The 56,533-nt window shown below is 66.4% G+C and carries 57 protein-coding genes and 1 tRNA gene (1 of these 58 cut by a window edge); 25 read left to right on the forward strand and 33 right to left on the reverse strand.

Features of this window, described 5'->3' with window-relative positions; genetic code table 11:
• Positions 1-157: 157 nt before the first annotated feature.
• Both ABIC61_RS12245 and ABIC61_RS12250 read right to left on the reverse strand, forming a co-directional pair.
• The gene (locus ABIC61_RS12245) at positions 158-340 is read right to left on the reverse strand and encodes a hypothetical protein (protein WP_144756816.1); all 183 of its coding nucleotides are present in this window, start codon (positions 338-340) and stop codon (positions 158-160) included.
• Between the two features lie 66 nt (positions 341-406).
• Entirely contained in the window at positions 407-859 is a 453-nt protein-coding gene (locus ABIC61_RS12250) for an SRPBCC family protein (protein WP_354030113.1), read from the reverse strand.
• A gap of 73 nt (positions 860-932) precedes the next feature.
• On the opposite strand from ABIC61_RS12250, the gene ABIC61_RS12255 reads away from it, so the two are divergent.
• Both ABIC61_RS12255 and ABIC61_RS12260 read left to right on the forward strand, forming a co-directional pair.
• Positions 933-1,475 (forward strand): amino-acid N-acetyltransferase, encoded by a 543-nt coding sequence (locus ABIC61_RS12255; protein ID WP_079237744.1) that lies wholly within the window; start codon positions 933-935, stop codon positions 1,473-1,475.
• Between the two features lie 64 nt (positions 1,476-1,539).
• Positions 1,540-2,223, forward strand: a complete 684-nt coding sequence (locus ABIC61_RS12260; protein ID WP_354030114.1) for a hypothetical protein — start codon at positions 1,540-1,542, stop codon at positions 2,221-2,223.
• Between the two features lie 96 nt (positions 2,224-2,319).
• Here ABIC61_RS12260 and ABIC61_RS12265 read toward each other — a convergent pair whose 3' ends face one another.
• Both ABIC61_RS12265 and cspE read right to left on the reverse strand, forming a co-directional pair.
• Positions 2,320-3,051: a DUF3800 domain-containing protein gene (locus ABIC61_RS12265; RefSeq protein WP_354030115.1), complete on the reverse strand. Its 732-nt coding sequence runs from the start codon at positions 3,049-3,051 to the stop codon at positions 2,320-2,322.
• A gap of 87 nt (positions 3,052-3,138) precedes the next feature.
• On the reverse strand, positions 3,139-3,348 hold the full coding sequence (gene cspE / locus ABIC61_RS12270) for a transcription antiterminator/RNA stability regulator CspE (RefSeq protein WP_017887662.1): 210 nt from the start codon (positions 3,346-3,348) through the stop codon (positions 3,139-3,141).
• Between the two features lie 303 nt (positions 3,349-3,651).
• On the opposite strand from cspE, the gene ABIC61_RS12275 reads away from it, so the two are divergent.
• Positions 3,652-4,035 (forward strand): SseB family protein, encoded by a 384-nt coding sequence (locus ABIC61_RS12275; RefSeq protein ID WP_354030116.1) that lies wholly within the window; start codon positions 3,652-3,654, stop codon positions 4,033-4,035.
• Between the two features lie 63 nt (positions 4,036-4,098).
• Here ABIC61_RS12275 and radA read toward each other — a convergent pair whose 3' ends face one another.
• Positions 4,099-5,460 carry a DNA repair protein RadA gene (gene radA / locus ABIC61_RS12280; protein ID WP_354030117.1) on the reverse strand — a complete coding sequence of 454 codons (1,362 nt, stop codon included), beginning with the start codon at positions 5,458-5,460 and terminating at the stop codon, positions 4,099-4,101.
• A 10-nt stretch (positions 5,461-5,470) separates the two neighbouring features.
• Complete coding sequence (locus ABIC61_RS12285) at positions 5,471-6,448, reverse strand: SGNH/GDSL hydrolase family protein (RefSeq protein ID WP_354030118.1); 978 nt, start codon at positions 6,446-6,448, stop codon at positions 5,471-5,473.
• A gap of 142 nt (positions 6,449-6,590) precedes the next feature.
• On the opposite strand from ABIC61_RS12285, the gene ABIC61_RS12290 reads away from it, so the two are divergent.
• Positions 6,591-6,680: transfer RNA gene (locus ABIC61_RS12290), tRNA-Ser, on the forward strand.
• 289 nt (positions 6,681-6,969) lie between these two features.
• On the opposite strand, the gene ABIC61_RS12295 is transcribed toward ABIC61_RS12290, so the two are convergent.
• Together ABIC61_RS12295 and ABIC61_RS12300 are read right to left on the reverse strand one after the other, a co-directional pair.
• Positions 6,970-8,907, reverse strand: a complete 1,938-nt coding sequence (locus tag ABIC61_RS12295; protein WP_354030119.1) for a hypothetical protein — start codon at positions 8,905-8,907, stop codon at positions 6,970-6,972.
• Between the two features lie 5 nt (positions 8,908-8,912).
• Positions 8,913-10,049: a site-specific integrase gene (locus ABIC61_RS12300; protein ID WP_354030120.1), complete on the reverse strand. Its 1,137-nt coding sequence runs from the start codon at positions 10,047-10,049 to the stop codon at positions 8,913-8,915.
• Here ABIC61_RS12300 and ABIC61_RS12305 point away from each other — a divergent pair.
• Positions 10,048-10,467: a hypothetical protein gene (locus ABIC61_RS12305; RefSeq protein ID WP_354030121.1), complete on the forward strand. Its 420-nt coding sequence runs from the start codon at positions 10,048-10,050 to the stop codon at positions 10,465-10,467. The genes ABIC61_RS12300 and ABIC61_RS12305 overlap by 2 nt on opposite strands.
• Before the next feature lie 295 nt (positions 10,468-10,762).
• Positions 10,763-11,692, forward strand: a complete 930-nt coding sequence (locus tag ABIC61_RS12310) for a hypothetical protein (protein WP_354030122.1) — start codon at positions 10,763-10,765, stop codon at positions 11,690-11,692.
• A gap of 36 nt (positions 11,693-11,728) precedes the next feature.
• On the opposite strand, the gene ABIC61_RS12315 is transcribed toward ABIC61_RS12310, so the two are convergent.
• Entirely contained in the window at positions 11,729-11,977 is a 249-nt protein-coding gene (locus ABIC61_RS12315) for a hypothetical protein (RefSeq protein ID WP_354030123.1), read from the reverse strand.
• A gap of 162 nt (positions 11,978-12,139) precedes the next feature.
• Positions 12,140-12,394 (reverse strand): DUF3892 domain-containing protein, encoded by a 255-nt coding sequence (locus ABIC61_RS12320; RefSeq protein ID WP_354030124.1) that lies wholly within the window; start codon positions 12,392-12,394, stop codon positions 12,140-12,142.
• A 332-nt stretch (positions 12,395-12,726) separates the two neighbouring features.
• Between ABIC61_RS12320 and ABIC61_RS12325 the strand changes: the two genes are divergently transcribed.
• The 3 genes from ABIC61_RS12325 to ABIC61_RS12335 all read left to right on the forward strand — a co-directional run bounded on the left by ABIC61_RS12325 (position 12,727) and on the right by ABIC61_RS12335 (position 16,112).
• On the forward strand, positions 12,727-13,491 hold the full coding sequence (locus tag ABIC61_RS12325; protein WP_354030125.1) for a hypothetical protein: 765 nt from the start codon (positions 12,727-12,729) through the stop codon (positions 13,489-13,491).
• On the forward strand, positions 13,484-14,155 hold the full coding sequence (locus tag ABIC61_RS12330; RefSeq protein WP_354030126.1) for a hypothetical protein: 672 nt from the start codon (positions 13,484-13,486) through the stop codon (positions 14,153-14,155). Before ABIC61_RS12325 ends, ABIC61_RS12330 begins: the two co-directional genes overlap by 8 nt.
• A 175-nt stretch (positions 14,156-14,330) precedes the next feature.
• Complete coding sequence (locus tag ABIC61_RS12335) at positions 14,331-16,112, forward strand: serine/threonine-protein kinase (protein WP_354030127.1); 1,782 nt, start codon at positions 14,331-14,333, stop codon at positions 16,110-16,112.
• 354 nt (positions 16,113-16,466) lie between these two features.
• On the opposite strand, the gene ABIC61_RS12340 is transcribed toward ABIC61_RS12335, so the two are convergent.
• Positions 16,467-16,832: a hypothetical protein gene (locus ABIC61_RS12340; RefSeq protein WP_354030128.1), complete on the reverse strand. Its 366-nt coding sequence runs from the start codon at positions 16,830-16,832 to the stop codon at positions 16,467-16,469.
• A gap of 272 nt (positions 16,833-17,104) precedes the next feature.
• Between ABIC61_RS12340 and ABIC61_RS12345 the strand changes: the two genes are divergently transcribed.
• From ABIC61_RS12345 to ABIC61_RS12365, 5 genes are all read left to right on the forward strand, one after another.
• Positions 17,105-17,641, forward strand: a complete 537-nt coding sequence (locus tag ABIC61_RS12345) for a hypothetical protein (RefSeq protein WP_354030129.1) — start codon at positions 17,105-17,107, stop codon at positions 17,639-17,641.
• Positions 17,642-17,756: 115 nt separating this feature from the next.
• A complete protein-coding gene (locus ABIC61_RS12350; protein WP_354030130.1) occupies positions 17,757-18,953 on the forward strand; it encodes a ComEC/Rec2 family competence protein in 1,197 nt (398 codons plus the stop codon).
• A 112-nt stretch (positions 18,954-19,065) separates the two neighbouring features.
• Positions 19,066-20,097: a hypothetical protein gene (locus ABIC61_RS12355; protein ID WP_354030131.1), complete on the forward strand. Its 1,032-nt coding sequence runs from the start codon at positions 19,066-19,068 to the stop codon at positions 20,095-20,097.
• 790 nt (positions 20,098-20,887) lie between these two features.
• Positions 20,888-21,700: a helix-turn-helix domain-containing protein gene (locus ABIC61_RS12360; protein WP_354030132.1), complete on the forward strand. Its 813-nt coding sequence runs from the start codon at positions 20,888-20,890 to the stop codon at positions 21,698-21,700.
• A 245-nt stretch (positions 21,701-21,945) separates the two neighbouring features.
• Positions 21,946-23,331 (forward strand): hypothetical protein, encoded by a 1,386-nt coding sequence (locus tag ABIC61_RS12365; protein WP_354030133.1) that lies wholly within the window; start codon positions 21,946-21,948, stop codon positions 23,329-23,331.
• 456 nt (positions 23,332-23,787) lie between these two features.
• Here the strand turns inward: ABIC61_RS12365 and ABIC61_RS12370 are convergent, their stop codons facing one another.
• The 3 genes from ABIC61_RS12370 to ABIC61_RS12380 all read right to left on the reverse strand — a co-directional run bounded on the left by ABIC61_RS12370 (position 23,788) and on the right by ABIC61_RS12380 (position 26,221).
• Positions 23,788-25,425, reverse strand: a complete 1,638-nt coding sequence (locus ABIC61_RS12370) for a hypothetical protein (RefSeq protein WP_354030134.1) — start codon at positions 25,423-25,425, stop codon at positions 23,788-23,790.
• 153 nt (positions 25,426-25,578) lie between these two features.
• Positions 25,579-25,827, reverse strand: a complete 249-nt coding sequence (locus tag ABIC61_RS12375) for a hypothetical protein (RefSeq protein ID WP_354030135.1) — start codon at positions 25,825-25,827, stop codon at positions 25,579-25,581.
• 139 nt (positions 25,828-25,966) lie between these two features.
• Entirely contained in the window at positions 25,967-26,221 is a 255-nt protein-coding gene (locus ABIC61_RS12380; protein ID WP_354030136.1) for a DUF3892 domain-containing protein, read from the reverse strand.
• Between the two features lie 209 nt (positions 26,222-26,430).
• On the opposite strand from ABIC61_RS12380, the gene ABIC61_RS12385 reads away from it, so the two are divergent.
• Complete coding sequence (locus ABIC61_RS12385; protein WP_354030137.1) at positions 26,431-26,976, forward strand: hypothetical protein; 546 nt, start codon at positions 26,431-26,433, stop codon at positions 26,974-26,976.
• A 215-nt stretch (positions 26,977-27,191) separates the two neighbouring features.
• On the opposite strand, the gene ABIC61_RS12390 is transcribed toward ABIC61_RS12385, so the two are convergent.
• A complete protein-coding gene (locus ABIC61_RS12390) occupies positions 27,192-27,764 on the reverse strand; it encodes a hypothetical protein (RefSeq protein ID WP_354030138.1) in 573 nt (190 codons plus the stop codon).
• 261 nt (positions 27,765-28,025) lie between these two features.
• Positions 28,026-29,288, reverse strand: coding sequence for a hypothetical protein (locus ABIC61_RS12395; protein ID WP_354030139.1), 1,263 nt, complete (start codon positions 29,286-29,288; stop codon positions 28,026-28,028).
• 277 nt (positions 29,289-29,565) lie between these two features.
• Here ABIC61_RS12395 and ABIC61_RS12400 point away from each other — a divergent pair, with 277 nt between their 5' ends.
• Positions 29,566-30,576, forward strand: a complete 1,011-nt coding sequence (locus ABIC61_RS12400; RefSeq protein WP_354030140.1) for a hypothetical protein — start codon at positions 29,566-29,568, stop codon at positions 30,574-30,576.
• A gap of 1,270 nt (positions 30,577-31,846) precedes the next feature.
• Here ABIC61_RS12400 and ABIC61_RS12405 read toward each other — a convergent pair.
• The 3 genes from ABIC61_RS12405 to ABIC61_RS12415 are packed head-to-tail and all read right to left on the reverse strand — an operon-like array spanning position 31,847 to position 33,860.
• A complete protein-coding gene (locus tag ABIC61_RS12405) occupies positions 31,847-32,722 on the reverse strand; it encodes a hypothetical protein (protein ID WP_354030141.1) in 876 nt (291 codons plus the stop codon).
• A 56-nt stretch (positions 32,723-32,778) separates the two neighbouring features.
• Complete coding sequence (locus ABIC61_RS12410) at positions 32,779-32,979, reverse strand: hypothetical protein (RefSeq protein WP_354030142.1); 201 nt, start codon at positions 32,977-32,979, stop codon at positions 32,779-32,781.
• A gap of 20 nt (positions 32,980-32,999) precedes the next feature.
• Positions 33,000-33,860, reverse strand: coding sequence for a hypothetical protein (locus ABIC61_RS12415; RefSeq protein ID WP_354030143.1), 861 nt, complete (start codon positions 33,858-33,860; stop codon positions 33,000-33,002).
• A 130-nt stretch (positions 33,861-33,990) separates the two neighbouring features.
• Between ABIC61_RS12415 and ABIC61_RS12420 the strand changes: the two genes are divergently transcribed.
• The gene (locus ABIC61_RS12420) at positions 33,991-34,374 is read left to right on the forward strand and encodes a hypothetical protein (protein WP_354030144.1); all 384 of its coding nucleotides are present in this window, start codon (positions 33,991-33,993) and stop codon (positions 34,372-34,374) included.
• Between the two features lie 212 nt (positions 34,375-34,586).
• Here the strand turns inward: ABIC61_RS12420 and ABIC61_RS12425 are convergent, their stop codons facing one another.
• From ABIC61_RS12425 to ABIC61_RS12435, 3 genes are all read right to left on the reverse strand, one after another.
• Positions 34,587-35,168 (reverse strand): hypothetical protein, encoded by a 582-nt coding sequence (locus tag ABIC61_RS12425; RefSeq protein ID WP_354030145.1) that lies wholly within the window; start codon positions 35,166-35,168, stop codon positions 34,587-34,589.
• The gene (locus ABIC61_RS12430; protein WP_354030146.1) at positions 35,161-36,732 is read right to left on the reverse strand and encodes an exonuclease domain-containing protein; all 1,572 of its coding nucleotides are present in this window, start codon (positions 36,730-36,732) and stop codon (positions 35,161-35,163) included. The genes ABIC61_RS12425 and ABIC61_RS12430 overlap by 8 nt, the downstream gene beginning before the upstream one ends.
• Positions 36,733-36,859: 127 nt before the next feature.
• Positions 36,860-37,063, reverse strand: coding sequence for a hypothetical protein (locus ABIC61_RS12435; protein ID WP_354030147.1), 204 nt, complete (start codon positions 37,061-37,063; stop codon positions 36,860-36,862).
• Between the two features lie 452 nt (positions 37,064-37,515).
• Between ABIC61_RS12435 and ABIC61_RS12440 the strand changes: the two genes are divergently transcribed.
• The 5 genes from ABIC61_RS12440 to ABIC61_RS12460 all read left to right on the forward strand — a co-directional run bounded on the left by ABIC61_RS12440 (position 37,516) and on the right by ABIC61_RS12460 (position 42,542).
• A complete protein-coding gene (locus ABIC61_RS12440) occupies positions 37,516-38,547 on the forward strand; it encodes a hypothetical protein (RefSeq protein WP_354030148.1) in 1,032 nt (343 codons plus the stop codon).
• 79 nt (positions 38,548-38,626) lie between these two features.
• Positions 38,627-39,217, forward strand: coding sequence for an RHS repeat-associated core domain-containing protein (locus ABIC61_RS12445; RefSeq protein ID WP_354030149.1), 591 nt, complete (start codon positions 38,627-38,629; stop codon positions 39,215-39,217).
• 514 nt (positions 39,218-39,731) lie between these two features.
• Positions 39,732-40,067, forward strand: a complete 336-nt coding sequence (locus tag ABIC61_RS12450) for a hypothetical protein (RefSeq protein ID WP_354030150.1) — start codon at positions 39,732-39,734, stop codon at positions 40,065-40,067.
• Between the two features lie 798 nt (positions 40,068-40,865).
• The gene (locus ABIC61_RS12455; RefSeq protein WP_354030151.1) at positions 40,866-41,327 is read left to right on the forward strand and encodes a hypothetical protein; all 462 of its coding nucleotides are present in this window, start codon (positions 40,866-40,868) and stop codon (positions 41,325-41,327) included.
• A gap of 213 nt (positions 41,328-41,540) precedes the next feature.
• A complete protein-coding gene (locus tag ABIC61_RS12460) occupies positions 41,541-42,542 on the forward strand; it encodes an aldo/keto reductase (RefSeq protein WP_354030152.1) in 1,002 nt (333 codons plus the stop codon).
• Positions 42,543-42,691: 149 nt separating this feature from the next.
• Here ABIC61_RS12460 and msrA read toward each other — a convergent pair whose 3' ends face one another.
• The 6 genes from msrA to aztB form a co-directional block, all read right to left on the reverse strand.
• Entirely contained in the window at positions 42,692-43,213 is a 522-nt protein-coding gene (gene msrA / locus ABIC61_RS12465) for a peptide-methionine (S)-S-oxide reductase MsrA (protein WP_354030153.1), read from the reverse strand.
• An 81-nt stretch (positions 43,214-43,294) separates the two neighbouring features.
• Positions 43,295-44,116 carry an aldo/keto reductase gene (locus tag ABIC61_RS12470; RefSeq protein WP_354030154.1) on the reverse strand — a complete coding sequence of 274 codons (822 nt, stop codon included), beginning with the start codon at positions 44,114-44,116 and terminating at the stop codon, positions 43,295-43,297.
• Positions 44,117-44,168: 52 nt separating this feature from the next.
• A complete protein-coding gene (locus tag ABIC61_RS12475; protein WP_354030155.1) occupies positions 44,169-45,338 on the reverse strand; it encodes a hypothetical protein in 1,170 nt (389 codons plus the stop codon).
• A 25-nt stretch (positions 45,339-45,363) separates the two neighbouring features.
• Complete coding sequence (locus ABIC61_RS12480; protein ID WP_354030156.1) at positions 45,364-46,287, reverse strand: metal ABC transporter solute-binding protein, Zn/Mn family; 924 nt, start codon at positions 46,285-46,287, stop codon at positions 45,364-45,366.
• A complete protein-coding gene (locus ABIC61_RS12485) occupies positions 46,284-47,477 on the reverse strand; it encodes an ABC transporter (protein WP_354030157.1) in 1,194 nt (397 codons plus the stop codon). The genes ABIC61_RS12480 and ABIC61_RS12485 overlap by 4 nt, the downstream gene beginning before the upstream one ends.
• Entirely contained in the window at positions 47,474-48,349 is an 876-nt protein-coding gene (gene aztB, locus ABIC61_RS12490) for a zinc ABC transporter permease AztB (RefSeq protein WP_354030158.1), read from the reverse strand. Before aztB ends, ABIC61_RS12485 begins: the two co-directional genes overlap by 4 nt.
• 50 nt (positions 48,350-48,399) lie before the next feature.
• On the opposite strand from aztB, the gene aztA reads away from it, so the two are divergent.
• Positions 48,400-49,032 (forward strand): zinc ABC transporter ATP-binding protein AztA, encoded by a 633-nt coding sequence (gene aztA / locus ABIC61_RS12495; RefSeq protein ID WP_354030159.1) that lies wholly within the window; start codon positions 48,400-48,402, stop codon positions 49,030-49,032.
• On the opposite strand, the gene ABIC61_RS12500 is transcribed toward aztA, so the two are convergent.
• The 5 genes from ABIC61_RS12500 to ABIC61_RS12520 are packed head-to-tail and all read right to left on the reverse strand — an operon-like array spanning position 49,029 to position 54,584.
• Positions 49,029-50,267, reverse strand: coding sequence for an MFS transporter (locus ABIC61_RS12500; protein WP_354030160.1), 1,239 nt, complete (start codon positions 50,265-50,267; stop codon positions 49,029-49,031). The genes aztA and ABIC61_RS12500 overlap by 4 nt on opposite strands.
• A gap of 54 nt (positions 50,268-50,321) precedes the next feature.
• Complete coding sequence (locus ABIC61_RS12505; RefSeq protein ID WP_354030161.1) at positions 50,322-51,368, reverse strand: Gfo/Idh/MocA family protein; 1,047 nt, start codon at positions 51,366-51,368, stop codon at positions 50,322-50,324.
• Positions 51,365-52,393 (reverse strand): Gfo/Idh/MocA family protein, encoded by a 1,029-nt coding sequence (locus ABIC61_RS12510; protein ID WP_354030162.1) that lies wholly within the window; start codon positions 52,391-52,393, stop codon positions 51,365-51,367. The genes ABIC61_RS12505 and ABIC61_RS12510 overlap by 4 nt, the downstream gene beginning before the upstream one ends.
• Entirely contained in the window at positions 52,393-53,343 is a 951-nt protein-coding gene (locus ABIC61_RS12515) for an ROK family protein (protein ID WP_354030163.1), read from the reverse strand. The genes ABIC61_RS12510 and ABIC61_RS12515 overlap by 1 nt, the downstream gene beginning before the upstream one ends.
• Positions 53,343-54,584: an ROK family transcriptional regulator gene (locus ABIC61_RS12520; RefSeq protein WP_354030164.1), complete on the reverse strand. Its 1,242-nt coding sequence runs from the start codon at positions 54,582-54,584 to the stop codon at positions 53,343-53,345. Before ABIC61_RS12520 ends, ABIC61_RS12515 begins: the two co-directional genes overlap by 1 nt.
• A 137-nt stretch (positions 54,585-54,721) precedes the next feature.
• On the opposite strand from ABIC61_RS12520, the gene ABIC61_RS12525 reads away from it, so the two are divergent.
• Both ABIC61_RS12525 and ABIC61_RS12530 read left to right on the forward strand, forming a co-directional pair.
• On the forward strand, positions 54,722-55,639 hold the full coding sequence (locus ABIC61_RS12525; RefSeq protein WP_144756754.1) for a carbohydrate ABC transporter permease: 918 nt from the start codon (positions 54,722-54,724) through the stop codon (positions 55,637-55,639).
• Positions 55,640-55,648: 9 nt separating this feature from the next.
• A protein-coding gene (locus ABIC61_RS12530; RefSeq protein ID WP_144756752.1) for a carbohydrate ABC transporter permease crosses the window boundary here: on the forward strand, positions 55,649-56,533 show its 5' portion. 45 nt of this gene lie beyond the right edge of the window; the window shows 885 of its 930 coding nt (coding positions 1-885); it begins with the start codon at positions 55,649-55,651; its stop codon lies off the right edge, out of view.

Raw genomic sequence — 56,533 nt, forward strand, 5'->3', positions numbered from 1 at the left:
GGCCCGGGGGCTCGCCCCCCCGCCCGGCCGGCCGCCCCCCCCCCGCCCGGGGGGGGCCCGCCCCCCCCCCCCCCCCCCCCCCCCCCCCCCCCCCCGCGGGGGGGGGGGGGGGGGGCCCCCGCCCCCCCCCCGCCTCCCGTCTGTCGTGGGGTGCGTCCTAGAGCTGATCGCCCCGTTCCGCGTCACTGGCGACATCGCTGTCGGCGGTGCCGTCGGAGTCACCGGTGAGGCCGTCGGCCAGACCGTTGGTCTGGTCGAAGGCGTGCCCGATGGACTCGTCGTTGAGGTCGGCGAGGGACCCGTTGTCCTCGCGCTGTTCCGGGTCGGTGTCCTTATCCATGGTGCGGACCGTACGCCGGAGCCCCCGTGCCGTTCCCAGCACGGGGGCTCTCGTTCGTCGACCGGATCAGGCCTGGACGTCTCCGCGCCACCCGGTGTCCGTCGGAGCCGCCTCGACGCGCTCCTTGTAGTTCTGCAGGTCCTTCTTGATGGCGTGTCCACCGACGCCGACTGCTGCACCGAGCTTCTCGAGGAACCCGGACGGCTCCCAGTCGATCTGCGCGGTGACGCGGGTCTCGTCGTCGGAGAGCTTGTGGAAGGTGACGACACCGGCGTGGTCGGTCTCGCCGTCCTTGACGGTCCAGGCGACACGCTCGTCGGGGTGCTGCTCGGTGATGACGGCGCGGAACTCGCGCTCCTGGCCGGCGACCTTCACAGTCCAGTCGGTGGTCTTGTCGTCGACCTGGACGATCTTCTCGACCTCGTCGAGGAACTCGGGGAACTCCTCGAATCGGGTCCACTGGCCGTAGGCAGCTGCGACGGGGACGTTCACGTCGACGGTTTCGATGATCTGGGGCATGTCCTGGACGGTAGGCGGCGGCGCATGTGCACGGTCCAGGGAGCCGTACCCCGTGAGCACTATGGTTGGGGAGATGACTGAGCACGGGAAGCACGCGTTCCACGAACGGGACGAACACGGCATCCTCGTGCGACCGGCGCTCGCGTCCGACGTCCCGCACATCCAACGCCTCATCTCGCCGTACGTCGACCGCCGCATCCTGCTCGGCAAGGAGAACGTCGCGCTCTACGGATCGATCCAGCAGTTCCGGATCGCCGAGGGTCCCGACGGCGTGCCGATCGGCTGCGGTGCCCTCGCCGTCTTCTGGGACGACATCGCCGAGGTCCGCACGCTCGCGCTCGACGCCGACTGGATCCACAAGCGCGTCGGACACCGCATGCTCGAAGCGCTCGAGCACGACGCCCGCGAGCTCGGTGTCGCCCGCATCTTCTGCCTGACGTTCGAGGTCGAGTTCTTCACGAAGCACGGGTACCTCGAGATCGGCGAACAGGTCGTCGCACCCGACGTCTACGCCGAACTCGTGCGGTCGTCGGACGAAGGGGTCGCAGAGTTCCTCGACCTCGCCCGGGTCAAGCCGAACACGCTCGGCAACACCCGCATGCTGAAGATCCTCTGACGCTTTCGGGTGGTCTGCGGCGGGGTTCCCTCGTCGGGCTCTCGGCATTGTCTACCCTGTGCGCATGTCGTCGTTCCGTCACCCCGTCGGGCCCGAGAAGCCGGGCGTCTACTGGCGTCGCCGTGCGACCGTCATCGGGGTGCTCCTGCTCATCGTGGTCGTCGTCGTGCTGATCGTCGTCGGGCGGGGCAGCGGAGCGACCTCGGCGGAGCCGACAGCCACGGCGACCGGGGCTTCGACTCCGTCGTCGTCTTCTTCTTCTTCTTCTTCTGGGTCAGCGTCTTCGTCTGGGTCGTCGTCGCCCTTCGCTCGATCGACGCCGTCTGCTTCGTCCGCCGCCGACGGATCCACCTGCGCGAAGGACCAGATCCAGCTCACCGCCGTCGTGGACAAGACCGCGTACGGCCCCACCGAGGACCCGAAGATCGCGATGTCGATCAAGAACACCGGGTCGAACTCCTGCCACATGGACCTCGGCTCGTCGCAGCAGGTCCTCACGATCAGCTCCGGTGACGAGCAGTACTGGTCCTCCAAGGACTGCCAGACCGGCGGGACGAACCAGGACGTCACGATCAAGGCCGGGCAGACCCTGACCACGCCGGCGATCGCGTGGGACCGGACCCGTTCGTCGACCTCGACGTGCGACTCGTCGCGGCCGTCGGTGACCGGTGGGGGAGCGAGCTACCACCTGCAGGTCGGGGTGGGGAACATCGAGTCGAAGGACTCGGTGCAGTTCATCCTCAACTAGTCGCGGAGCGCCATCGGTGATATGCTGGTTAGCAAGTGGATTGGGAATGCCCGATCGGCGTCGAACCCCTGGCTCAGGCCGGGGGTTCTCGCTTTGTCACGGGTAGACCTTCAAGCCCCACCCACGCTCCGAGCCGATCGGCGACTTCGGTATGCGTTCCAAGATCTTGTCCCAGGCACGATTGGGCTGTTCGGGTCGCAGTAGATGTGTGCCGATGGGCCGAGCGACGAGGTCCGCGATCTGCAGGCCGGCGCTGTTCGTCTGCTTGCTCGCGATGGCGAATCGGAACGTCTCGGCCATCCCGCGCATCCGGGTGGTGGACAAGATGCGGTTGAACTCTTCCTCGAGCTCACGGTCTTCGGTCCGTCCCCTGCTCTCGAACACGACGACGGTCTCGCTGCGGGCGGCGCCACGATTCTGCAGCTGGAGGAAGACTCGTTCGAGACTGAACTCGAGCGCCACATGGTAGGGACTCGTGTCGCACCCCACGCGCCGGAGGAACTCGTGCTTCCGGATGGCTGATGCAACGACGCTGAACCGTTCGTCGAAGATCGCGTCGATCCGCTGCATGAACGAGGCCCGCGTCGTCGGGTTCAGCAGGATGTCGAACGGCGGAGCCGATTGCCGCATCTCGCGTTCGTGCAGCACCACCATGTCGTGGTTGAAGAAGTCGAACTTGAGCCGCTGGATCAGGGGAACGAACCGATCGATGTACAGATCGACCGGGAAGATGCAGAAGGCCAGCACGAACATCGGGTACTGCGGGTTGATGCTCGTGAGGCTGTGGTCCCCGCTCTCGTCGACGTAGACGATGTATCCACTCTGCATGATACGCCAGCATATCAGCGAGCAATCGCGGCAACGAGAACGGGCCCGTCGTCACGAGGACGACGGGCCCGTTCGAGCTGAGCGAGATCAGCCGAGGACGGTGATGTTCTCCGCCTGCGGGCCCTTGCGGCCCTCGGTGATGTCGAACTCCACCTTCTGGTTCTCCTCAAGCGACTTGTAGCCGTTGCCAGCGATCGCGGAGAAGTGAGCGAAGACGTCAGCGGAGCCGTCGTCCGGGGCGATGAAGCCGAAGCCCTTTTCGTTGTTGAACCACTTGACGGTGCCGGTCGATGCCATGATGGCGTTCCTTACTTTCTTGCCAGTCGACATCTGCTGTCGACTGCCTTGCGATGCGGTATTCGCTACCGCCGATCCACCGACGGATGTCGTCAGATCGATGCGCCCCGCGGGCATTGGGCCGGCGGAACGGGTTCGGGGCCAGGCGGCCGGGGAAGGCCAGTGACCGATGGCGCTCGAGGTGCATGACACCGGAAGAACGATGGACTCCCGCCGAAGCGGTTGGTATCAATGTACCCTCTCCTGGCCACAAGGGAAGAGCCGAAGTCGCTGAACTGCCATGAATCTGGTGGACTAGGGGCGATGGCAGACAAGGAACAGCGCTTCCGGAGCGAACAGCTCGAGGAAGCCCTCGCGAAGCAGGACGTCGCCGCGGTGGCGTTCGCCCTCCGCAACGACATCGTGATCGTCCCCCGGCTCGTGACCGGCAAGAAGGACATGCAGGTCCGGGTGTTCGGTCGCGAGGGCTCCGACAAGCGCATCCTGCTGCTGTTCTCGTCGGCGGACGCCTACGCGGCGATGGTGCCCGACGAGAAGATCCGGCAGGTCATGGTCTACGACGGACCGCGGCTGGAGGAGTTCCTCGCCGCGCACCTCGAGTCGCTCGAGGGTGTGTTCTTCGACATCGCCGGACCGCACACGATGCAGGCCACCCCCGAGGACTTGCTCGCCGCACTCCGCGCCTGAGCGATTCGCGCTGTGCGCGGTCGCACGGCGCGTCGCGATCGCGCACGCCGTCGGGACGGGCGGTCAGAACGCGCGATCGAGCTCGCGTTCGCGCTCGTTGTTCGCCAGTGAGAACGCGACGCGCAGGGCTTCTCGCAGGTGCTGTGCATCGGACCCGAGGACGGTCGTGAAACCGAGCCGGGCTGCTTCGCTCGCACGCTGCTTCGTGCCGGTCGTGGGACGGATCTCGCCGGCGAGGCTGATCTCGCCCACGGCCGCGAGGGTGTGCGGGTACGGCCGGTCACGGGCCGCGCTCGCCAGCGCCAGGGCGATCGCGAGGTCCGCGCCGGGTTCGGTGAGCTTCATGCCCCCGACCGTCGACACGTAGACGTCGGCGTCGGACAGCTTCAGGCCGGCACGACGCTCGAGCACCGCGAGCAGCATGGCCACGCGCGACGCGTCGACACCGTTCACGACCCGGCGCGGCTGTGGGGCCGAACTCGGCACGACGAGCGCCTGCACCTCGACCGGGAGCGCCCGACGCCCCTCGAGCGCGACGGTCACGCACGTGCCGGACACCGGAGCGCCGTTCTTCGACATGAACAGGCCGCTCGGGTCGGGGACCTCGTGGATGCCGTCGCCGGCCATGTCGAAGCAGCCGACCTCGTCCGTGGGGCCGAAGCGGTTCTTCAAGGCCCGGACGAACCGGAGCGCCGTCTGTCGGTCGCCCTCGAAGTGGCAGACGACGTCGACGAGGTGCTCGAGCAGGCGAGGGCCGGCGATCGTGCCGTCCTTCGTGACGTGCCCGACGATGAGGACGGGGAGCGCCCGGTCCTTCGCGACCCGGATCAGGGTCGAAGCCACCTCGCGCACCTGGGACGTGCCGCCGGCGATGCCGTCGATCGAACTCGACGAGATCGTCTGCACGGAGTCGGCGATGAGCAGGTCGGGGCGCACCTGGTCGATCTGGCCCAGGATGACGCCGAGGTCGACCTCGCTCGCCAGGAACAGGTCGTCGTGCATGGCCCCGGTCCGCTCTGCCCGAAGGCGCACCTGGTCGACGGATTCCTCGGCGCTGACGTACAGGACACGCTTGCCGGTCGCCGCTGCGCGCGAGGCGACCTCGAGCAGGAGGGTGGACTTGCCGACACCCGGTTCGCCGGAGAGCAGGACGGCGGCACCCGGGACGACGCCACCGCCGAGCACGCGGTCGAACTCGCCGATCCCCGTCCGCCAACGCTGGACCGTCGTCCCGCGGGACTCGGTGATGGGACGAGCGACGCGGTTGCCGGCGACGGCCACGGCGGCCGTGCCACGCGTACTGGCCGTCGCCGCGGAGGAGTCCTCAACGGTGCCCCAGGCCTGGCACTCGCCGCAGCGGCCGACCCACTTGATGCTGGTCCAGCCACACTCCGTGCAGCGGTAGAGAGATTGAGGGCGGGCCATGCTCGTCAGGCTAGGCCGTGCCGCCGACATGACCGGACTGGCCGTCCGGACTGTCGTCGCGGGCACCCGGGATCGGGACCGAACCCGTCACGCGCTGCCGGAGTCGGTCGATCCGTCCCGGCCGGTCAGCGTGGTCGAGTGCCTCCGCGCCCTCGACGTCCTGCTCCGCCCGCGCCGTGGCCACTGCCCCGGCACCCGCCCCGAGGTCCTCGGCCTCGCGCGCGGAGAGGTAGTGGCGGATCGCGGCCACCACGTCGACCCGGGCGTCGATCGCCGGCTCGAACGCACTCGCCCAGATCTCGTAGCCGCGGTCGTTCGGGTGGAACAGGTCGCCGTAACTGTTGAAGAACGTCCGGCGGAGCCCGACCCGCTTCGTGATCGTGTGCAACGGTGCCACGGTCAACCCGAGTTCGTCGGCCACCCGGTGCACGATCTCATTCGCCACCGCGACCTTGCGCTCCCGGTCCGGCACGAACATGCACGGCAGCTCGGCCACGATCGCGTGGGACGGCACCGCACCGTAGATCTCGCGGATGTTCCGCTCGAACTTGTCCGGGTGGAAGTCGGCGATGTCGTTCGCGCCGATCGACACCGTGCAGATGTCGGGCACGTAGTTCCGGAGCTTCGGCAGCTGGTCCTTCCGGGCGCCCCACGTCGTCGACCCGGACACGCTGAGGTTCACGACGCGGACCGACGTACGGGAACGGTGCCGGATCCGCCGAGCGAGCAGGCCGACGTACCCGCGGTGCGGTTCGGTCGCACCGACGCCCTGAGCCGCCGAGTCGCCGATCGCGAGGTACGTGATCTGCCCCTCGTGCTGCAGGCGCTCGCGCCACCAGTCGGCATGGACAGGGAGCATGTCCACGACGCGTCGGGCGGCGGCGCGTTGCCCGCGGACGCCCGCCCGTGCGCCGAAGGCGGCACCGCCCATGACGACCAGTCCGCCGACGATCGACGACAGCAGCGCGATCAGGGTCCGGGATCTCATGGGGTGGACGTTACGCGGCGATCTTCGGGACGTGACGAGTCCCTGCTGAGCTGTGGACGAGGGTTCGGAGCCAGCCACCTGTGGAGGGGGAGCGGGCCGGCGGTGGTGCGCCGCGCCTCCCGGATCGTGTAAACTCTTCCCCGGTACCGTGTCCGAGCGGCCGAAGGATCATGTCTCGAAAACATGTGTGGGGGCAACTCCACCGTGGGTTCAAATCCCACCGGTACCGCCAGCGGGTTGATTGCAGGTCTGGTCTCCAGCATTTGCAGGTCTGAACCAACAGAAGAGCCCCCGGCTTCGGCCGGGGGCTCTTCTGGTTCTCAGGGGCTGATCGGGGCTTGGTTTCGGCGCCAGCCGATGGATCCGCGCCGGTCGACACGCTCGGTGGGGCGCGTTCCTCCTGTTTCCGGGCGCGCCGAAGCACCCCGGACGCTTCCGCCCTTATTTCGGGCGCGATGGAGCGTTGGGGTGTGCGGGTGTGTTGTTTGGTTCTGCCGACGTTGCCGGTGCGGGTCAGCCCGCTATGCAGGCACTGGCGGTAGCTCTAACGGTTCCCACGGCACCAGTTTCCGGGGTGGCGGGTTCCGCATGTACCGGGTTTCGCGGTTGCGGTCGCGGGCGCGCTTGAGGTATTCGTCGGGCTGCTTTCGCGGCTGCGGTGCGCGGCCTGCTGCCGCTCGTCGTTCCAGTTCGTAGACGTCGTGTTCGTACTGGATGATGCGTCGCATGTTCGATGCGACGGCGAAGAGAGCGAGCGCGAATTGCCGCGCGGCGAGGCCGTGCATGGGTCGGGCCATCGTGTTCTCGAGGTTGTGGTCCTTCTGCAGCAGGTCGTTGGAGGATTCGCTGCTGTTTCGGTCGGCTCGGTACGTGTCGAACCATTCCTTGCTGCCGTAACGGAGCTTCTGCCGCTGCTGCACATGGGTCGTCGGCTTCACCGATACCGACTTCTGGCCGCAGACCTTGTAGTCCTTCTGCCTGTCGGTGATGTTCTCCTCGTAGATGTGAACGCGGTCGGCTTCCTCGTCGGGCACTGCACCCTTCATCAGCTCGCGGAGCGGGCACGACGCTGTCGGCGACGGCCCCGACGCAGGGCAGGAGAGGCGGAGCGTGCCGTTGGCTTTCTGCTCGTGGAGGATGAGTTCGTACTTCTCGAGCTTCTTCCGCTTGGCCCAGTACTCCTCGTTGGTGAGCTTGCCCTGCTCCCAGTTCTTCGTCGACTCGAGCAGGTCGATGGGAGTCGACGGGCAGTAGTAGCGGCCTTCAACCATGATGGAGTTGCCGATGGCGCCGTTGGTGATGCCCTTCTGCCGGTCGACGTAGTCCTTCACCACGGGGATGCCACGAGCGACGAGCTGCTCGTGGAACTCGTCTTTGAGTTGCGAGTAGCCGCGGTCGAAGCTCAACCGTGTCAGTTCGTAGCCGCGCGCTTGCAGCGAGTCGAGGAGCGAAATGGCGTGACCGCCGATGCGCTTGTTCGGGGTGCCGAGGCTGATGGCCCGGATGAGTTGCGGTGCGTAGAGCTTCTTGTCCGCGTTGGGGTCTTCGAGGACGTCGATGATGATGTTCGCCATGTACCCGAGCTCCCACTTGATGCGGGAGATGCGTTCCTCTTCGTCGGCGTTGCGCTTCTTCGCGCCCTTCTTCTTCGTCACCCAGTCGGCCTCCATCGCGCGGACGCGGCGGGCCTCCGGCTCGTTGGTCGTCGGGTTGAGAGCGTTCTTCTGCGGGACTTCCTTGCCCGTCTTCGGGTCCCGCTTCCATCGGGCGAGGACCGCTCCGGCCTTCACGCCGCTCTGGTCGATGGTCATCGCGGTCTTCCGCCGCCGATACTTCCGCGCCTGCTGCTGCAACGACATCTCCACGAGCGCGTTCATGAACCACTCGGCGCGGGCGTTCAGTTCCGCGACGAACTCCTGGTCGACGGCGGCTTCCCATGCGATGCGGTCCTCGTAGGACATCGCCTTCCACTGATTCCGTTCCGCCCCGTCGTTGGTGATGTAGGGGTCGAACGTGGCGATGACGCGGTGGATGGCGCGGTGCGCGATGAAGTACCAGTTGGTGAACGGGTTGTCGTAGAGGTGACCGATGCCGAGCACCTCTCGGGCCTCAGGGGTGAGCCGGTGCTGCAGCGCACGTGCCATGTCCTGCACGCGGACCGACGAATGCTCGATGACGAGGATGAGCGCGATGGTGAGGATGACCGCGTCATTGATGGCCGGCGCCGGGCCCCCGTTGCGCTTTCCGGCACGTTCACGGTTCCGGCGTCTCCATACGCCGAGGGGCGGCAGGACCTGGGACTGGATGACACGGTCAAGCCATGCCTGCGCCAGGTCGCCGTCGATGGGAGTCATCGGGCCGGGACCCGCCTTGACCTCAGCCTGGGTGAGTCCGCCCTCTCCGACTGTGCGGAGCACGTCGAACGTCGTGGCGACAGTGTTGTCCCACGTGTTCGCCAAGCCGGTCATCGCTTTCCGCCCCGCGCAGACCGGCGCGCTTCTGCGAGGAGCCCTTCCCGGATGGCGGCGAACATCAGGTCACTCGTGTCGAAGGTGCCCTCAGCGGTGGCTTCCTCTGCCCGCGCCGGGCGCTGCGCGATTCCCGGTGGCAGGGCCTCGTACCGAGACGTCTTTCGCGAGCGCTTGGGCGACCAGTCGCCTTCGAGAGCTTCGATGCGCCGAGGCTCGCGCCCCGCCTTATGTACGGGCCGGCCTCCGTGGCCTTCCGGCGGCTCCGTCGAAGCGGCACGCTCGAACGGAGCCGCCGGGGTGCCGACGGGAATCGCAGTGTTGTCAGCTGTCAATGGCTGCTCGCCACGCCTGAACGTAACCGCAAGGGTCCCGGCAGGGACGGCGGTGCTGTCCGACGTGAGCGCCTGTTCGTGGGTGTCGACTCTCCTGGGTCGCCGCGCGTACTTGCCGTGGTCCTGGTCACGCGGGCGGCGTCGACCTTGCGGACGAGGCGGGTAAGTCGTGCTGTCCGACTCGGCCGCGTCATCCACGGCGGAGCCCATGGGCGCGCCGTTTGGCTTCACGGCACTCGATGTGGCCTCGACGCGAGCTCTCTCGTGCACGGCACGCCAGCTGGGTCCGTCGGACGCGATGATGTCGTCGCTGGTGGTGTTCACGACTGGTCTGTATGCGGCGGGATTGCGGACAGCCCCGTGCCACTGCTCGAAGTTGAGGTGGGCAGCGTCGAAATAGCGTCGGAAGCGGATGACGTCCGATGTGCCGACTGCTTGCATGATGATGCTGAGCGGGAGCGTGCGAACGAGCTGGAGCAGCCAGGTGTCGCGGAGCCACTGTGGGTTCGGCGCCGGGTGTGGGCCGCGGTAGAGAGTTCGGAGCGTCGTTTCGCGTCCTCGCGGTGTCTGCCCGGGGAAGAGGACATGTTCGCCGTCGATGAAGTGGGTGTTGGGCTCGTCGAGGTAGCGCTCCCAGTCGGCGTGGACCGGGATGATTCGGGCACGGCGGCCGACCACTCGTACGGTGTATCCCTCAGTGCTGTGGTGGATGTCGGCGCCGCGAACCCCGAGTGCCTCGGTCATGGCGAGGCCAGCGCCTCCCATGAGTGCGAGTGTGACGTACGCGTAGAGCACCATGACCGACAGATTCTTCACAATCACCGAATCTCACCGCACCCGTTTTGGGACGCGATCCGTTGCGGATCTGCGCGGCGACGCCGTCGCATCAACCGGACCGTCCTCTCTGTGGCTCGCTGAACTCGCCGAGCAGCTCGACCGAGCGAACCTCACGTGGCTGCGAGACGCGCCCGCCGGGTGGGGGTGGACGATCGCCGTGCCCGACGACGCCGAACAGCCGGAACCGATCTGGCGGAAGAAGCACGGCAACCGGCCGACAAGACTTCTCCGTGTCCTGCGCGAGGCAACCGGCGCGGCGTGGACAGACGCTGCCGCTGCCAGGATCGCTGACCTCGGAGAAGCGTTGGAACGTGACGGCTTCACGCATCTCAACAGCGCACCCGCCGACTGGTACTGGGTGCCGGGAGGTCGATCGTAAACGCACGCGGCAGTCAGTAGAATTGCCGAGTGCGCGTCGCGTATGGAGAATCGGCGCTATCACGTACCGTCGCGCTATGGGCACAAAAGCCAGTGGGGGAGGACGTTACCTCGGGCAGATCGGGTGCTGCGGAAGCTCTGAAGCCAGATCGCGATAGCACGTAGACCAAGAGAGGCACGTCGACACCATGAGTGAATCAAGAAGCTACGAGGAGCGACTGCACGCACATCTTCAACAAAATACTATGCAGGACACGCTCGTCCGCGCGGGTGCCTTCCTTACAATTTATGAACTGGTGACGACAAGCATCGTCGAGATCGTTGCATCCTTCCACGAACACGGGTGGTCCGAATCGGGTCCGACGTACACGCTCGAATACCAACAACGGTTCCTCCGGCGCGGGCAAAACCGCGTGAAGGAGTCAATCTCATGGTTGATCGACGAAGATGTGCTCGAGGACTCCGACCAGAAAACGATGGCGGAAGTCCGAGAGTATCGGAACTCACTTGCGCATGAACTGGCGAAAGCTCTGATCGACCCAGACGCTCCGGCAAAGCCATACCTCATCGTCCGCCTCTACGAACTCATGCGCAAGGTCGAGCGATTCCAAGCGTCACTTCACCTCGACGCAAATGCAGAGTTCGACAACCGTGAAGTCGACCCAGATGACGTGCACACCGGCGTACGCATCGTCAGCGACCTCGTCATGCAGCTCATCATGCCTGCGCCCGGCGCCCATCTGTTCGCCCTCGACGATCGGACGCGCCGACAGTCGATTGTTGTCACGAGCGAGGAGCAGCCGCCCGTCTACGCAACACCAGACGCCCTCGAGACAGCCGTGGCAGAGCTGCCGGAAACCCCTCACGCGCCCGAAGGCGTCGCATCGTTGCTACAGCTCAGCCGACGACTGCTCGTCATGTCGTCTGTGGAGTACGAGTTCGCGGCGCTCGGTGCAGAGAAAGCCTTGCAGGCAGTGGAAACGACGCTCCGACACGTGCTCAACGCGAACCCGAGGCAGTCTTACAGCGAGCTCATCGAACGCTACCTGGCCACGCATCCAGACGGCCCCCTCGATACCGACATGCTGAACAGCGGGCGGCGACTACGAAACGTCGCCGCGCACCCCAAAAACGCTGCGGCAATGCCGATCGTGCTCATGATGCAGTCCGTTCGCACGAGCCACGAAATCGTCAATGAGCTCCTTCGAAACCCCACAGAACGGTGACCCGCCGGCGCGCGCCAGGCGTGCACCAGATTGCGCTTACACGACCGCCACCACCGGTACGACCCACGTCCCGGCCTCGTCCCGCCAGCCGCCGTCCACCGGGCGGACGCGCCAGCCGGCGAGGTGCGTGGTCACCTTCAACTCCTCGTCTGGTCGGCGAGGGTCCCCACCGAAACCGACGAGGTCGCCGAACTTGTCGCCGGCGCCGGCCGCGTCGGGGTCTAGGCGCAGGCGCCAGATGCGGATGTGGCGCTCGTAGGTGATGCGGGCAAGGCGGACGGGCATGGTTACCTCCTGGTCTGAGGGCGTCATGGTGACGCGACAACGTGGACTATCGGCCGCGATCGAAGCGACTGGGCAAAGCCGAAGCGAAGGGGTCGAAGTTCGGTGCCGCCACCAAGCGTCGGCGAGATGCCGCCACGACTTCGTGGCGGCATCTCTGGGTCATCAGAACGGCGGGAGGCTGTCGAGGTTGTTCTTCGTGGTGGTGTCCGCTGTGGTCTTCAGGAACCTGCGGCCGCCGGCCGTGCTTCGGACGACGACGTCGGCTCGTTGCGGGCACATCACGTAGAACCTGTTCGTTCCCGACTCAATCGACGACACAACCTGGGCGACCGTCCACTTCCAGGTGCCGGAAACGCCCACGTAGCTGAGGTCCCCGTCACGGTCCTTCTCGACGTTCTTGATCACCGAGTCCGCCATGTTCTTCTCCCTTGAAGCTCGAGCGGCCATCGCCCGCAGCAGACATGAGAGTACGTCAGGCCCCCGACAGGGGATCGACGTCCGCCGGCGCCCGCGATCTCGAGCCACCCGATCATCGCGCGCAGCATGGTGCTTAGGCTTGAGGCATGACGGACCCACGGGCGTACTCGGCTGGCACCCGAGCTGGACTTTTCGCCCTCGGCAGCGGGACGTGTTACTACCCGAATTGTGCTCGGCCGGCGGTGGAGATGGTGGGGTCGGAGCCCGAGGTTGCGGTGCAGATCGCGCACATTCGTGGTGCGTCGCCTGGCTCGGCGCGCTACGACGCTGGGATGACCGACTCTGACCGGGCAAGCTTCCCGAACCTGATTCTGCTCTGCACCCCGCACCACAACGTTGTCGATCGCAGACATCCGGAAGACTATCCCGCCGAGGTTCTCAGACAGTGGAAGACCGCCCATGAGGGCGCGGCAGGGGTTCCCGCATTGCCGATCAGCGAAAGCACCCTTCTCGACGCCATCCGCGACGCAGCCGAGCACACCAAGCCTCACCGTGAAGCAACCCTCGAGCTTCAGGCAGCGCTAGACACCCCCGTGGGGCCGATCGGCGGACCCTTCCAAGCAATCGCGCAGATGCGCGCATCGCCGGACCTAGAGCGTGCGGCACGTCTCCTCGTGACAACTGTCCGCAACACTGGCGGGCTACCCATCTCTGTTGAAGCGGTCGACCTGCACTTCGCGCTCACTGTGACAGCAGGTCAGACCGAACCGGGTGACATCGTCATGCTGGGTAGGAACGACATCCCCAATTTGAACCCTGTCCTCCCGCACCGACTACCTCTCGGTGAAGCCATGCATTGGTACCTCAGCGAAGAAACGATCGCCGCCCTTCCCGACGGGATCCAACGGGCGGGCGCAGAAGCGAATATCAGCCACATTTTCGCCAGGGCTCGCCTCGCCACCGGCGAGACCGTCGACTCGGACGACGTCCCCTGGGAGGACGTTGCTGCGGCCGGGTTCCCGGTTCATGGATCAGCAACCTACCGAGATCGTGGGGACGCACCCACCAACGAACCTCACAATGACGCTCATGGATGAGTCACCCGAAGCGCGTCGTGCTCGCGTCGCCGCCTGGTCGTACGAGACGGAGGCGGTCGCGTCCCTGCTGACCGGCGCCCATGGATCTCTCCGCGCGCCAACTGCCGACATGGTGATGCTCTGGCCGTTCCTCGTCTCCGCCTCCGCCGCTGTCGAGAAGCTCCTGAAACTCGCTGCGCTTTCGATGGCTGACCTTGAGCCAGCAGCGGTCAAGGGTCATGCCACCAGCGCAATCGACGACGCCATCTGGGCGCACGCGCATCGCGTCCCGCTCCCCGGCATCGCGAAGCACGCCGTCGCGCAGCAGCAACAGAACGAGCACTGGCAAGCACTTCGCGAAATGCTTGAGGGGTACGCTCTGGGGCGCCGCTTCAACTACCTTGACGAAATCCGAGGCGCACCACAGCACCGCCCGTCACCCATGCACATGTGGAACGACTTTGAGAACGCCGTCGTTAACACGTCGCCCGAATTAGTAGCGGCACGTGGTCGGTTCGCAAACGGGGAAGATGACGGAACGGTCTTCAACGCCGTACGGCGATCTGCAGTGGGCGAGGTACTCCACACCTGGACGCATGCGGTGCTCAGCCTTGGTCAGGGTGGGCTCCTCGGGCGCGAAGCAGGTATCTGGTTCGGGCAAGTACGCCTAGGGCTTCGCCGCTGAGCGTCGTTCGAGCGCGTGTGTATCCGTAGCTAACGGAGACCTAGCTTCGGCCCCGCGCTTGACCGGTTCTAGAAGGCTGGCAGCGGTCGATCACGTCCTCAGCTTGATTGGGGCGACAAAGCACGCCTTGCCCCCGCGGACACCGAAATGCCTTGCAACCCGATAGCGTGAGGCCATGGCAACCCGCGTACCGTCCATCGACGGTGTGACCTGGACCGATGCGCGTCATTTGCAGAATGGTGGCAACTCGCACGTGTACGAGGTGCGGTCGTCCGTGGATGGGCGTTTCTATGCAATGAAGCAGATTAGGGCGCGCGGAGGTGATCGAGATGCGCGCTTTGAGCGCGAAATTAACTTCGGCAAGCGCGCTGAGCATTCAAACGTTATCAAGATTCATGGCTCAACAAAGGACGATGGGTTCTACTACTACGTGATGGACCTCTTCCCGGCCAGTCTTCGTGACGTCATCGATACCGAGCATGACCCCGAAGTCCTTATCGGGTACCTCGTGCAGCTGTTCCAAGCTGTCGAATACGTTCACGGCGAAGGTGTAGTTCACCGCGATATCAAGCCGCAAAATATTCTCGTAGATCCGGAAGCGCAGCACCTCGTGCTCGCAGACTTTGGTATAGCTCACTTCAAAGACTCAACGCTGACAAAGCAGAACAGCATGCTCGCGAACCGGAATTACCTCGCGCCCGAGCAGATGCAAGGACGCGACGCGCGCGACGTGGACGCCTCTGCTGACATCTTTGCGCTCGGGCTGCTCGTCAACGAGACGTTCACCAAACAGCATGCGCGAGGGGGCGAGTATCACCGCATTGCGGACGTTCAGCCGTCCTTGACGGACCTCGATGAACTTGTCGACCAGATGACGTATCAGGATCCCAACCGCCGCATCGGGATCCGAGCCGCGACGGACTGGCTTGAGCTCATTCGTCTGGACAACGGAACGGATGACGTTCTCGCCAACCTCCGGGAAGCCGGGGACTACGAGGCCGAGTTGCCCGCCGACGCGGAAGCGATACTCGAGCAAGCGGCACGAGACATTGTCGCAGCTCAATACGTGTTCGAACGCACGTCAGAGAGACAGCTCAGCCGATACAACTGCAACTACCACTGCGAAGTCGCGTACTCGGTGAGTGAGGAATTGTTCAACACGTGCTTGCAGTTCGAAATCTTGAACCTGTGCAAAACTAAGTTCGATTACGAGACGGCTACCGAGCTTGACGCTGAGGTCAGAGCGGCTGGATACGCGACTGCCACGCCAGAGCAGATCAGCGCGTTGGGGAAAATTCTCCGAACCTTTCCCATGCCCCACGGGTCGAGATGGTCGTGGCTGCCGCGCCGGAGCGCTCACTACTTCAAATTCTGCAAGGATTACCACTCTAAGGAACTGCTGCAGCGCATTCAGAGTCTCGTCCCAAACGCGGAGGAGGGGAACCGTGGAGCGTTGGCAGAGGGCATCGTCGGGGCCCCGATTTTTTGGCTCACGCAGAAGCTTCGCAGCTACCTCAACCTTGACGGCGGCAGCCTCAGCGAAGATGAACTGCGGCACATACAGTTCGATCTGAATGTCACAATCGACTGGGCTTCCACGGACTTCACCGACACCGAGCGACGGCGCATCGGCGGCCGGCTCTTCGATGATCAGTCGACCCCAGCGTCTGTCAAGGACGTACTCGACGAACTGGCAACCGTCTGGAACGCCTCATATGCTGCGCTCGACGGTCGACGGTACGCGGTGTTCTTCCGCTCCGACGCTGACTACGAACGCTTCGCAAAGCACGCCCGTGGACTCGCAGAACCGCACTCCGTTTTCGAGGGGGACGTTCTCGATGTACTTCGTCCAACCGCCGCTAGTGGAGAAATCACCGAACTTCGATGGGATGAAGGCTTCGATACAGCAGTGACGGCGGCGAAGATTGTAGGGCTTCGCCCCGTCGTTGCGCCTTGATAGAGCGTCGGGCGCCGGGCGCAGCCGCTGCAGCCCGCGGGCTCTGAAGAGCTCCAGCTTCAAAAGGTCCGACCGTCAGCTCCTCTCGCTTCGCAACAACTGATGGGGGTAGAACATGACTGACATCGACGAAACAACAGCGGCGACTGGGACGCGTCCGCGGAGCCTGCTCGCTGCGACAACAATCCATCTGATGACACCGACGACGCTGGCCCGCGGGCTCGCTCTCGTCGGAGTGCACTGGTCCGTGACCGAAGACCCTGCCGACAACGAGCACGGACTCTACGCGTGGGTTTCGGGCCAAGCGAGGAGACCGCCGCTTCGCTCAGGTGTCCTGTACATCGGCATTGCCCGCTATGCACGGGTCCGCATGTAGCGGGTTTCACCGTTGCGGTCGCGGGCACGCTTGAGGTACTCGTCAGCTTGCTTCCGGGTCTGGGGTGCGCGGCCGGCGGCGGTGCGGCGTTCGTCCTCGCGGACGTCGTGTTCGTGCTTGATGATGCGCCGCATGTTGGACGCGACGGCGAAGAGGGCGAGTGCGAACTGCTGCGCGGCGAGGCCGTGCATGGGACGGCTCATCGTGTTTTCGAGGTTGTGGTCCTTCTGCAGCAGCTTGTTGTGGGACTCGCTGCTGTTCCGGTCGACGCGGTACGTGTCGTACCACTCCTTGCTGCCGTAGCGGAGCTTCGGCCGTTGCTGCACGTGCGTGGTCGGCTTCACTGAGACGGACTTCTGGCAGCAGACCTTATAGTCCTTCTGCCGGTCGGTGATGTTCGACGGTTGGTTGCGGACACGGTCGGCGTCCTCGTCGCGACGGCGGTTGTGGTCGCCGGGGAGGGGTAGGTGAACGGGCCGGCGCTACGATTCCCGCGTGGTGGATATGTGGGGGCAAGTCGTACCGGGGTGGCTTTCGGCGGTTGGGACAGTTGGCGCAACCGCAGTCGCGGCATGGGGTTTGTGGCGGGCAGAACGAGCGACCGCTAGGGCTCGACGTGCTGCGGCCGAAGCGGAGGCCCGCCCCCGCCGAATCGAAGCGGAACAGCGCGAGCAGCGACGCGTCGCGTCGCGTCGCGGACGAGCGCAACCAGGCTGAGCGTGCGAGCGCGTCGGAGATCCGCGTCCCCTATGAAGTAGTGGACGAACCCGAAGCCGGACCAGCGTCTGCAGCATCACTGATCGGCGAGCGTCCCGCTTGGGATCCTGCAGAACACGACGTCGGACGAGACGGTCTCGTGACCGCGGCTGAGGTACTCAACATCAGCCCGAAACCGATCTTCGACGTCACTGTCTTCTGGATGGCCCCGAACGGCACCGCACAACTCGACTCGCGTCACGTCGACGCACTCCAGATCGAGCCCTTCGGGCGTATCCGGAAGCAACGCCCCCTCGGCCTTCTTCCCGGGATCGCCGGTGTCCCGGTCGAGGTCGAGTTTACCGACGCCGCGGGCCTGCGCTGGCGGAAAGACCGCGCCGGAGGGCTGCTGCGGCTCGATAACGGTGCGACCACGAGAGATGCGCAGATGGACTAGCGGCACCCCGCACAGAGCTCACGCGAGCCTACATGCAGTGGGAGGCTCGGGCTCCTTCGGGGTCTAGTACATACGCTATGTTGAGCAGATGTCAGTAGCAGGGGGCGGGGCGCCTGTGAGCGCAGATCGGGTGCAGTATCGGATCGGGCACGGCGGCTTCCACACCACCACCGTCGCGCAGTCCGGGGTGCCGGCGTTGACCTACGTATATGACGTCGGTGCGGCACCGAGTGTGCGGAAGCTGGAAGCAGCGATTCGTGACTTCGCGAAAGACCTGGTCAACAGAGGAATCACACGCATCGATTTCGTCTTCATCTCACATCTTGACGAAGATCACGTGAACCGATTGCGGTTCCTTGCGAAGGAGATGGAGCGGTCGACCATATCGGTCGAGACACTCGTCGTGCCCTGGCTCGGGCCCGTGTCGAGGCTGTTTGGGATGCTCCGGCAATCTCACCGATCTGCAAGCGCCGCGAGCATGAACCTGCTGCGATCTAACGCCAGCATTGCTGGGTTCGCGGCAGGCCTCGGAATCGACGAGGTCCTCTTGGTGCAGGATTCTGCCAATGCAGCTAACACGAACTTGTCTGTCGACGACGCTTCGCAGGTCGACGCGAACGGCACCGTCGTTGGCGCAGCGATACGCACAATCCCATCGGGAACCGACCTCACGCCGAACGGGCTGCCGTGGCGGCTGCTTGTGACGCAACTCACTGTTCCCCACAAGGCATTGCAAGAAGTTGCAAAACGGATCAAGTCCAAACTTCGCCTCAACGTGGAACTCGAAGCAGACCGCGAGACTATCGTCCGAAGTCATGCGCACAGGCGCGCGGCGCGGGGCATCATGGAGGACGTTGCCAAGGCACATGGCATCCCACGCGGGCGGACAAGCATCACCAACTGGTCATCAGTCGGTCTGTATAGCGGATCTACGAGCGTTCCTCTGGCGCATAGTTCCATTCCGCCGAAACCGGGTCACTTTGCCCACGCATGCACGAGCGGGTGGGTGCATACAGGAGATCTGCCGCTCGATGTCTCTGACGTGTGGAACGCGTTCGAGGCGGAATGGCGCCAATGGCTACCGGCAGCCATTCACACCTGCGTAGCAACGGTCCCGCATCACGGATCAATGAATGGCCACAATATCGAGCTGTTCAATCTTTTCGACCCGGGTCATGCGGTATTCACGTACGGACTGGAGAATGCTTCAAAGGCGATGAAGCGTCGGTGGGCGAAGAAGGTTGACCCGACGGATGCCCTGAGTGAAGTCAGGCGGTTCACGAGAGCGCAGGTGTGGGAGCTGTCAAACTGACGCAGTGCGGCACCTCGTCGGTGACTGCAGCCAGATGAGTTGCTCAGTTCGCGTGTGACAGTCCTCCGACGGTCCGGCTGGCGTTGTCGCTGGGTTACGTCATGCTCGAAGGGTGACGGACGAGTTGAATAGCGCCTGGTACACGGTGTTCGCGGCGCTGACCTGGATCACTCCTACGGCGCTGCTCGCCTGGTTCGCCTGGCTGTATGTGTTGTTTCTGAGCCAGGGGACCCGGGGTGGGGCGCTCACGCTGAGCCGCGCTGAGCGTCGATGGCTGCGTGACGAAGACGATGACGAGATGGCCGCGCGGACCCGATGGTCGCGGTTCCGCTCCCAGCACCTTGCGCCAGCGAGAGCCGTGGAAGCGGCGAACAGGGCACGATTCGTTGGCCCCCTGTGGCTCGCGCTGACATGCGGTGGTGGCTGCCTGGCCCTCGCTGCATTCCTCGCCTGGTCCTCGATCGTGAACCCGAACGTTGGCGGGACCGGCGCCCTGGCACTGGCATCGAGCTTCTTCTCGGCCGTGCCACTTCTCGCCACTGCGCTCATCAGACGGCGAGTATGGATGTGGCGTGCCCGCACACAGTGGCAAGTCGTCCTGCTCTGCGACCGGCTCGCCGAAGAGGCGGAGCGCGACGTCGACCAGGATCTGATCGCCCGCAGATCTGGGCTGATCCTTTCCACGCTCGCACGTAGAATCCCCGCAGGGCGCAGCACCATCACCTCCGAGGAACGCCTCCGGTGGATGAATGCGTTGCAGCCGGCGGTCATCACGCGCGCCCGACTCGTCGCCGCGGACCACACCCGTGAACGACGCTGGTCGAACTGGGTGCGGGACTGGAACGAGCAGATAGCGCGCGCGTTTCACCCGAGCGCATCGAAGCAGTCAACTCCAGACGTCGCAGTGGATGGGATCGAACGTCGAGACAACGATTCGCAGGGACTTGCCTGGCTCATCGTCGTGTGCATGTCCTTCACGGCGCTGGGGATCGTCCTCGCAGCAGCAACGGATGACGCGATCGACATGCAGGCCATCTGGGCGTGGTGGGATTCCGCGGCGGGTCGCATTACCACCACCATCTCCGGCATCGGCGGGCTTCTCGGCATCGCGACGTACTTCCGGCACCGGTCGGCACGCCGCTGACCTCGGATATTTACGACCGGATGCCTCGAGGCCGTCACTGGCACGGTGCCATCCACGCCTGGACGGTGGCGCCTGGACGTGACCGCGGCTAGTCCGTTCATCCTCGGTGGACGAGTGCCGGACCCCGACTCGGATTCGAGCGCCTAGCGGATGCCACCGGCTCGGCTGCGGCGCGCACAGACGCGAAGGAGTTTTTGGACGCATCCACTCGGAGCCGCCGAACGACCCTCGTGGCAGTCCTCAGCGCACCGGCGGGTGAAGCGCTTCTGCTTCGACGGTTCGCGCAGCTTCACCGGTGGTCGGCTCATCGCCGGATGACGAGGAGCCGACCACCGGGTTGCGTCGAGGTACTCGACTGTTAGCGGTAGCAGGACCACGCGTACGGCGAAGCGCTGTTGCTTGTGCTCGCTGACGCTGCGCCGCCGTAGAGGATCCGGCAACCGCCATTGAGGTCGATTGACCGGAACTGGTGGACCTTGTCGTTGTAGCAACGCCATCCGTATGCGTTCTGCGCAACAAGCGTTGGCACCCACCACGAGTCGTTGTTCTGTACTGCGCAGACACGACCGAGGTCCATGCCACCGACGCGGGTCGCAGCAGACGCCGGGGCGGCTGCAACAACGGACGCACCGGCGACGACTCCGGCTGCGACGAGGACCGTCACGAGGCGGGATAGAGCTGTCTTCATCATGTTCGACTCCTCACGTTGACCCTCCCGATGAGGGGCGATGACAGCTTGCAGAGACGAACCCGTTGAGGGATATCTCCCCCCAACGACAGAATGAGCGACATGCCGCGACCCCGACCCGAACCCGGCCGCCATGACACCCAGCAGCAGCAGCTCGGGTGGGAGGTCCGACAGCGACGTGAAGCGCTCGGGCTGAGCGTCGAAGCCGTCGCCGACGCAGTTGGTAGGGACCGCCGCGTCGTCAGGGCACTCGAAGATGGGAGGGAGCTGCCGTCAGAGGTCGTCATCCACCGTATCGACCAGACCCTCCACGCCCAGGGCCTCATCGCGAGCCGTTACAACGGCGTTGTTGCAGAGAAACGGATTAACCGGTACTACCGGTCGTTCCCGGTTCTGACCGCGGCCCCCGACGCCGACCCACTGTCCGACGCGTCAACGTTCATCGCAGAGACCATTCACGACGGCCAGCTGATGGCTCCAGGCGAGCCGTTCACCAAAACATGGACGATCTGGAACTCCGGCTCGATACCGTGGCGGAACCGGTACCTTCGCCGTCTCGGCGACAGTTCCGGAGGCGGGCTCATCACCACACCGCCGATGACCCTCATCAACGACACCGAACCTGGCGAGGTCGTCAGCGTCCGCATGCCCTGCCTCGCGCAGTACGCGGAAGGAGACAGCGTCGCCTCCTTCAAGATGGCGGACGAGCTCGGTCGGCTCTACTTTCCCGATCGCTACCACATCGGTGTGCAAGTGCGGATAACCGTCGTGCGCGGAAGGACGCCGCGGGGTACCCGACGGGGAGACGAGAGCGTTCTGCCTGGTGATCAGAGTCGGCTGTCCGAACCTGATCCGCAGGGCCCAAAGCCTCACCCCAGCGTCGGCTCCGATCAGCGCGATGAAGCAACGAGGTAGGTTGCGACGGTACGAACATCGAAGCCAGAATTTCTGGCACGGTCGCCCATCTGCCCATCTGCCCATCTGCCCATCTGCCCATCTGCCCATCTGCCCATCTGCCCATCTGCCCACCGGTCGAGACCAATGGCCGGATCTGATTGCCCGACGTCGGTCTGGAAACGATTTACGAGGACACTGAAAGGTCAGCTTTGGCGCGATTCCCAGACCCGGTGGACCTACGAGCTCTGCTGCATAGCAAGCGCGTGACTAACTCCGCAGCGTACCTCGCCCGTGCAGGTACTCCTCGGCTACCGAACGGTACTAACGCAGACGGCCTCTTCGACCTCTGGGAGCACTACCTCTCGGCAGGCGGCGACTCCGTGCATGCGGCAGCAGCGGATATCAAGCGTGTGAAAGCCTTCCTCCATCACATCGACACGCTGGTCGCGGCAATGCGCTCGGTGCTGTGGCGACGCAGGCTTTTCGTCAGCACAGATCTCCTCGGCGACATCCTGTTCGAGTCCCTGAGTGAGCCCGATCCGTTACTCGCGGTGTTCCGGCGGCTGAAGGCGAATGAAGCCACCGCCCGGGTAACCCTCCTATTCCCGCTGCGAGGCTTCGGGATCCGTGGAGCCGGACTCGGCCCCCTGACTGGGGAATTTGTCAGCTTCGTCGACGCGCGCAGAGGGTACGCCTTTACCCCTCAGACGAACAACCTCCAACGCACTCTGCAATTCGTCAACTCGACCACCCGACGGCTCGGTGTTCACGCGACCGCAAACCTCTCAGATCTCGAACACGTCCTGCGCTCGCGGGGCGCGAGATGGCTTGAGCGGAACCCGTTGCTCATGGTGTCGATCGCATCAGCCTCCGGATTCTTCTACGAGCAGGAGTTTCTGCAGCTCGGGCAGCTGAAGACTGTCGCTGGCGCACTCGTCATGATCAGCAGGTTCGATCCAGCAGCCGGCGGGCAGGTCGGGAGCATCTTCAGTTCGAGGAGCCTCAACAATTGGCAGACACTCGACACGAACCACTACCTCATGTTGAGTCGCCGCAGCCGACGATCCACAGACATGGAAGTACAACCCGTACCCGTGCACAGCCGCCGGGAAGTCCTGGAACTCACCGACCTCAACATCGAATTCAGCCCGTCCTCTATCGACGGCACGTCCACGCTGGCCCGCAACGCGTTCAGAGCAGTGAACGATGTATTCGACGGTTACCTCGCCAACCGGTTCTCTGACGACCGGCGTCACTATCCGGCAGGCCGGGTGTATGCGAAATGGCTGGAGTCCTTGTCGTATTTCCGCCGGTCAGTGCGCGACGAGGGGTCGTGGGAATCCGTGGTCGGACTTGCCACGGCCTTCGAGATGCTATTGACCGACCGTTATGCACGGGGCACCGCCGGACTGCTCAGCCAGCGAGTGAAGAGGCTGCTGCTGAGACAGCACGATCGCGCTGCCCTTGCCGCTGCGGTTGAGCGGGTGTACTTCGCCCGAAACGCGGCCGTCCATACCGGGCAGCTCGATACGCGCGACGTCCTCGAGGCGCAACGGGCCTATGTCCTCTGCTTCATCGCAGTGTCTCGTCGACGCGGGAGGATCCCCCCGTCGGGGAGCGGTGTTGCCCAAGCGCTGGCTGGACTGTGACGAAGGTCGGGTTGAACGGCTCCGTCAAGCTGCCCGTAACCTTCCTCGCCCAGCACGACGGTATCGCCAACGCAGGTTGGCGGGCGATACGCGCGACGTTGGCCGCCGGAACAAGCTGTGCAGGTCCCGGAACTGGTTCATGCACGACATGCTTCGAGCCGGCCTCGTCAGCGACCGGTTGGAACGTGTGGGGCTCGAGCGTCAATCCGATGGCGAGCAGTACATCACAGCGAGCCTAGAGTCCGCGCCGCACGTCGCGTCTCTCCAGGCGGGTTGGGGGCGAGGCGAAAGTCCAGCACCTCATCGGCGCTGTTGCCGATCTCTTCGAGGCGACCGGCCGGACCCGGGAGCATGCTTCGCCTGCGTCTGCGAGCCCCTCGAGGACCAGCCATATGCGAACAGAGCAGCGCTCGCGAATCGGCGATTACTTCGAATGGGAAGACAGCGTCGCGTCGGTCAGGTTCCGACCTGCTTCCGTGCAACGGCGTTTCGACGTGTCGAGTTGGTGAGTGCGAGGATGTCAGGCCGATGTTCGAAGAGATGCCGGAGCGCTGCAACGGCGACGCTAACGGCATCGATCGCGATACTCCTGAGGGTTTGGTCGTCGAAGGTGCGGGCTCCGTGGACGATGTCGTTTCGACGGCTGTAGATGGTCCGGTAGCGCCTTCTCGCGTCGTCACGGTCGAGTTTGTTCGAGTGGAGCAGACAGGCGAGCGCGTCAGTGACCGCTTCCGTCGTTTCGTTCCGCTCGTCAACGCCGAAGAGGTTCTCCCAGACGATGACCGCGTCGAGGAGCACATCTTCGGGTCGGGTTCGCTCGTTGATGGCGAGCAGTAGTCTGCGGACGGCGATGCCGACGTGCTGACGATGTGCACTCACTCGGTCGACCCATTCTTGCCACGACACGACCTCGGAGTCGGTGAGGCGTCTTGGGTGCAGCCCGGCGACGCGTGCGGGGTCGTCCCAGCCGACTGAAGGCCCGAAGCTCAGCGGTTCGAAGACGGTCCGCCAGGTTGAATATACCGATGGCGTGGACTGGGCGCTGCTGAGGAGAAGTCCGAGGCGAAGGTTCTCCGTCACTGTGTCGAACGCACGTGCTGTCTGCAAGGAGGCTGTGGGCCAAGGCTCGTCCGCGGCTTGCTGCCGAATCGTGAAGGCGAATGGCGCGTCGAACTCGAGGACGAGATCGCCAGCGTACGTGAGGGATGTGGATACTCCGTGGTCGTCATGGGTACTGGTTCCGCCAGCGAGCCCGGTCATGCGCGCGAAAAGACGATCGCGTCCGTCCGCGGGGCGCAACCGTGCAGATCCGAACATCGTGGTGCGGGAACCTTCTGGCAGGAGAACGCCAGTGAATCCAACGCGAGCAGGCACGTTGGTGACACCGCGTAGTGCACGGCGGGTGCGGCCAAGCGTGCGGGTGGCTTCGGTGGTGAGCTGCGTCACGGTCGGGGTGAGGGTGTCGAGGTGTGCCCGCGCCCATGCCGCGTTAACCCGCGCCCATGCCGCGTTAATGAGCTGGTCAACGAGAAGGGTCGGGGAAAAGGTCATCCCGGCACCGGTACTGCGGTAGAGGAGGTCCTCTCCGTGGCCCGGCTCAGCGCCGATCGTGAGTAGGCGGTGCAACTGCTGGTCGGAATCAGCTGCAGTCTGGAACACGTCGTGGAGGGGATGACTATGCAGGGACAGGAGCGGCATCGCCCCACGTGAGGCAGCAAACGATTCATGGATGAGTAGAGCGGGGTACGCGTCGACCGCGATACGCATCAGCGTCCGCTCCAGCGGGGGAGTGCGCGCGTCAATCTGCGGGATGGATCCGCCAGCGAACTCGCGGAGGGACGTGCCCAGCGCTTGACCGTCGATCCCGGACGGCCCGGTGAGCAAATGCGCCCAGGCGACGTGCGTCGAATCGCTGTCCGAGACGATGCGCACCTGGCGGGTCATCTCGAGCAGTTCGAGGACGGCTTCCTGCGCAGCGGTGAGTTCAGTTTCGGTGATGAAGTCATCGGCGTCAGCTGGATCGCGACCGAGGAGGTAAGACAGTGCCGGCTGACCGAGTTGATTACGCAGCGTCTGCAGCACCTCCGTGTTCATATCTTGACCGTATCGGGACCGTCCGACGCGGCGAACCTTCGAAGGCGCTCTGATCCAGCTCCCGGTTTACGGTGCGTCGGCAGCGTTGCGCCAAGTGCGTCAGCGTGAGCCAGCCAACCACCGAGCAACTCCCGAATTCGCGTGGAGCTGCACCTACTTGAGCTTCACCACCGGTACAACCCGAGTCCCGTCCTCGTCCCGCCAGCCGCCGGGCGCAGGACGGACGCCCCATGCGGACAGCAGCATCGTGACCTTCAGTTCGTCGTCTGGGTCGTGAATGTTGCCGCTGAACCCGATGAGGTCGCCAACCTTGTCGCCGGCGCCCGTCGCGTCGGGGTCGAGGCGCAAACGCCAGACGCGGTGGTGGCGCCAGTAGGTGGTGCGGGCAAGGCGGTTGGTCATGTCGAGACTCCTCAATCAGGGCACTATCGGTGGTGCCACAACCTCTACTATCGGCTGCGCTTGATCGCACCGACGGTGGGAATGACCGCGGTATAGACCTGAGATGCCGCCACGACGTCGTGGCGGCATCTAATCGTGATCAGAACGGCGGAAGGCTATCGAGGTTGTTCCTCGTCGTGGTGTCCGCCGTCGTCTTCAGGAACCTGCGGCCGCCAGCGGTGCTTCGGACGACGGCGTCCGCTCGCTGTGGGCACATCACGTAGAACCTGTTCGTTCCCGACTCGATCGACGACACAACCTGGGCGACCGTCCACTTCCAGGTGCCGGAAACGCCCACGTAGGTGAGGTCCCCGTTACGGTCCTTCTCGACGTTCTTGATCACCGAGTCCGCCATAATCTTCTCCTTCGAAGCCCGAGCGGCCGTCGCTCGTAGCAGACGTGAGAGTACGTCAGGCCCCCGACAAGGCCCGCGCGGGAATCCACGCAAGAGCACTGCATGTGTCAACTCGGCTCTTGTCGCCGTCGGAGGCATCAGCCAGTGCGGTCTTACCGACTGAGAGATTTAGTTCCCCTCCGCCATCCGCCGCGTGGCAGTGTGGCCACGTGGAACTCGATTCGCTGCGGACACTGCCATCCTCTGACCAGCGGGTGTTCCTGCTCGGCCGGATCACCGCTGAGACGACGAGCCTCGACGCGGCTCTCCGATTCGTTCACGCTGCTCTGCGCGGACGTCATGAGATCGATGCGTTTCTCGACGCGCCGCGGTACATCACGACCATCGTCAAGGAGTGCAAAGCGCTCCTCGCCCAGCATGATGGCATCGACGACGCCGGCCGGCGAGCAGTGAATGCGACGCTCACCGCCGCAAACAAGCTGTACGCGACGAGGAACCGGTTCGTCCACGACATGCTCCGCGCCGACCTACTCAGCGGCGGATGGGAACTAGCAGGGCTCGAGCGTCAACCCGACGGCGAGCAAAACATCACAGCGACCACATTCGACGGCATGGTCCAACTAGTCGAGGACCTCGTCGGTGTCACATGGCGGCTCCGAGGAGCGGCGTTCTACATCCTCAACGGCTCGTGGGGCGGCCTCGCGACCGGAGCCGTCGAAGGGCAATGGGACGGCAGCGCCGACTACGTAAGCTAAAAGGCTACAAGCCCCTTGCATGTGCTCACGCGACGCACTCCAAAGCGTGGCTGCGGAGGGACGCGCGCTCTCTGCCGCAGGTGCACTCGCAGCCGCCTATGAAAATACTCGCGGCGCTGCAGCACTATTTGCGCCAGTTTGCAAACGCAGAGACCTCAGCGTACCTGCGAAGCATATAAGCTGGACTGGATTCATAGCACCACGACGCTGCTGAGTCAGCGCCCTAGTAGGCGTCCCGCAGTTTCTCGAGCGGTTACCCGTCTCTGATTCTCTGCCTGTTCCTGACTGAGTGTGTTTTTCACATCGGCAAGTCGGTCCTCGAAGGAGTCCCGCTGGGCGATCAGCCCCGAGAGCGATCCCGCGAATCGGCTCACGACTTGGATTCGGACGTCCGGGTGGCGATCGTGCTCTGTGGCTTCGAGAAAATCGCGCAAGATCGCGGACGTGATGTAGCGGTCGCGTTCATCGGCGATCGCGTCAACGAGGGTGAGGCGAGCTGTCGCATCTGCTCGCAGCTGTCTGATCGCAACGCTGTTAGGTTCATCGCTGGCGCTCAACGCGTTGCCATAGGTGACCAGGGAAGTCACGGCAGGTTCTATCACTCGCAGGAGCTGATCCCGGTAGCGCTCGCGGTCCGCAGCTTCGCTTCTCTTCTTTTCGCGATCGCTGACCTCTCTCGCGAGTTCCCGCGAGCCGTAAGCCACACGGATGGTGGTGAAGCCGACGGTCAGCGCGGCGACGACTGCCATCAGCCCCGTGCCGATGTCCTTCCACCAGTCGTACGTCATCCAGCCAGGGACCCAGCCGCATATCACTCGTAGACCATATCGCCACGCGAGGCACTAGATGTATGAGCTTCTGTGAGGCAGAAGTGCCGTAAGCGCCGGCCAGGATCGTCCGCTTGCGTGAGCCCCTGCCGGAGGGTCGGGAGCATTCGCGGCACCCCGACGGTTCCGGACGATCACTGCTTGGCGATGCTGAACCGACGATCGTGCAGAACGTCGTCGTACCGGGTCGTCTGAGGCCTTGGTGTCGAGGGCCGAAAGTGTTTACTTCTCCAGCGCCTTCACCACTGACGCTAGCGTGCGGTGCAGCTTCACTCGAGCCCGCTGACGCCGAACCGACTGCTGGAGAAGACCGATCGTTCGTCGCTCACCGACAACGTGGTCGGCGTAGCCGGCCGCTGTGCACGGGTAGAAAAGGTCAGTGAGGTCGTTTCCTTCCCATTGACCGGAACCGAGGAGCTTGTCGATCATTGTTGCGCGGAACAGCGATATCGCGGGTGCCCCAAGCTCCGGGCGGTGCCACGTTGACTGTGTCCACGTGGACATCTCGCTTGGGGTGAGCCCCGCATCGAAGGCAGCCTGCGCGATCTCTCGGGTGGCATCCGAAAACATAAAAACCTCGGCGGCGCGCCGTCGTTGCTGCTTCGTTCGATCGGTCTCGCCGGAGAGCCATGTGGAAAACTCCTGCACTCGCTGCACCCAGCCCGCCATGTCGCCGCGCGGCGTCGCCTGCTGGTCGAGCATCATCGAGGCGTAGATCACGTTCGACAACGACGCCGTATAGGCGTAAGTCCACTCGGCGGGAAGCTCAGCGGGCGCCTCGCGGGGAGAGGACCCTTCTCGGGTTGCAGGGTCTAGGGCGGCGTACGGCTCCAACGTGAAGACGTCCGGCACTGGTGCCGCCGGCCTGCCTGCGGAGCGGGCGAGGACCTGGCGAAACTCTGCGGCTCGAACCTGGAGGGGGTCGCGCATCTGCCATCCGCCGCTGCAGGACATGATCGTTACTGCCAGCTCGTAGCGTCCCTCGTCGTTCCCGAAGCTACCCGTTTCGCCGAGGTGAGCGGCGGACAGCGGCAGAATCACCTTCCCCAACGAAGCCATCCTGATGAGGCGCCATGCCGCTTGAAGCTCGTCGTCCGACCGCACTCGCCAGGGGGCGTTGACTGACTTGCTCAGCGTGCTCCACTGGTTCTGGTCCAGGTAGACCACGGGACGGTCATGCAGCGGTGATGAGTTGAAGCGCGATCCGAACCTCGACGAGAAGCCATCCCCTCGAGCGGTCTTGAAGAACACCTCCCGTCGCCAGGGGTGAACTTCCACGACGGCGAAGTCCTTCGCGTGCTTAGCGAACGAGGCGTCTCCGCGGACACCTCGCACGAGCCCGCTTCGGAACCGGAGCGCAACCATGTTGTCGTCAGCGCGCCACTGGAAGGCCTCGATAAAGTCGGACGTTGTGCTGTCGCCGCTGACCGCCGGCTCAGATGCATCGCCGGGAGCGCCAGCAGGAGGAGCAGAGGGTTCGTCCACAATCAGATCGTCTCACCGGCGGGCGACAGCGAGGGCGCGCACGTCAGGCTCATGGCGCACGTTCATCTCTGGTTACCCCCACTGAGCTGCCCATGCGCGCCTGACGGGGCGCGGCAGAGTCCGACGGGCAGAGTCTGGCTCAACCGTGTGCGCCCTGGGGGCGCTCTGCGAGGATGAACCCATGACGAGAGGGTGGCGTGACCCAGCCGATGAGGAACACTGGCTTCCGCAACCGGTTTGGCCGGCGGCTCTTAAGCGTCCCGAGTCGCCGCCTCCAGTGCTCTTCCTCGACCTCAACCACTGGATTGAGCTTGCACGCGCCGACGCGGGGAGAGGCACGCTCGTCTACGAACGCCTCCTCGCCACACTGCGGCAGGCGGTCGCAGCCGACGCGGTCACGATCGTTCTCACCTCCGGCTTGTACCGTGAAATCATCAAGATCAAGGACCCGAAACAGCGTCAGTCCCTGACCAACCTCATCGCCGAACTCAGCGGTCCGCGCTACCTGCCAGGTCTGACCGACATCTTCCTGACTGAGCTCTCGACCGCGCTTGACGTCGTAACGGGTACCACCGGTACGCAGTACCAACAGTTCGACCTCATCGGCACGAGCGCTCTTCACGCTTTGGGCATGGTCGGTGGGCTCCGCATCATCGACAGCGACGGCGTGGACAGGACGGCAGAGCACCTTGCGAACACGCCAGGCTTCGCCGCCCGACTCGCGGACGCTAACGCGCAAGCCGAATGGATGCTGCTCGCGGGTCCTTCCGACGCGGACGTGCCGCGCTTGCGCGCGGACGGGTACGCCCCCGAAGGCCCTGAGCAGGCGGTACGCGACAACGCCGCCTTCGAAACCGGATGGTCGAAACTCATCGACCCCTACCGGAAGAGCCGCAGTATCCGAGACCTCGTCATCGCCAGGCACCTCACACTCGAGCTGCTTGACATGCTCGAGAACGAACGCGCACTCCGCCGACTCACCGTCGAAGACGTCGCAACGCCGGTGACGGCACGGAACCTCGTAATGAGCATGCCAAGCAACGCCACCATGGTCTCGATGCTTGCCGAATACCACCACAACCCGCAGAAGACGTGGACCGAGCATGACATCTACGACATTCACACGCTCGCTGCTGCCGTCCCGTACTGCGACATCGTCCTTACCGATGCCGCAGCACGCGACACCCTCACCCGCCGCCATGTGCACGAGTGGTTGAACACTGAGATGCCACGCCGAGCAGAGGACCTTTCCGATTCTTTGGATCAGCTGCTTCACGGTGCTGCCTGACGCTTGGGAGCTCGTTCCGGAAAGTTGGTACCGACGTCGTCATCGACGGCGCGGTCGGAGCGGCCACAGGAGCGATCGCCGCTGAGAGCGTCGACCCGAGTGCTGCTGCGCTCCTCGGCGTCGGTAGGCGGCCGCAGCAGGAGCGCTCAGATGGCTGCTCGGGCAGTACGCGCCGGCACCCGTCGAAGGCGACCAGGCGGTTCTCGCGACCCTCATCAAGGCAAATTGGAAAGCCGAGCGACCGTCGACGCCTGAGTGGATCGGCATTGTGCCAGCGCCGCCGTTTGACGCCGCTCCCGCGATGCCTCGCAGATCGACGACCGCTCTAAGCGGCGAGCAGCTGCCGTCGAGGTATGGCTCCTGATCTGGGATTTCTGCAAAAAGGGGAAACCTGAACCCGACCCAGGGGAAACTCAGCTTCAACGGCCACTGGGGCCGCCTCTGATCCGCGTCATTGAGCCGATCCGCGAGACTTGCAAATGACCCGCCAGCGGGCGATTCACGGATCTCGTTGAAAAGATTCACGGTTCTCGTGAAGCCCCTCGAAAGCCCCTAGGTTCGCCTGGGGGCTTTCGTCGTAGCTGATGCCGTGTGACACGCAGTGAGCCATGCGGCGGCGCATCGATGGCGGGAACGACGCCGCCCCTTCAGGAGCTCGGGCCGGCCCTGCGGTCGGCCCAGCTGCAACGTTCCTGCCTTGACCGAGGAGGGGTGACGTTGCCGTTCCCACGGGCCTGACCGCTCGCGCGTTCTTTCAGACCGGAGACGTCAAGCCTGACGCTGGTGTCAGATGCCGGCAGCGTGCACCGGTTTTGCAGTTCGCGCTCGGCTGCCGTCTTCGGTCGCTCTTGTGCTCCTGCCGCGACGGCGAGTTCTTCGGTCCCGCATGTCACTGGCGGTGTGTGGGGGGGGTGTCGTCCGTTCGGATTCGCGCGAACCAGCCCGCCGGTGCTGTCCAGTGGTGCGTGACCCTCCGCGACATTGCGTGGTCAACTGCTCATTGATAACGACACGCGGGACCGCGTTCCTTCGGGGCGTGCTCTCCAGCGCGTCGGATCCCCTGGGTTTTGCTCGGACGTGCCGAGGATCTTCTCGCCATCTGACGGCTCTGGGTCGTCGGGGCCCCGTCATGCTTGAGCTACGGAAGCGGCGAGCTACTCGCGTGAGAGGTCGGCTGCATCTCGCGAGTACGGCCGCGCATCGGAGGACACGGAAGTGCCCCAAGGCAGGACGGCCCGGGGCACTTCGTGAACAGCTTGGCGGTTACTTGCTAGCCGCGACCGTAGAGAGGAACCGTGATCGAAGCGGCAGTTCCGGTTAAGCCCGACGAGGAACGCGCTACATCGGAAGGTGCAGCAGCTTCTACGGCAACGGAGCCCTCATGAAGGCCTGCACCGCCGGTCCAGAACGCGCCGCCGTGGTCGTTCAGCCCCGCCTCTTCCAGGGCCGTTGTTCCCTCGAACTGCTCGGGCAGCAGCACTCCTTCAGCGCTACCCGAAGCGGTATCCAGACGGGTGGCGATGCCGCCTGTCGCAAATGACTCGGCCGTTGCGTAGGTCACGGAGCTGTAATCCCCGTCCACAGCGATGAGTGCAGTACCACCGCCTTCTACGTCAGCTGCCCAGAAGACGGTGCTTGCCTCGGCGCCCACCTCACGAGCCGTCGAGACGTCAACCCCGTGTTCCTGCAGACTGACCTGATCGACGGCGTCAGGAAGCTCAACATTCTCCGGCGCAGAGGGCGAGGCGGCTCGCATTCCACCGGTCGGGACGCCCGTGACTTTCACGGTCATTCGGATGGTTCCTGGGTCGTCCGGCTTTGCAGACTTGAGCTTCCAGTAGCCGGTGGTCACTGCGTTGTTGCGAGGACCGTTGAGCTGCTGCAGCGTCTGGCTACCCTGCGCAACCACCGACCCCCAGGTGAGCTTCGCGAAGGAGTTGGAGCTCGGCTTCAAGAACACCTGCAGTTCGGCCCCCGTCCGTGAGAAGGAGCGGGACTGCCCTGGTTCGGTGTAGGTCGTGTAGCCGCGGGTCTGCTTGTCGAGCCAGGTGTTCGATGCCGCCTGGGCGGGCGACGCAAGCCCGATAGCGAGCACGCTCGCCGTCGCTGCTGCCCCCAGTGCCATGCCAATACGGTTCTTCTTCACTGCTTTTCCCCTGTTCTTACCAACGGCCAGCTGGTAGCTGGGCGTAGTAGGCAGTGTTACTGCCCCCAAATGAAATACGCGACGACACCGCCAACGACGATCGCTCCGATAGGCACGAGATAAATCCAGCCGTGTTTGATCGGTTGTTCGCCTGGTTGATAGTCGCGTTGGAACGGAGCCACGGGATTACCACTCACACCCGGGAGGTAGTCAGCTGATCGCTGTCGGCGCGGCTCTTCGGGCTTCATGTTGGACATCGTGACTCCTTGACCTTGCGTTACTGCGGTGCGCCGAAGAGGTGCACCGTGAGGGTGTCCTGCGCTGCGGCACGCGACTGGCGCTGCGCGCTGCTGCCGCCCTCGTTGATCACTACCGACTCATTGGTAGCCTGCGGCGTGTCCTCTACGAACAGGTTTTCTCCGGCCTTGGTCAGCCCTGCTTCCTCGAAGTCGGTGGAAGCTGCGAACTGCTCGGGAACCAACACGCCCTGGTGTGACCCGTTCGATCCGTCGGTCCGAAGAGTGACGCCGGTCTCGTGGAACTGCTCCGCGGTGACGGTCGTGGACGAAGCGTACTCGCCGTCGACAGCGAGGAACGCGATGTTCCCGGCGCTGTCAAGACCCCGCCAATACGCAACGCCGTCGCTGTCGCCGACGTGTTCCGCCGTAGCGACGTCGAGTCCCTCGCCGACCGCACTCGGGTCGACAATCTTCGGAAGCGAGTCGGATGCCGCCGACGCGCTACGTGCACCGGTCGGACCGCCAGGAACTCCCTGGAGGGTGACACGCAGGTTGACCTTTGTCTTTGTGTTCGGGTCGTTCGTGTACTTCCAGAACACCTTTGTCGGCTGATTCGAAAGCTTGCTCGAGATCGATGCCGTCGCATAGCCGTGCGCTGAGTAGCTTCCGAGCCACAACGTCGTGTCCCAGTAGTAGCCGTCGGCTGCGAGGTATGACTTCACCCCGGTTCGCGAGAAGCTTGTCGACTGACCGGGCTCCTTGTACGTCGCGTTGCTCAGGGTCGGCTTGTTGATCCACGTATATGTTCCCGCAGAGGCTGGCGCCGCAGCCGACAGAATTAGCCCTGCTGTAGCGGCGGCCGCTACCAGCAGACCGACGCGTGATTTCTTCACCTTCATGAATCCCCCTAGAATCACGGGGCCTCATGCCCCCCTGCTGTGCAGAATGTCAGCCAGACTGGCGCCGTGCAACAGCTCGCGGCTTTGTTACGTCCCGCGTACGCTCTTTCATCACGTCGGATGACGGGCAATGCTTCTGATCCAGCCACCCGGCTATCTACCCGAGGTGATCTCCGGAGAGGACACCGCGCCGAAACTTCAGGTGGTAGCGGCTCGACAACCAATGGCCCGCCGCGGAGTTCATGTCCCAGCCGCCGTCGCGGCTGAGGCCAGCCATCGTCGCAACGTCGTCATCGTCAAGGATGAGAGCCAGACCGCGACCTGGGATGAACGCGTCACGGGAGCGAGCGGTCGCACGCTCACGGTTCGTGACCTTGCGACAGTGGCCGTCCTTTTCGTCGAAGAGCTTGACGTTCCGTTCCCGGATGCGGCGGCGCGTGACGGTGAGGCGCTGTCCCTGCTCGATCAGGCAATCGACATCGCACGACGCCCGGTGGACGGAGCCGACCAGTAGGACAAGGTCGGCTCGCCTGCGATCGTTCGACCGATCGGAGGTGATGCCGCGAAGGGCGCACCCCTGCCGGCCGGCCGCTACCCCTGCATGGCGTCACGGGGGTTAGCGCGTTCGTAGGCGCGGTGCCGCAACGGCTAAAGGTGCAAGCGGCCTGCCGTGCCACGCGAACGTATGCGATCGCACCGCGGCTGGGAATGCTCAACGGCCGATGGTCACCGGCTAGTGACAGCCCGAAGGGCTCGTCCGATGAGCCCCAGCGTTCCGACCGCAACGGCGCTCTCGAGTGCGTCACGTGCGAACAGCAGCGCTCTTCTCCACCATGCGAGTGTGAACTTCGGGTCGTAGGGCTGCAGCGTCAGTTGTTCCTCGAACCATGTCAGTGGTCGGTCGCCGCGATGCCAGGAGATCAGCGCCGATTCAATCTCAACGACTCGGAGCACGAATGCTCGTCGCCGAAGCTTCTTCCGAGCCTGCTGAACCTGACTCGCAGCCCACAGCGCGACAGGGAGGTCCTGTGTCGGCAGATCTAACAGCAGCCTCGGAAGTGCCATCACCACTTCCAACTCCGGGGTCCGTGACAGACGGAACATTCTCGGGACAAGGCCGGCGCGGATCGCATCATCGATGGTGTCCAGCATGCGGACCACCATCTGTCGCTGCAGCTCCTGACGAGCTTCCTTGCGTCGGTTCCGCTCACCCGCGTAGTACACACCGATGGCGACACCGGCGGCGAGCACTCCGACGCCGAGGGTGACAGCGCCGCCGATGAACGCCACGAGCACGTCGTCAGACACTGCTGGTCGAACTGTTGTACGCGGCGAGCACCTCGCCAGGAAGGCGTCCACGGACACCGACTTGGTACCCGTTTGCTGTTGCCCACGCTCGAATCGCTGCGGGCGACGCGTCGGCTCCTCGCGGAGCTGCGGTGGGTGTCGGAGCGCTGCTTCGGACAGCTGCCTGAGCCGGCTGTAGATGTTGCAGGAGCACGTCGAAGATGTCCGGGTGGACGTGACGGGTGCCGAGCTGCTGCGCTTTCGCATGCTTCCCGCCGGCGAAGGACCCGTCGGTGATGAGCATGACCGTGAGTCGGGACACGGAGCTGATGACCCTGACGCCGAGTTCTTCGGCGCGTTGTTCGAGACGGAGACGCTGCGTCTCGTCGCAGCCGGTGAACGCGACCCGGTCACCAACCCGCAGCGGCTCGCCGTGCGGCCACGGGTCTGGAAGCGGGCCGAGCCCGGCACCAAGTCGGGCGTGACGGGCGGCGTCGGCCCGGTCGAGGACCTGCTTCACCGTTGTGTCCGCAACACCGAGCAGCGACGCGATGGTCTTCAACTCACGGCGCTCGTCGTGGGAGATCCGGCCGTCGTCGACGGCCCGATGTGCGAGGGCGAGGAGGAACGCTTCATGCGCTGCGTGCACATCCGACGCGGACAGTTCGAACTCGGCGACCAGCTCCTGCAACGCTTCCGCTTCCGCGTCGCTGATGTCGCCGTCCTCGAGCGCGTCGAACAGCATCTCCACGTACGCGGTCGTGCCGACGGGTGCGCCCTCCTCGATCACTTCGAGAAGCGACAGTGCGGTCAGTTGCCGCAGCAGCGGCGGCGCTGACGGCTTCGGCGGGGTGATCCGCATCGGACGTGCCCGGACGCTGCCGCTTGCGGTGCGTTGCTCCACCGTCAACGGCGGCCGGACTGGCGACGCCGGCCAGTCAGAGCTTCGCGCCGCGGCCAACGCCTCCAGCAGAACAGGATCCGGACCGCCATTCACCGTCACGTACGCACCGAGCAGACCCGCCGCCGCTCGAGCATCCCCTAGCGCGGAATGGGCATCTTCGAGACGCACTCCAACCGCCCAGCAGCAATCCACAAGCCGGCGACGGTCCATATTCGGCAGGTACGCATAGCTGGCGTCCAACGTGCAGTACGCCGCGATCCACGGAACACTCCAACCGGCCGCTTTCAACTCGTTGCGCAGGAACGCCAAGTCGAACTTCGCATTGTGCGCCACCACCGCAAGCCCAGACAGTGCAGCCATCACCGTCGGCGCAACGTCAGCGAACCGCGGCTGACCGGCAACATCCGCCTGCGTGATGCCGTGAATGTGGGTCGCGCCGACAGGGCCCTCGGGGTCGAAGCGGGACACCCATTCGTCGATGACAGCGCCCGATTCATCAAGCCGGACAATCGCGAGCTCCAGGATCCGGTCCCGCTGCGGTGAGAGACCAGTGGTTTCGACGTCGATGACGGCGAAGGCGGGGACCCTCGAAGGGCGGGGCATCGTTGCCGCGCCGGAAGGCCCATGCCTGTCAGCAGTTCCTCGACGGCGGCGACCGAGCAGCCAATCGAACAATCCCAAAACCCGCCCCGTTCGTCGACGACAACCCATCCGAAGGGCAGTCGATACTCCGATACGAGCCTAGGAGACGTCGTGACATGTTCCGCTTGACGTCCCTCCCCCAAGAGGGGGGCGATTGCGTGCGTTGTCAGCGCCGGGGGCGGTGATGATCGCGAGTCAGACGCTTGAAGACCTCGAGTGCTCGTTCAGCGCGATCGGGCGGAAGGAACACCGCTAAGAACCCGAACAGCAGCGCAGCGGTGTGCCGACGCGTCAACCAGAGCAGCGCAAGAACACACAACGACACCGGCGCCGGCAGCGCCACCGTGTGCAGCAACGAGGTCAATTCCATGGACGCCTCCACAACCGCGCATCAACCCCTGCGTGTCGATGACGATCAGGTCAGCGTGTAGATCTCGTCCGGGACTGCCGGTCACGACGTCTCATGGCTGTCCTCGTCCGGGGCGGTTCGCAGGAGCCGACCGGGAAGAGAACTGAAACGCCTTGACCATCCGCTTCAGCCCACCTGGGGCTCCTCGGTACCGACCTTGAGCCGCCTGGGCTCTTCTTCGGCGTACTGCTGAGGGCATCGCGCCCACATGATGAAGTCACGACGGAATCGCTCCGCCGGCTGCCACAGGTCCATCTCGGAACCTGCGGCGGTAGCCCCTTCACTGAGGGGCTCGGTGAACTCAGAGTACCGGAGCGCAGACCGAACGTGAGCATGACGCCGACTTCTGCTTCTTGACCCTCAGAGAGCGGCCAGTCACCGGGCAGGTGTCAGCGGCGTGTGTTCGGATGACCGTGTCCGGCCTGCTGGAGGAAAAGGAGGTGCGCCCGATGCGTCCCGACGGGTTCCGGTTCAACCCCGGCTCAAACTCTGCACTGCAGGCGTTGGCGGCCTCCGTCACCGCTCAGCAGGCGGAGCTGCGTGCATCGTTGACGACAACCATCGCGCCCGCGTTGCAGCAGGTTGCCCTCGCATACAAGCCAGTCATGCCGGCGTCGATGACGTCGGACCTCATCCGGCACGCGTCTGCAGCGTTAGAACCTGCCCGGATGCTCTCCGCCTGGTCGCCGAAGATCACCGTGCCGAAGTTCACGATCCCGCCGATTCCGACGTTCACGGTGCCGACGGGGATGTTCGACGTTCTCCGCGGGTTCGACTGGGATGCGTTCGAACGTCGAATTCGCGTCCCCCGCAACTGGCCAACCGCGTATGAGCAGTATCTGCCGGGTTTGACCGCCATGGTCAACGACGAAGGCATCCCTGTGGCATGGGTACCACGTTGGGAGCTGCTGGAGACGCTGCTGTGCGCTTCTGACGCAACAGCACGGTCACTGCTGCTCGTGGAGCACCGTGATGAGATCCTCCATGACTGCGAGACCGCCCTTGACGACGTCAGCGACCCGTCGTTGATGCCGTTCATGCCGACCGTGCAGGAGCTCCTATCCGCAAGCCGGTACGGACTGTGGAAGGTTGCAGCGATCTCAGCGGTAGCAATCACGCACTCCATCGTCGAACGACTCGAGTGGGTTTCAGCCCGTCAGCAGGTGAAGAAGCACCACGCGTTACAGGAGGATGTCACCCTCGCAGAAGTGATGGAACGAGCGACACGGGGGCCGTTGGTGCTGTTCTACGACGACTGGAACCCGAAGTCTCGTCGGCCGCGTCCGACTCATCTGACCCGACACGTCGTCTCGCATCGGTTTGGCCCCGAACAGGTCGCTGAACGCAACTGCGTAGTCGCAGTGATGCTCCTCACCTCGTTGATGGTCACTGTCGACCAACTCGAACTGATCTCACCGGACGAGGAGCCCGTGTCATTGGGATGACGGGGGAGTGGACCGCTCAGGGGACGAAGCGGTCCGGGGTGGCGGCTGGGTCGGGCAGCACCAGAAGCTCACCGAACACGTGGGCACCATCGCCACGATCGAGATGGGCGCGCGTCAATACGTCCCCGGCCTCGGACGGTTCCTGCAAGTCGACCCTGTCGAGGGCGGCACCGACAACGCGTATGCGTACGTCAACGATCCAGTCGGCGACTTCGACCTCAGCGGGCAGTGGTCCTGGAAACGAGCCTGGCGCCATGTGAGAGGTGTAGCCCGGTTCCTGACCAACAACCGGGTATCACAGGCCGTGTTCTTCGCATGCGGATTTGTTCCCGTCTACGGCATCGCTGCGGCTTGCGGCGTGATCCAGACCGCGGCGTACGCGGTGCAGGGGCGATGGGGAGAGGCCGCCGTCTCGGCGGTAGGTGCAATCGGCGGCGGATACGCCGCAAAGGGGCTTGCGCGGTTTGGCCGGGGGTCATTCGGTCGCACGTCAGATACAGTTTCCGGGCAGGACGTTCGGCGTCGAGACGCTGGGTGTCCCGCTCATATCGTCGGGTTCATTTCCGCGCGAACGCTGTTGGCAACACCGTCGGTAACGGCATATCGGCGTGGGGCGGCAATCGCCGATGGGTCAAGCGTTGGCGAACTCGCTGGTGATCACGAGAGGTAAGCGCATGAAAAGAGTCCCGGGTACTCGTCGCGGTCCGATCGTTATAGCCTCGTCGTACGTCCTGCCTCTTGGTGGGGCGACCGGCGTGAGCGTCGCGGTGACCGGTCTGGCTTGGGAGCAGACTGCCGTCTTTGGACTCCTGCTCCTTTGGCTTGTCAGAGCTGCGACCGTTGGGGTATTCATAGGGACGAGCGATCTGAAGATCCGTGGTTGGTTCCGCACCGTCCGACTGCGGTCGGATTCCATAGAACGCGTGGAAGTCCGCGGATATTCGGGCCTGATGAATCGGTTCACGGAAGGCGGACTCGACCCGCTTCACCTGTTCGTTCGTATGCTCATAATCATCATGAAAGACGGTACAGAGCGAGAGTTCCCTAGCACGGCGATGTCTGCTCGCCAAGCTAGGCAGGTGCTTCTTGAGATTGTCTCCTCTTTTCCTGCAATCCGGCACGGCCCAAGCGATATTGCGCAGCCTTCGGTCCGAGGGAAGCATGCGGCGCCAAGGCATGAATAGTTGCGTGACGTCGTCGCGCAGGAACGTTATGTGAAGTTTCTCGACCAAGAGGCTTGGTGCGTGCAAGAGGAGGACGGGGATCGCGAAAAAGGCCGCGAAATGATGCTGCAACCGGCTCAATCGAAGAATGCCGACGGAGACCGCGCTGCAGCTATCTATGGCTTATGGTTATGGGAAGACGAGGCCGATCCTGCGGCGGATCTCTTCCTCGTGCGAGGCGTTCATAGCTGGCCAGAAGCGTGGGGGCCGCTTCTCGATCTACGACGCAAGGCATCTCGCGCAAGACGGATGCGTGGACCGCAACCAAAGAACCCGACCGGATCGACCGAAGTTTGAACGGATAGCGGGCGCCGCTCCGAAGAAGCCGAGGCGACGTCGGCGCGATCACCGCAAGGTGCACGCTGCTCAGCGGGCCCGCCGTGAGCTGCGCCTACGCGCTCATCTCCGGCGCGATCATCGCCACCGCACAGGGCACCGACTCCGACGGGAACTGCCTCTCGCCGGTCTTCGTACGACTCCGCTGAAGCCCTTACCGTCTGGAGTCATGGAAATCCGCACCAAGCCTGCGCGGTTACGTGTTCCCATTGCGCACTTCTTGTAACCCTGGAGGGAACAGAGAATGAAAGACCCGACTTCCAGAAAAGTGAACGACTCAGTGCCACACTGGGGGGCCGTAGCGTCGCGACAAACACCTCCCAGAGCCGACACTATCGTCAGTTCCGCGCTCGAATTGATCGGTATGGCAGTGGTGCCACTGCTGATACTCCTTCAGCAAAATTGGAAAGAATATGTGGGCGACGTTTACCTCGAGCTGCCCGGTTGGCTAATAGTAGCTCAACTTATCCTACTTTTAGCAGCGGGCATTTCTGCACTACTGCTTATTCGAAAGCAAAAATTGTCCTTTTGGGCCCCGGCTGCCGCAGCCATGATTGGCTTCATCGGTATCCCGACGACATTGTTTATCGCCATTGCATCGTTGCCATGCCCATCATTATGCTGATTCAATTGAATTGAAGTCTGGGCAGAAGCGGGCTCCAGTGGTCGTCAGCGCGAACGGACGACGTTAGCAACCCCTTCGATGTCGATATTGGCGTGGGGCGGCAAGCGCCGATGGGTCAAGCGTTGGCGAATTCAATGGTGATCGCAAAAGGTGCGCGCATCAAAGCTTTCAGCGAGGGGGCAGCGTTGGGTGATAGTGACGCAGAGCTCGCTCTTGCCCAGCTGAGATCTCGGCAGGGCGAGCACGAGGCTGCCCGCCAGGTCCACCGTTGGCTGATGAATCGGGGTTATGTGAAGTCTCTTGACCAAGAGGCCTGGTACGTGCACGAGGACGACGGGGATCGCGAAAAAGGCCGCGAAATGATGCTGCAAGCGGCCCAATCGAAGAATGCCGACGGAGACCGCGCTGCAGCTGGCTATGGCACATGGTTGTGCGAAGACGAGGCCGATCCTGCGGCGGAGCTCTTCCTCAAGCGGGGCGATCATAGCTGGCCAGAAGCGTGGGGGCCGCTTCTCGATCTACGGCGCAAGGCATCTCCCGCGAGACGGATACGTGGACCGCACCCGAAGAACCCGACCGGATGCACCGAAGTCTGAACTGAGAGCGGGCCCCTCTGAAGAAGCCGAGGCGGCACCGGCGCGACCAACCCAGCATGACGAACCTCGGCGCACCCCGGACGCAGGACGCTCGTTCCTCGGGATGTGGAGGGATGACCGCCTGACGGCTTGACTCAACCGGACCCGCGCCACGGAGGGGCGTCCGCACGGTAGCGTCAACGACGGCCTGTCCCCGACCCGGATCGAGCAACGATGCCTGACGTCCGCCGCCCCGCCGACGACCGCTACGAGCGACTCCCGTACCAGCGCGTGGGGAGGAGTGGCCTGCTGCTGCCGCGCATCTCGCTCGGGCTGTGGAACAACTTCGGCGCCGACCGCCCCCTCACCACGCAGCGCGACATCGTCCTGCACGCGTTCGACCGCGGGATCACCCACTTCGACCTCGCGAACAACTACGGTCCGCCGCCCGGAGCCGCCGAGGAGCAGTTCGGGCGCATCCTCGAGTCGGACCTCCGCCCCTTCCGTGACGAGATCGTGGTGTCGACGAAGGCCGGCTACGACATGTGGCCCGGACCGTACGGCAACTGGGGCTCGCGCAAGTACATGCTCGCCTCGCTCGACCAGTCGCTCACTCGCCTCGGGCTGGACTACGTCGACGTGTTCTACTCGCACCGCCCCGACCCCGAGACCCCCATCGAGGAGACGGTCAGCGCCCTCGTGACCGCGGTCCGCTCGGGCAAGGCGCTCTACGCCGGCATCTCGAACTACGACCCGGCGCAGACGGCCGCTGCCGCTGAGGCACTCGCCGCCGAGAACATCCGCCTGCTCATCCACCAGCCGCGCTACAACATGTTCGACCGGGTCCCCGAGGACGGCCTCTTCGACGAGCTGCTCCGCCTCGGGACCGGCGCGATCGTGTTCTCGCCGCTGGCCGGCGGGCTGCTGACGGACCGGTACCTCGACGGCTCGGTGCCGGTCGGGTCGCGTGCGGCCGAGGGCCGCTGGTTCGGCGCGGACCGGATCGACGACGAGTACCTGACGACGGCGCGTGCGCTGAACGACATCGCCGCGGCGCGCGGGCAGACGCTCGCGCAGCTCGCGATCACGTGGGTGCTCCGGCAGGAGGCGGTCACGTCCGCGTTGGTCGGGGCCTCGAGCGTCCGCCAGCTGGACGGCACGCTCGACTCGCTCGCGGGTGCCCCGCTCACCGACGAGGAGCTCACGGCCATCGACGCGCTGGTGCCGCGCGGCTGAGCCGGGTGACGCGGTGGAGGTGACTCCGTGACGGACTGGAGGCGCGGTGCCAGCTGGCACCGTCCCTCCCGTCACGGCCGGCGCCCCGCTGGCGCGGCGCGCCGGTACCGGCGGTTGGGGCCCACCTCCAGTCCGCTACTGGGTCACCATCAGACCGCTGCGGTCGCCTCGTCGCGGTGCGGGAGCTTCCACCCCGGGCGCACGAAGTGGCAGGTGTACCCGGCGGGGTACTTCTCGAGGTAGTCCTGGTGCTCCTCCTCGGCCTCCCAGAAGTCGCCCGCGGGCTCGACCTCGGTGACGACCTTGCCCGGCCAGATGCCCGAGGCGTCGACGTCCGCGATGGTGTCGCGAGCGACCTGCTCCTGCTCCGGCGAGGTGAAGAAGATCGCCGAGCGGTAGCTGCGGCCGACGTCGTTGCCCTGCCGGTCCTTCGTCGACGGGTCGTGGATCTGGAAGAAGAACTCCAGCAGGTCCCGGTACGAGATCACGGACGGGTCGAAGACGATCTCGACGGCCTCGGCGTGGTCACCGTGGTTGCGGTACGTGGCGTTCGGGGTGTCGCCGCCCGAGTAGCCGACGCGGGTGCTGATGACGCCGGGACGGCGACGGAGGAGCTGCTGCGCTCCCCAGAAGCACCCGCCGGCGAGGATAGCGGTTTCGGTGGTGGTCATGCTGGCCTCCTTGGGGTCGTGCCGCTGGCTGTGGCACCAGGGGGTGCAACCGGCGACGGGGGTGTCGTGTTCCCGCTGGCGTCAGTCGGTGGTGTACTGCAGTGCGTCGAGGGCGGCGACGTCCTCGGCGGACAGCACGAAGTCGACGTCCGCGTTCTCGGCGATGCGCGACGGCGTCGTCGACTTCGGCAGGGGCAGGACGTCCTGCTCGAGCAGGTACCGGATGGCGACCTGGGCGACGGACTTGTCGTACTTCGCCGCGATCTCGCGGATCTCGGCGTTCTCGAGCAGCCCACCCGTGGCGAGCGGCGAGTAGCCCTCGGTGAGGATGTCGTGCTCGCGGTCGAACGCGGTCGTGGCGTCCTGGGTGTTGCCGATGAACCAGCGGATCTGGTTGGCGTGCGGGACGACGTCGGCGCGGCCGAGCAGGTCCTCGAGGTCCGCGACCTCGAAGTTCGAGACGCCGATCGAGCGCGTCCGGCCGGCGTCGTAGAGCTCCTCGAAGACCTTCCAGACCTCGACGTTGCCGTCGCGGTGGTCGGATCCGATGTCGCCCCACGGCCAGGGGGCGTGGATGAGGTACAGGTCGATCTCGCCGAGGTCGAGGTTCGTGCTCGAGGTCTCGAAGGCCTCGCGTGCGCCGGCGGCGGTCTTGACCTCGGCGGGGAGCTTCGTGGTGATGAAGACCTCGTCGCGCGGGACGCCGCTGTCACGGACGGCCTGGCCGACGCTCGCCTCGTTGCCGTACGCGAGCGCGGTGTCGATGTGGCGGTAGCCGAGGTCGAGGGCGGTCTTCGTGGCGTCGTAGGCGTCGTCGCCGGACGGGATCTGCCACGTGCCGAAGCCGATCTTGGGGATGTGCAGACCGTTGGACAGGGTGAACGTGTCGGTGAGAGCGGGCATGGACCGGACAGTACGCCGCGCGGCTGCGGCGCACTGTCCGGATGTCGGGGTACTACGCGACGGCGATCTCGTTCGGGACGCCTGGCAGCTCGTCGCTCGAGGCGATGACCTTCCCGGTGGTCAGGTCGACGGCGTGGATCTTCTGGTCGGCGGTGTCGGTGACGTAGGCGACGTCCCCCGCGACCTTCAGGGCGGGGTGGGCGTCCTGCCACTCGGTCGGGCCCTCCCACGCATCGATCACGGGGAACGAGTCGAGCTGTTCGCCGGTGGTCTCGTCGAAGGTGTGCAGGGAGCCGTCGGAGCCGAGGACGACGGCCTCGTCACCGGGGCCGCGGGCGAGGTCGCGGAAGGTGAAGCCGACGCCGTCCGGCATGTCGGCGACGGTGTACTCGCCGGCTTCGGCGTCGATGAGGGCGATCTGGTGGAGCAGGTATCCCTCGCTGTCCTCGTCGTCGTTGTAGTCCCCGACGGCGACGGGGGACGTCTCCGTCGTGAAGAGGTTGCCGGTGCGGCCGTACTCAGTCGGGGCGTCGATCTTCTCGAACGCGCCGTCCTGGTAGACCAGGGCGCCGTCGGTGCAGCCGAAGACTGCGACCTCGCCCTCGACCGCGCCTTCGCCGTGCACGTTCGGGCACTCCTCGGAACGGGCGAGTTCTGCCCCGTCGGCGTCGAGGGCACGGACGCCGGAGCGGCTCTCCTCGGTGCCGATCGTGGTGAGGAGTGTGCCGTCCTCGAGCTCGATGGCGACGCCGTGGTGCGCCGCCTCGGACTTCGTCGTCGTGGTCTCGGGCAGCTCGTCGCCGTCGAGGTCCGTGTTGTCGAACGTGGTGACGTCGCCGGTTCCGTCGGCGAAGAGGGCGGTCCGGTCGCCGTGCACGACCGCGTGCCCACCGGTGTCGGCCGGGAAGACCGCGTCGGTCAGTGCGGGGTCCGCGGCGGTGTCGAGCACGCGGAAGCCCTCCGGGACGGTCACGAGCACGTGGCGCCCGTCGCCGGCGGGGTTCACGCGGGTGAAGCCGTCGATCGGGTCGTCGGACACGACCCGCAGGTCCTCGTCGAGGACGAGCAGGCCGCCGTCGTAGGTCAGGGTGATGCGCGTGCCGTCGGCGGACGGGGTGCTCGTCCGGGTCGCTTCGGCGTCGGCGGGGCTCGTCGAGCACCCGGCCAGGGCCATCGTGACGGCGCCGACGAGTCCCACGGGCAGGATCTTCTTCATGTGCATGTCCAAACTGTATTGATTCTCATTCTCAATTGGAAGTCGACAGGCCGTCGACGATCGCATCCGTGTTGGACTGCATCATCCCGAGGTACGTCGAGGCGGGCCCCTCCGCGGTCAGGGACTCGGTCGCGAGGGGGCGGATCGCGACGTGCACGTCGACCTCCTCGGCGAGCACCTCGGCGAGCAGAGCAGGTTGCGACGCGTCCGCGAAGATCGTGGGCACGCCGGCTTCCTCGATCGCCGCGGCGAGGTCCCGGAGGTCCGCCGCACTCGGTGAGGCCAGGGTCGTCCCGCTCGGGATGACCGCGCCCACGACCCGGAAGCCGAACCGTTCAGCGAGGTACCCGAACACGTGGTGGTTGGTGACGAGGGCACGGCGGTCCTCGGGCAGCGTCGCGAACGCCGTCGTCATCGCATCGTCGAGCTCCCCGAGCCGCTCACGGTAGGCGGTGGCGCCCGGCGTCCCGATGCCGGCGTCGTCGAGTTCGTCGCCGAGCGCGTCCACCACGTCGAGCATCCGTGCCGGGTCGGTCCAGAAGTGCGGGTCCGGGCCGCTGTCGTCCTCGGTGCTCCACTCCAGTACGTCGATGGCGTCGCCGGCGGTGAACACCGGGACGCCGTCGTCGGCGGCCGCCGCGACGTGGCGGGCGACGCCCTCCTCGAGCCCGAGGCCGTTCTCGACGACGAGGTCGGCGCTCCGCAGCCGGGCGGCCTCCTTGGCGGACACCTCGAACGAGTGCGGATCGGCGCCGGCGGGCATCAGGACCATCACCTCGGCGGCGTCCCCGACGACCTCGGTGACCACGTCCCCCAGGATGTTCGTCGTCACGGCGACGAGCGGGCGGTCGGCCGTGCTCGGTGCGCAGGCGGACAGCCCCGCGGCGGACACTGCGGCGACGAGCACGACGCCGAGGGCACGAGCGGTGCGGGAGGCCGGCGTTGCCCGGGTCACAGTCCGACCTCCGCGAAGGCTGCCGGCGCCACCGGGAGCTCGATCGTGCGCGACACCCGGGCGTCGTCCGCGAAGTCGATCTCGTGCGCGACGCCGTCCTGCGGGTCCGCCAGGTAGGCGCGCTGCGCATCGAGCTGCAGGAGCGGTCCGGCCGCACCGTCGACGAGCGCGTCGGTCGTCGCCACGGCACCGGTCGTCATCGTGTGCACGACCACCCGACCCTGGTCGTCGACGCCGACCACGTGCTCGTCGGCGTCGTCCACCGCGACGACCGCGCGGAGCGGCCGGTCGGTCGGGACGTGACGCCAGGCTCCCTCGCGGCTGTCCAGCAGCCAGAAGCCGGTGTCCCCGGCCAGCCCGGCGACGGTCGGGCGCCCGGCGCGCGCCGCGAACGCGGTGGCGCGCGGGACCGCGTCCGCGGCGGTGTCGGGCAGCGGGACGGTGCGTGCCGTGCCCTCGTCGTCGACGATCACCACGCCGTCCGCGCAACCCACGACCGCGCCGGCCCGGGTGACGATGCCACCGGCAGGGTCCTGGCACGGCTGCTCGGCGCGTACGTCCTCCCCGTCCGCGGACAGCACTCGGACCCTGTCGTCGGACGCCGCAATGAGGTGCTCCGCGGTGGGGAGGAGGACGGCCGCGTCGAGTCGGACGGTGACGTCGAGCTCGCCCTGCCCGAGCGCCGACCGGTCGAGGAGGACTGCCTCCCCTCGGTCCGGCCAGGTCACGGCGGTCAGGGTCTCGGAGGAGTGCACCTCGACACGCCCGCCGCCGTCGAGGGTCCCGACGACACGGGGCTCGGCCGCGTAGTAGTGGGTGTGGTCGCCGTGGTCGACGGTCCAGGCGCCGCCGTCGACGACCGTCGTCCGGTCGTCGTCGCTCGTCAGCAGGAACCGGCCGTCGGTCGCGCTGTGCTCCGGGGCATCGACCGTGTCGAGGTCGGTGCTGTCCGCCGTGAGGAGGTCGTGCAGGGTCGTCTCGCCGGTCGCGGAGACCGCCAGGAGGCGCAGCTGCGGCTCCTGGGACTCGGTCGCGCCCGCCACGTAGCCGTGCGGACGAGCGGTGTCGGCCGGGTCATCGGCTGCGGGGCGCGGCTCGGACGAGCACGCCGCGGAAGTGAGTGCGATGCCGGTGGCCAGGGCGAGGGCGGTCAGGGTGCGCGCGGGTGCGCGGCTGGTGGTCGGGTTCATGCTCCCTCTCGAGGTGGTGCTGCGGATGGCGGTGTGGTCGGCCGTCCGGCGGCCGCGGACGTGGGGACGGCAGCGGCGACGGCGCGCGACAGTGCGACCGAGACGACCGCGACGACGGCGATGCTCGCGCCGGCCGCGGTTCCCGCGTGCCAGGAGACGAGGAGTCCGACGAGGACGGCGGCGCAGCCGAAGCCGGCACCGAGCGCCATGGTCGAGACGACGTGTCGCGTCCAGACCCGGGCCGCCGCCGCCGGGGCGAGCAGGAGGCCGACCACGAGGAGCGTGCCGACCGCCCGGTAGGACGCCACGACCGCGAGCGTGACGAGCGCGATCAGGACGACCTCGGCCAGGCGTGGTCGGAGGCCGAGCGTCGCGGCCTTCCGCACGTCGAACGCCGTGGCCGTGAACGCGCGGTGGAACGCAGCGGCGAGTGCGAGCGCGACGAACACGGCGGCGCCGAGGCCGGCCAGGTCCGCGCGGGTGACGGCCAGCACGTCCCCGAAGAGGATCGCCGTCACGTCGGTGGCGAAGGACCGGGAGCCGGAGACGATGATGACGCCGAGGGCGAGCATGCCGACGAACAGCAGCCCGATCGAGGTGTCGTACGACAGTCGCGCCCGGCGGCGGAGTGCTCCCACGCCGAACACCATCACGCCGGCGCTGATCGCGGCGCCGATCACCGCCGGGATCCCGGTCAGGGTGGCGACCGCGACGCCGGGGAGCATGCCGTGCGAGAGCGCCTCGCCGAGGAACGCCATCCCGCGCACCACCACCCACGTGCCGACGACGGCGCAGAGGACCGCCGCGAGCCCGCCGCCGACGAGGGCGCGGAGCATGAAGTCGACGGAGAAGGGGTCGGTCAGCCAGGTCACGGTCCGAGACGCTACATGAAAATGACTATCGATACTGATAGTGTCCTCAGGTGCTCCCCGCTCCGATCGCACCCGCCCTCGACGTCATCGGACTCGTCGTCCGACGCGACGACCGGACCGTGCTCGACGACCTCGATGCCTCGTTCCCGTCGGGGGCGGTGACCGCGGTGACCGGACCCAACGGGTCGGGCAAGTCGACGCTGCTCGACGTGCTCGCCGGTGCGGTGGAGCCGACTGCCGGACGGGTGTCGCGCCTCCAGGCCGACCGCGGTCTCGCCTACGTGACCCAGTCCGTCCCGCCGACCGCGCTCCCGCTCACCGTCCGGGCGACCGTCTCGATGGGGCGGTGGCCGCACCGCCGGTGGTGGCGACCGCTCGGCCGCGCGGACCGGAGGGTCGTGGACGCGCAGCTCGAGCGGATGGCGATCGCGGACCTGGCGGACCGCCCCTTCGACGAACTCTCCGGCGGTCAGCGGCAGCGCACGCTCGTGGCGCTCGGACTCGCCCAGTGTGCCGGGGTGCTGCTCGTCGACGAACCGACGGCGGGGGTCGACGCGGGATCGGCTGCGCTCGTGGTGTCGGCGCTCGCCGACGAGGCCGCCGCCGGCGCGGTCGTCGTGCACGCCGCGCACGACCCGGAGGCCATCGCCGCCGCCGACCGGGTCCTCGCGCTCGGGGCCTAGGGGCAGACGACCGCGACGGAACCCGTCGGCGTGGTCTCGGGGACCGCAGCGGGGGCCGCCGACGTCGGCACGGCGTTCGACCGCCGCAGCCCCATCGAGACGAGCACCACCGCGCCGACCACGGCGACCGATCCCGCGAGCCAGAAGTCCGCGGCGAGCCCGAACGACGACACCGCGACCCCACCGAGCACCGAACCGGCCGCGATCGCGAGCTGGATCGTCGTCACGAAGAGCGCGAGGCCGGTCTCGGACCCGGCCGGCGACGCCGTGGACATCCAGGTCTGCATCCCGAGCGGGAGCGCACCCCAGACGAGTCCCCAGACCACGAGCAGGACGAAGACGCCGACGACCGAGTTCGCCAGCAACGGGAGGAGCACGACCGACGCGGCGAGGACGACCTTCGCGACGCCGATGGTCCCGAGCACGGTACGGCCGAGCGTGAACCCGGCGGTGAAGTTCCCGACGATGCCCGCGATGCCGAACACGAGCAGGGCGAGCGTGACCGTGTCCGGGCCGACCCCGACCAGGTCCTGCAGGTACGGCGCCACGTAGGTGTACGCGGCGAACTGCGCGGTGAACAGGAACGCGGCGGCGATGAGACCTACCCGTGCCCGGGGTACGCGGAGCAGCGACCCGAGGGTGCCGAACCGCACCCGCTGGAGCGCCGGGATCCGCGGCAGCATCGCGAGCTGCAGCACCAGGGCGACGAGGCCGAGCACGCCGCCGATCACGAACGCGAGCCGCCAGGTCGCCAGCGACGACACGAGGGCGCCGAGCGGCAGGCTCACCACGGTCGCGACGGAGACGCCGGCGGTGATGAGCGAGGTGGCACGGATGGTGGCCTCGGGGCGGACGAGTCGGCCGGCGATCCCGGCGCCGATCGCCCAGAAGCCGCCGATGCCGACGCCGAGCAGCATGCGGGCGACGAGCAGCACCGCGAAGTTCGGCGCGATCGCGGCCAGCCCGTCGGCGACCACGAGCAGGATCGTCAGGGACACGAGCACCACGCGACGGTCGAGACGGGAGGTCAGGACCGTGACGACCGGGGCCGCGACGGCACCGACGAGCCCGGTCGCGACGACCATGAGCCCCGCGGTGCCGATGCCGACGTCGAGGTCGCGGGCGATCGCGGGGAGGAGCCCGATCGGGAGGAACTCGGACAGGACGAGGACGAACGATCCGAGTGCGACGGACACGACGCTGAGCCACCCACGGCGCGCTGCTGACGAGGTCATGCGGACGTCAAGCAGGCACCGGGGTGGTCCATTCCCTGGTGACGGAACGTGCCGTCAGGCGTCGACCGGTGCGTGCTCCCCGACGACGGCGACGGTCTTCCCGCTCGCGACGGACTCCTGCGCCGCGAGCACGATCGACAGCGTCCGGAGCCCCACGTGCACGTCCGGCTGCGGCTGCTCGCCCGTACGGACGGCGTCGAGGAAGGTGCGGAGCATCGCTTCGTCGAGGTCGGCGCCGTACCGGGACTCGATCGGCAGTCCGGTCTCGGCGGCGAGCCCGCGCGCGGCCGGCCCGAAGAAGTCCAGCGACACGGTGCCGCCCGTCCCGGCGACGTCGAGCGTCAGGCCGCCCCACACCGGCGACGTGTCGGGCTTGCTCCACGAGCAGTCGATGCCCGCGACGACGCCGTTCTCGTAGGTGATCGTCACGAGGCCGGCGGTCTCCGCGCTGGCCCGGCCGGCGTGCAGGGTCCGGTTCGCGACCGCCGTGACCGACACGGGAGCCGACCCCATCAGGCCCTCGAGCAGGTCCGCGATGTGCACGACGTGGTCGACGAGCGCGCCGCCGCCGGAGAGCTCGGGCTCGGTGAACCAGGAGCGCGTGAGCGGGAGCATGCCGTTGTTCGCCCCGCGGACCGAGAAGAGCTGCCCGAGGGCGCCGGACTCGTGTGCGGCACGGAGCTTCCCGAACGCCGAGGCGAAGCGGACCGGGAACGCCACCATGAGCATGACGCCGGCGGCCTCGACGGCGTCGCGCATCGCGATGCCGTCCTCCCACGTGGTGGCGAGGGGCTTCTCGCAGAGGACGTGCGCGCCGGCTGCGGCAGCGGCCTCGACGAGCTCGCGGTGCCGGGCGTTCTCGCTCGTCACGACGACGGCGTCGGGGCCCCAGGCGAGCAGTTCGTCGTACGACTCCACGTAGTCGACCCCGAGGGTGGCGGCCAGGTCGGCGCCGCGGAGCTCCACGATCGACGACCCGGTGCTGACGCCGCCCGGGTCGGAGCCGCGGACCTCGACGCCCGGCATCGCGGCCAGGGCGGTGAGGTACCCGATGGCGTGCGTGTGGGCGAAGGACATCACGGCGATCTTGAGGTCGGTCATGCGAGCACCTCCGTGGTGGTCGGGGCGAGGTCGACGGGCTGACCGGTCTCGAGTGACTCGAGCGCCGCGTTCGCGATCCGGACGGCTGCGACACCGTCCTCGGCGGTCACCCGCGGTACGGTCCCGCCGGCGAACGCCGCGACGAACTCCTGCAGCTCCGTGCCGTACGGGTCGTCGGCGGGGTCGACCTGCGGCAGGAAGCCGTCCAGCGCCTCCGGTGCCGCGAGGTCGGCGACGTAGTCCTGCTCCGCACGCGACGAGTGCGAGAGGCTGCCGAGCGTCCCGGTGACCGAGTACTCGGTGGAGAACCCGAGGTGCTGCGGCCCCCAGATGCCCGCGACGTGGCTGATCGCCCCGGACGCGTGGGTGAGCAGCACGTGCGCCGCCTCGACCGGTTCGGCGCCGGTGCCGCCGCGCACGCTGACGGCGGAGACCCGGACGACCTCGCCGGCGACCCAGCGGGCGATGTCGATGTCGTGGATCATCTGGTCCATCACGATGCCGCCGGACAGCGCGCGGTCCGCGAACCACGGCGTGCGCGTCGGGAACGCCCCGGAGCGCACGAACCGCAGGACCGCCAGGTCGCCCAGGAGGCCCGTGGTGACGGCCTCCTTGAGGCGCACGTACGCGGGGAAGAAGCGCACCACGTGGGCCGGGTACAGCTGTCGGCCGGCGGCCCGAGCACGCTCCGCCAGGTCGTCGGCGTCGGCGTCGGTCCGGGCGAGCGGCTTCTCCGACACGACGTCCTTGCCGGCCGCGAGCGCGGCACGGACGACCTCGGCGTGCGCGAACGTCGGGGTGACGACGTCCACCAGGTCGACGGCGGCGAGCAGCTCGTCGAGCGAGTCGACGACGGTGATCGAGGTCCCCGCGGCCGAGGCGGCGGAGGCGAACGCCGTGGCGAGTTCCGGGGCGCCGTCCTGCGCGTACACGACGACGGAGCCGAGTCGCAGCAGGCCCGGCATGTGGGCGTAGGCGATGCCGCCGGCGCCGACGAGGCCGATCCGGGGGGAGGTGTCGGACATCAGGGTTCCTTCACGGGTGGGTGGTGGACGGGGGAGTTGACGAGGAGGGCCGCACCGGCGAGTCCGGCGCCGGCACCGACGAGCGACTGCTCGATCGCCGGCACGGACCGCCACTGCAGGCGTTCGGCGACGGCCGTGCGCAGCGGACCGAGGAGCCGCTCACCGGCCTCGCCGAGCCCGCCGCCGATGACGATCGCGTCCGGGTCGAGGACGGCGGTGAGCATGACGACCCCGGTGGCGAGGGCGTCGACGGCGTCGTGCCACACGCGGTCGGCGACGGGGTCGGTGCCGACGAGTTCGGTGACCTCGCGGGTGTTCGCGGCGAGGGAGCCGCCGGCCTCCCGGTAGCGACGCAGCACGTTGCCGGCGGAGGCGTACACCTCGACGCAGCCGCGCTGGCCGCACGTGCAGAGCTCGCCGCCGGGGACGACGGGCACGTGCCCGAACTCGCCCGCGCCGCCCGTGGCACCGTGCACGATCGCGCCGCCGGTGACGATCGTCGCCGCGATGCCCGTGCCGATCGGGATGAAGACGAACTCGTCGACCGACCGTCCCGCGGCACCGCGGGCCGCCCGTTCGGCGCGTGCGGCAGCACGCGCGTCGTGGTCGAGCGCGACGGGCACGCCGAACCGGTCGGCCAGGAGGTCCGCGACGGGGACGTCCGACCAACCGAGGTTCACGGCCAGGGCCACCCGCCCGCGCTCGGCGTCGACGAGTCCGGGGGAGCAGAGCCCGATGCCGGAGAGGGACCGGCCCGAGGCGGTTGCGCTCGCCGCGAGCTGGTCCACCAGGGCGGTGACGGCGGCGAGGGCGACCCCGCCGGGCAGCCCCGGGTCGGTCGCGCCCACGGGGAAGGTCGGGACGGTGGCCCGGTCGAGGACGGTGCCGTCCGCGTCGAACAGCGCGCCCTTGACGGTGGTGCCGCCGATGTCCACCGCGACGACGGCCATCAGGCGCTCCGCACCGTGCGGTCGTCGGACGCCGTGGCCCGGCGGACGAGTTCGTCGACCCGGGTCGGAGCGAGGACCTCGTCGAGCGCGAGCACCACGCCGCCGTGCACACCGGCATCGCGGGGCGCCCGGCTGGCCCGGACGTCGAGGTCGTCGGCCACGAGGGGCAGGCACATCCGGTACAGCTCGCTCCGGATCGCGGCGACCAGCGGTGGCGACGCCGACATGGCACCGGCGAGCACGACCTCGCGAGGATTGAAGAAGTTCGCGATCCCGGCGAGGACCCGGCCGATCAGGGCCCCGGCGGTGCGGAGTTCCTCGACGACGTCGGCATCGCCCTGGGCCCCGAGCCGGAGCAGGTCCGCGGTGGTGGAGACGTCGTGTCCGGCGGCACGGAGCCGGGCGATGATCGCACCGGCCGACGCCACGGACTCCAGGCAGTTCGGCACGCCGCAGGTGCACCCGATGACGGACGTGCCGTCCACCGAGGTGTGCGAGACCTCACCCGCCGCGCCGCCGACACCGCGGTGGAGCCGTCCGCCGGCGATGACGCCACCGCCGATGCGGGTGCCGAGCTTCACCGCGACGAGGTTCGACCGCTCCGGTGGTTCGGTGTCGGACCGTTCGGCGAGGGCGATGAGGTTGGCGTCGTTCTCGACGAGCACGGGGGCATCGGTGTGCGACGCGAACAGGGAGCCGAGCGCGACGTCGTGCCAGGTCGGTTCGAAGCTCGGGGTGACGATGCGCCCGCTCGGGTACGCGATCGGTGCCGGGACCCCGATGGCGGCGCCCTGGAAGTCGTCCATGGACAGCCCGCACTCCGCGGCGAGGGTCTCGAAGCGCCGCCACAGCTCGGCGACGGCGCCGGCCGGTCCGTCGTCACGGGGGAGCGGCGCCGAGGCGCGGGTGTCGTCCGAGTCGGCGAGCGTCCGGCCGGCGAGGTCGCTCAGCACGACGCGGGTGTGGTTCGCCCCGAGGTCGGCCGCGGCGACGAACCCCGCGGTGCCGTCGAGTTCGAGCCGTCGGGCCCGGCGTCCACCGCGGGACCCCTCGGCACCGACCTCGTGCACCAGCCCGAGGTCGACGAGCGCGTCGACGCGCAGCCCGACGGTGGACGGCGCGAGACCGGTGGTGCGGGCGAGCACCGACCGCGAGGACGATCCGCCGCCGCGGATCAGGCGCAGGACGTCCCCGACGGACCCGGGGACGGGCTCGGCGTCCTGGTAGAGGCGGTGGTTCATGGCGTCATGCTAACCCGCTCTTGCATCGATGGTCGAACGAAGTCTGCCGAGAAATGACTATTTACTTTTCGTCATCGACGAGTAATCTTCCGGAAACACATGATTCCTAGCGTTCAACGAAGAACGAAGGAGGCACCATGCCGAGTGCTGTGGCAGCACCACCCCGCTCGTCACTCGAGCGCAAGGAGGGCCGAGCGGGCTACGCCCTGATCGCCCCGACGAGCATCCTGCTGGCGTTGTTCTACCTGTACCCACTGGTCCAGACCGTCGGGTACTCGTTCACGAACTGGAACCCCGCGACCGGCGCGGCCGGGGACTTCGTCGGGCTCGCCAACTTCGCGGGGCTCCTGCAGGACGACGAGTTCCTGCAGGCCGCCGGCAACACCGCGCTGTACGTGGTGATCGTCGTCCCCGTGACGATGGTCCTCGGGCTCTTCTTCGCCGCGCTCCTCGCCCAGCCGTTCCGCGGACGCGGGGTCTACCGCGCCCTGCTCTTCGTGCCGTACATCGCCCCGATCGTCGGCAGCGCGCTCATCTTCAGCTTCATCCTGTCGCCCCTCGGCGGCCTGGTGAACGGTGTGATCACCTCGCTCGGCGGGCCGCCGATCGGCTTCCTCAACTCGGAGCCCTGGGCGCTCGTGAGCGTGATGGTGTTCTCGGTCTGGCAGGGCGTCGGCTACGCGATGATCATCTACTCCGCCGCCCTCACGAACATCCCGGCCAGCTACATGGAGGCCGCGACGCTCGACGGTGCGGGACCGATCCGCCGCTTCTTCACGATCTCGCTGCCGCTGGTCGCCCCCACCACGGGGTTCCTCGCGGTGACCGGCGTGATCAGTGCGCTGCAGGTGTTCACCCAGGTCTACGTCCTCACCCAGGGCGGCCCGCTCGGGTCGACCGAGACGATCCTCTACTACATCTACCAGCAGGGCTTCGTCTTCTTCCACGGCGGCTCCGCGAGCGCTGCGGCCGTCGTCCTCCTCCTCGTCGGCATCATCGTCGCCGTCATCCAGCTGCGGTTCATCAACCGTCGCGACCCGATCGAGCTCACCTAGGAGACCGACGTGACCCACTTCGAAGCCGACGCGCCCTTCGCGGGCGCACCACGGGCCTCCAGGCAGCTCGCCACCGGAACGGTGGCCGTGCCCCGTCGGAAGCGGCCGTTCCGCGCCCGCTGGCGGAAGACCAGTCCGGCGGTCCTCCGCCACGTGATCCTCATCGTCGCGGTCGTGCTGTTCTTCGGCCCGTTCCTCTGGATGGTGCTGACGAGCTTCAAGTCCTCCGCCGAGGCGCTCGCCTTCCCGCCGAGCTTCCTGCCGCGCGAGTGGCGGTTCGACAACTACACGAAGGTGTTCGACGTCGCCCCGTTCGGCATCTACTACCTCAACTCGACCATCGTCGCGGTGCTCACCACGGCCGGGCAGATCATCACCAGCCTCGCGGCGGGCTTCGCGTTCTCCCGCCTGCACTTCCCGGGCAAGAACGTCGTGTTCGTCATCCTGCTCGCCGCACTGCTCGTGCCGTTCGAGGTCGTCTTCACGCCGCTCGTCAGCCTGCTCTCGTCGCTCGGCTGGCTCGACAGCTACCAGGGCCTCATCGTCCCGAACATCCCGTCGATCCTCGGGGTGTTCCTGTTCCGGCAGTTCTTCACCTCGTTCCCGGCGGAGATCGAGGACGCGAGCCGGGTCGACGGCGCCGGCGTCTGGCGGCGGATGTGGTCGGTCGTGGCACCGATGGCGACGCCGATGATCGGGTCGTTCGCGGTCCTGTCGTTCGTCTACAACTGGAACAACTTCTTCTTCCAGTTCCTGGTCGCCACGAAGACCGAGTTCTTCACGGTGTCGGTCGGCCTCACCCAGCTGCAGTCCGCGAACGCCGCCGAGAGCTTCAACCTGCTCATGGCCGGCTCGACCCTGGCGATCCTGCCGGTCTTCATCGTGTTCCTGATC

The sequence above is a fragment of the Curtobacterium sp. 1544 genome (genome assembly GCF_040544915.1).
Taxonomy (GTDB): domain Bacteria; phylum Actinomycetota; class Actinomycetes; order Actinomycetales; family Microbacteriaceae; genus Curtobacterium; species Curtobacterium pusillum_C.

Coding starts and splice junctions, on each gene's coding strand:
- ABIC61_RS12245 (WP_144756816.1), bottom strand. CDS start 340: ATGGATAAGGACACCGACCCGGAACAGCGCGAGGACAACGGGTCCCTC.
- ABIC61_RS12250 (WP_354030113.1), bottom strand. CDS start 859: ATGCCCCAGATCATCGAAACCGTCGACGTGAACGTCCCCGTCGCAGCT.
- ABIC61_RS12255 (WP_079237744.1), top strand. CDS start 933: ATGACTGAGCACGGGAAGCACGCGTTCCACGAACGGGACGAACACGGC.
- ABIC61_RS12260 (WP_354030114.1), top strand. CDS start 1,540: ATGTCGTCGTTCCGTCACCCCGTCGGGCCCGAGAAGCCGGGCGTCTAC.
- ABIC61_RS12265 (WP_354030115.1), bottom strand. CDS start 3,051: ATGCAGAGTGGATACATCGTCTACGTCGACGAGAGCGGGGACCACAGC.
- cspE (WP_017887662.1), bottom strand. CDS start 3,348: ATGGCATCGACCGGCACCGTCAAGTGGTTCAACAACGAAAAGGGCTTC.
- ABIC61_RS12275 (WP_354030116.1), top strand. CDS start 3,652: ATGGCAGACAAGGAACAGCGCTTCCGGAGCGAACAGCTCGAGGAAGCC.
- radA (WP_354030117.1), bottom strand. CDS start 5,460: ATGGCCCGCCCTCAATCTCTCTACCGCTGCACGGAGTGTGGCTGGACC.
- ABIC61_RS12285 (WP_354030118.1), bottom strand. CDS start 6,448: ATGAGATCCCGGACCCTGATCGCGCTGCTGTCGTCGATCGTCGGCGGA.
- ABIC61_RS12305 (WP_354030121.1), top strand. CDS start 10,048: ATGACCGACAGATTCTTCACAATCACCGAATCTCACCGCACCCGTTTT.
- ABIC61_RS12300 (WP_354030120.1), bottom strand. CDS start 10,049: ATGGTGCTCTACGCGTACGTCACACTCGCACTCATGGGAGGCGCTGGC.
- ABIC61_RS12315 (WP_354030123.1), bottom strand. CDS start 11,977: ATGCCCGTCCGCCTTGCCCGCATCACCTACGAGCGCCACATCCGCATC.
- ABIC61_RS12320 (WP_354030124.1), bottom strand. CDS start 12,394: ATGGCGGACTCGGTGATCAAGAACGTCGAGAAGGACCGTGACGGGGAC.
- ABIC61_RS12325 (WP_354030125.1), top strand. CDS start 12,727: ATGACCGACTCTGACCGGGCAAGCTTCCCGAACCTGATTCTGCTCTGC.
- ABIC61_RS12330 (WP_354030126.1), top strand. CDS start 13,484: ATGGATGAGTCACCCGAAGCGCGTCGTGCTCGCGTCGCCGCCTGGTCG.
- ABIC61_RS12335 (WP_354030127.1), top strand. CDS start 14,331: ATGGCAACCCGCGTACCGTCCATCGACGGTGTGACCTGGACCGATGCG.
- ABIC61_RS12360 (WP_354030132.1), top strand. CDS start 20,888: ATGCCGCGACCCCGACCCGAACCCGGCCGCCATGACACCCAGCAGCAG.
- ABIC61_RS12370 (WP_354030134.1), bottom strand. CDS start 25,425: ATGAACACGGAGGTGCTGCAGACGCTGCGTAATCAACTCGGTCAGCCG.
- ABIC61_RS12375 (WP_354030135.1), bottom strand. CDS start 25,827: ATGACCAACCGCCTTGCCCGCACCACCTACTGGCGCCACCACCGCGTC.
- ABIC61_RS12380 (WP_354030136.1), bottom strand. CDS start 26,221: ATGGCGGACTCGGTGATCAAGAACGTCGAGAAGGACCGTAACGGGGAC.
- ABIC61_RS12390 (WP_354030138.1), bottom strand. CDS start 27,764: ATGACGTACGACTGGTGGAAGGACATCGGCACGGGGCTGATGGCAGTC.
- ABIC61_RS12410 (WP_354030142.1), bottom strand. CDS start 32,979: ATGTCCAACATGAAGCCCGAAGAGCCGCGCCGACAGCGATCAGCTGAC.
- ABIC61_RS12415 (WP_354030143.1), bottom strand. CDS start 33,860: ATGAAGGTGAAGAAATCACGCGTCGGTCTGCTGGTAGCGGCCGCCGCT.
- ABIC61_RS12420 (WP_354030144.1), top strand. CDS start 33,991: ATGCTTCTGATCCAGCCACCCGGCTATCTACCCGAGGTGATCTCCGGA.
- ABIC61_RS12435 (WP_354030147.1), bottom strand. CDS start 37,063: ATGGAATTGACCTCGTTGCTGCACACGGTGGCGCTGCCGGCGCCGGTG.
- ABIC61_RS12455 (WP_354030151.1), top strand. CDS start 40,866: ATGGTGATCGCAAAAGGTGCGCGCATCAAAGCTTTCAGCGAGGGGGCA.
- ABIC61_RS12460 (WP_354030152.1), top strand. CDS start 41,541: ATGCCTGACGTCCGCCGCCCCGCCGACGACCGCTACGAGCGACTCCCG.
- msrA (WP_354030153.1), bottom strand. CDS start 43,213: ATGACCACCACCGAAACCGCTATCCTCGCCGGCGGGTGCTTCTGGGGA.
- ABIC61_RS12470 (WP_354030154.1), bottom strand. CDS start 44,116: ATGCCCGCTCTCACCGACACGTTCACCCTGTCCAACGGTCTGCACATC.
- ABIC61_RS12475 (WP_354030155.1), bottom strand. CDS start 45,338: ATGCACATGAAGAAGATCCTGCCCGTGGGACTCGTCGGCGCCGTCACG.
- ABIC61_RS12485 (WP_354030157.1), bottom strand. CDS start 47,477: ATGAACCCGACCACCAGCCGCGCACCCGCGCGCACCCTGACCGCCCTC.
- ABIC61_RS12500 (WP_354030160.1), bottom strand. CDS start 50,267: ATGACCTCGTCAGCAGCGCGCCGTGGGTGGCTCAGCGTCGTGTCCGTC.
- ABIC61_RS12505 (WP_354030161.1), bottom strand. CDS start 51,368: ATGACCGACCTCAAGATCGCCGTGATGTCCTTCGCCCACACGCACGCC.
- ABIC61_RS12510 (WP_354030162.1), bottom strand. CDS start 52,393: ATGTCCGACACCTCCCCCCGGATCGGCCTCGTCGGCGCCGGCGGCATC.
- ABIC61_RS12515 (WP_354030163.1), bottom strand. CDS start 53,343: ATGGCCGTCGTCGCGGTGGACATCGGCGGCACCACCGTCAAGGGCGCG.
- ABIC61_RS12520 (WP_354030164.1), bottom strand. CDS start 54,584: ATGAACCACCGCCTCTACCAGGACGCCGAGCCCGTCCCCGGGTCCGTC.
- ABIC61_RS12525 (WP_144756754.1), top strand. CDS start 54,722: ATGCCGAGTGCTGTGGCAGCACCACCCCGCTCGTCACTCGAGCGCAAG.